This is a genomic window from Sphingopyxis lindanitolerans (assembly GCF_002993885.1).
In the GTDB taxonomy this organism is placed as follows: domain Bacteria; phylum Pseudomonadota; class Alphaproteobacteria; order Sphingomonadales; family Sphingomonadaceae; genus Sphingopyxis; species Sphingopyxis lindanitolerans.
On sequence record NZ_PHFW01000004.1, the window covers coordinates 113,420 to 168,969 of the forward strand.

Sequence of the window (55,550 nt, forward strand, 5' to 3'; positions counted from 1 at the left end):
CGGTGGCATAGACGTTCCCGTCTATGATGTTGGCCGGTGAAGCCCCTTGCTGGCTTAGGAGGTTGCAGCATCGAGCCGGAGCCGTAATCATCCGGTGCCATGAAGGACTGGCCCGATCCGAACGACGATTCCGGCAGCGACTTGCTTATCCACATCGAGTTTTGGGGATTGCTGGCGCTTACCGGGCTTGCCTTCCTCGCGGGCGTTGGGCCGCCGATCGTCCGCTTTGTCCGTTCAGTCATCGGATAGGCGCGCACGCCTATGATGCTGTCCCGTGGCGGGGAACAATGTAGGCCCATATGCCGCCTTGGCTCGCCCACGCTGGATGCGAATAATTATAGGCCATCATGGCGAGCGTGAACAGCAGCAGCAGAAGCGCCGACAAATCGCCGCGCGAAAAGGGCCTGTTGTTATCGCCGTTCATCGCCTCTTTTGACACAGGAGCGGTAATCGGACCCTTGCCCGCCTTGGTTAAATGTTGGTGGACGAGCTGGCGGCGCAAAAAGATGGACCCGACAGCTAATGCAGCCGGGTCCAGTGAAAGAACCTAAATGATCGAGAAAGGTTCTTCGGGTCGCAGGGCTGATCTAGGATGCTTTGGTTAATCATTTCACAACGGCAACGAGTGCGGCGCTGGCCTGCTATGAGTCCACTTCCAGCAGCGCGGCGAGGATCGCAATTCGCTCGCCCGCAGGCAGCTCGCTAAACATGCGTTTCCAACGTGCCGCCTTGCGCTTGATCCTCTGGCGATCGGTGAAATCCACCCCGGCATGTGTGGCCCAATGCGCCGCGTCGGGCGCATAGTTCATCCATAGACATTCGGTGCGCGGCCCGCCTCGCGTCATGGCCTGATAGGACAGGACGCGCCAGCGCGGCGCGGGCAGCAGCTCGCTATACAGGGACGAGGGATAGCCTGAAATCATCACCGAGGCGGGCAGCGCATCGAGGACGGCCAGCAGTTCCCTATGGTCCGCTTCCGTATAGTCATAGCGGTAGCGCGTGCCCGGATGGGAGCGCGTGGCGAGGACATAGGGCGGATCAGCATAGATCAGCACGCGCCCAGCGGCCGAAAAGTCGAAATCGCGCAGGAAGGCGAGGCAATCGACGTTGTAGGTTTCGACGGCCGCGCCATCGAACGCGCTCGATTCCTCTGCCGCGATCGAGCCGAAGCACTCAAAGGTAGCCGGATCAATTTCGAGGCCGATCGAGCGGGCAGCGGGAGGCTTGCGCCGGAGGACGATGCCGGAGCCTAGATGCGTCTCAATGTAGGTATCGTGCGGCGGCATATTGGCAATCACAGCCTGATATGCGCCCGAAACCTGTTTCGAGCCGAGATAGCCGGTCATGGCACCTACTGGAAAAGAAGGAGCAGGCGGGGGAAGCGTCCCCCTGCGATCGGGCCGCCCAGCGTCCCGCTCGACCCCCACAGCAAGGGGCCAGCCCCTCGCAACGCTCCCCGGCTAACACCAAACGGAAGGTTCGGGCTGGGGGCGTTCATCTGGAACGCCGGGGCGACGGCGGCTTAGGCAGGCCGTGGCCGATTTCGTTGGATTTGGTTTTGCCGTCGCCTTCGCTCTGGCCTGTCTTGAGGGCGTCGGAGAGTCCGGCGAGCGAGCTTCCCCGCGCCGCGTTCAGGAGAGACGTTCGGCCACTTTCCGGCGTAGCTTTTCGTCCGTCGCCATGTGCGAGGCTCCCACCAACATCAGGGCCTCCAATCGCGTAAAGTTGCCCGTGGGGAGACTGTCCTTTGAATTGGAGGGCGCAATCGGCGCTGACGCGGCCGAGCTGGTTGAGCCGGTCGAACTCTCTTTCAAGCCTTTCTTGGACAGGTCCATTTTCCAATTCCTTCTGCCAGATATTTACACCGTCCATGCCTTCTAGGCGATGAACATTCGCACGATCGCGCACGTCATGGACCGCAACCGAAATCTGATCGCCAAAGCGACCTAGAAGGGCCTCTAGGCCGTCAGGCGTGCCTTCCTGAATACGCACCATCACGGCCGCGCTCGCGCCCCTGCCTAGCTCCTCAAAGCGTTGGAACGTGTGCGCAAGCGCCTCCTCTGGCCGAGGCAGCACCGCTATTACCCCGACTCTGCATCCGGCGCTCAATGCCTGTTCGACCTTGGCGATGCTCGCTTGCGGATCGACAAGCTGGCCCTCAAAGATCGCGCGCACGTCACGGCCGAGCCGGTTTCCTTCATGCAGCGCCGCATACTGGATTTCAGAGGTTTTCCCGGCCCCCGGCATCCCGGTTACGAACAGCACCAGGTTGCGGGCCGGATCGGAGCTATCGGCTACTACGCGCCGGTATTGTTCGGCCGCCAGAACGGCCGCGGCATTGTGGACGGGCGCGTTGTATCGGCCGCGGGCCTCTCTTGAGGCGGTATATTCGGGAAGCAGCTCCTTCATGGCGTCCGCACAGACGTAGCGCCCTCCGAAAGTGCCGGGTCGGGCCGCATAGTCTGTCAGGAACCGTTCGGGCGCAGCTTGCACGGCATCGACCACGCGCCGTTGCACGTCCGCGCGATCGGCGTCCGCGAACTCCAATACCCTGATAGGTTCCAATGCCATCCCGCTTCCTCTGTCAGATCCGGCATAGACGCAGGCGTCTATGAGAACCAGAACTATTTGTTGGAGCGTGGTCTAGCACGAATATAAGAAAGCCCGACACAGGGCCGGGCTTTCGCACTTTCGGATACAACGGCGGGTTGTGCGCGACCCGAAAGCAGAGTTGTTGCAGAACCGTATCGGGCAGGCACGGCGCTGGCAAGGCGAAGGAGCTGCGCCCGCGCGATATGCCCAGCCTTTATCGTCGGCAGGCTGTTAATCATGGTGTGCAACGGAAACTTACCATTCATCGTGCAGCGCAAGATTCATGGATAGCGATCCCGGAGAAGCGCGAAGGCTGCACGCGGTTGAGAACCGCGCAATGGCGCGCCGCATTGAGGCGGAGCGTTGGAAAGCTCTATGGGATGAGGCCCACCCCGCAGCGACGGAGGCCCCGGCCCCGGCCCATGCAGCTCCCGACAAACCGAGCCGCTTGCGCTCGATATTAACGCTATTCCGAAGGGATGGCCGGCTCTGTTGCAAAAATCGTGAAGCTTGAGCATGCTTGGCGGAGATTGGACGGACGGAACGATGACGGATTTCAAGTGGCGCCATTTCCAGGGTGATGTGATCCTGTGGGCGGTGCGCTGGTATTGTCGCTATCCGATCAGCTATCGCGACCTTGAGGAAATGCTGGCGGAACGCGGCATTTCGGTCGACCATACGACGATCTATCGCTGGGTCCAGTGCTACGCCCCGGAGATGGAGAAGCGGCTGCGCTGGTTCTGGCGGCGTGGCTTTGATCCGAGCTGGCGCCTGGATGAAACCTACGTCAAGGTGCGGGGCAAGTGGACCTACCTGTACCGGGCAGTCGACAAGCGGGGCGACACGATCGATTTCTACCTGTCGCCGACCCGCAGCGCCAAGGCAGCGAAGCGGTTCCTGGGCAAGGCCCTGCGAGGCCTGAAGCACTGGGAAAAGCCTGCCACGCTCAATACCGACAAAGCGCCGAGCTATGGTGCAGCGATCACCGAATTGAAGCGCGAAGGAAAGCTGGACCGGGAGACGGCCCACCGGCAGGTGAAGTATCTCAATAACGTGATCGAGGCCGATCACGGAAAGCTCAAGATACTGATCAAGCCGGTGCGCGGTTTCAAATCGATCCCCACGGCCTATGCCACGATCAAGGGATTCGAAGTCATGCGAGCCCTGCGCAAAGGACAGGCTCGCCCCTGGTGCCTGCAGCCCGGCATCAGGGGCGAGGTGCGCCTTGTGGAGAGAGCTTTTGGCATTGGGCCCTCGGCGCTGACGGAGGCAATGGGCATGCTCAACCACCATTTCGCAGCAGCCGCCTGATCGGCGCAGAGCGACAGCCTACCTCTGACTGCCGCCAATCTTTGCAACAGAGCCAAAAATGTCGTCGCTCATGTCGGTCTCTCCTATTGTCCTGCGCGGGTGATCGGCGTCGCCGCGTCTGTGGTTTGTTCGGATCTTAGAAAATGAGCCGGTTCCGGATTATGCTGGGCGCAATCGCCGGACAAACGCCGCAATCGCCGCGCCAATCTCGTCCGGACTGTCCTCCTGGATGAAATGGGCGCCTGCGACCGTGATTTCGGTCTGGTTTGGCCATGTGCGGCAGAAGTCGCGCATTCGGCCCGTGGTCAGGGCTCCCGGCTCGGCGTTGATGAAGAGTTTCGGAATCGGGCTTTCGCTGAGCCAGCCGGCATAGTCCCGGGCGATCGCGACCACGTCGGCCGGGGTGCCTGCGATCGGGATTTGGCGAGGCCAAGACAGGGTCGGTCGACGGGCTTCGCCGGCGGCGAGGAAGGGCTCGCGATAGGCGGCCATCTCCGCTTCGCTTAAGGGGCGCAGGATCAATCCGGGGAGAACTTGTTCGACAAAAACATTGTCCTGCAACACCAATTCTTCGCCCGCCTGCGAGCGAAAGGCCTGAAACAGATCGCGATCCTGTTCGGGAAAATCCGCCCATTCGATCGGCATGGCGATCGCTTCCATATAGGCAATCCCCTGTACACGCTCGCGGTGGCGGCGGGCCCAGTCGAAGCCGAGGGCGGACCCCCAGTCATGCACGACCAGAACAACCCTGTCCCCGAGATCGAGCGCCTCCCACAGCGCGTCGAGATAGTCACGATGCTCGGCATAGGCATAACGCTCGGGCCCCGACGGATCGAGCTTGTCCGAATCGCCCATGCCGATCAGGTCACAGGCGATCAGCCGTCCCAGCCCGGCGCAATGCGGCATGATATTGCGCCACAGATAGGACGACGTCGGATTGCCGTGCTGGAAGAGGATCGGATCGCCGGTCCCTTCATCGATATAGGCCATGCGCCGGCCCTTGATCTCAATGAATTTCTTCTCGCCAAATGGCTTTGCGCCGAGGCTCATCGATATTCTCCTTGAGCGATTTTCTGGTCTGCCCGGTCGGCGATGCATATCGCATGATGAATATCATGTCAATCGAGGAATCGTTCTAGCCATTGCCGTCGAGCGGAGAGTTGCTGCCGGAGCATCGATGGATGACGGCGTAGGCCACGCAGGCGCCTCTCAGGCGGTAGCTTTCCTTAGCCCCGGGCGCATCCGAAAGATCGAGGAAGGTTTTGTGAGTCGGATACCAGACCGCGAGAATCTCATCGATATGTTGAGTGCCCACGGCCTGGCCAAACACGGGCGTGCACCACAGGATCCGCGCGCCGGCTCTGTTGCAAAAATCGTGAAGCTTGAGCATGCTTGGCGGAGATTGGACGGACGGAACGATGACGGATTTCAAGTGGCGCCATTTCCAGGGTGATGTGATCCTGTGGGCGGTGCGCTGGTATTGTCGCTATCCGATCAGCTATCGCGACCTTGAGGAAATGCTGGCGGAACGCGGCATTTCGGTCGACCATACGACGATCTATCGCTGGGTCCAGTGCTACGCCCCGGAGATGGAGAAGCGGCTGCGCTGGTTCTGGCGGCGTGGCTTTGATCCGAGCTGGCGCCTGGATGAAACCTACGTCAAGGTGCGGGGCAAGTGGACCTACCTGTACCGGGCAGTCGACAAGCGGGGCGACACGATCGATTTCTACCTGTCGCCGACCCGCAGCGCCAAGGCAGCGAAGCGGTTCCTGGGCAAGGCCCTGCGAGGCCTGAAGCACTGGGAAAAGCCTGCCACGCTCAATACCGACAAAGCGCCGAGCTATGGTGCAGCGATCACCGAATTGAAGCGCGAAGGAAAGCTGGACCGGGAGACGGCCCACCGGCAGGTGAAGTATCTCAATAACGTGATCGAGGCCGATCACGGAAAGCTCAAGATACTGATCAAGCCGGTGCGCGGTTTCAAATCGATCCCCACGGCCTATGCCACGATCAAGGGATTCGAAGTCATGCGAGCCCTGCGCAAAGGACAGGCTCGCCCCTGGTGCCTGCAGCCCGGCATCAGGGGCGAGGTGCGCCTTGTGGAGAGAGCTTTTGGCATTGGGCCCTCGGCGCTGACGGAGGCCATGGGCATGCTCAACCACCATTTCGCAGCAGCCGCCTGATCGGCGCAGAGCGACAGCCTACCTCTGACTGCCGCCAATCTTTGCAACAGAGCCGATCGACCGATTGCCGATCATCGGTTGACGATACGCGCATGTAGCCAACGAGCATGACGGAAAACCCCCAAAACCATGTTGTCGGACACATTTACAATCCGACAGTGTTTTTCGGACATTATGCGGGATCAGAGAGGCCGCGCAATAGCGTGCGCGGCGGAGATCGTCAGGAGTTGCGCCACGGCATGACGGGATTCAGGTGAAATCCGTGATTCGCCCCTAGCCCCTATAGGCCGATAGGGCACGCCGATACGCCCCTCGGCAGTGCCGCGCCGGCGTAGGGTGGCGGCGATATGGCGCTCGGCCGCTACGCGATCGGCGAAGGCATGACGCTGAGCTTGGCCGCGCGCGCCGATCAGCGGTCATTGTTCGCCGGCTTGACCTCGATCGTGCAGCGCACCGTCTTTTTCGCCTTGGCGGCAGCCGCGCCGCACGCTTCGATCGTCTCGCGATTGTCCCGCGCCAGATTGGCGGCCGCGACGATCCCCTCCCAGCTCGCCGGCGATGCGCGCTGCATCAGATGCGTGCCGGCATCCCATAGCGTCGGTTCGGCAAGCGCCCGCGTCGCCATGCGCTCCGGCAACTGCCAGCTATCGGGCATGGCGCGCGCGATCAGGCCGGCGAGAAGCGCATAGAGCAATATCCCCAGCACCACGCCGCCCAACCCGATCCAAAACAGCCACCGATCCTGTTGCCAGCGCGCGCGCGTCGTTCCGATCAGCCCCCGCAATTCCCGCGCCGCCTCGCTCATGTCCGATCGCGTGCTGTTCACCAGGTTGTGCAGCTCGCCCGTCGCACTCGCCACCGAAGCGTTTACACGCTCTCCCATCGTCTCCGGGGTGAGTTTCATCGCGGGGCTTTTCGCGATCACATCGACCCGCTGGGTGAGCGCCAGCAATATCTTCTCGGTGTTGGCGAGCGTCGGCTGATAATCGGGAATCTCGATGGACTCGCGCGCGCGGGCTAACCCCTCGACCGCAAGGCGCACCAGCGCCACCTCGCCGCGCAACTGCTCGAACGCCGCCTGCGGATCGTCGCCGGCCCTGCCGTTGTTGCGATAATTATCCTCGTCCATCATCCTCTCCTTACCGGCTCATTCCGCGCCCCATGCCTATCCCTAAATCCCGCGCCAGCTCGCGGCCAAGGTCGCCGCTGTTCATGCCGCGCCCCCGGCCCATGCCGATCTCAAGCCCCAGCTCGCGGGTGCGATTACGCAGGACCAATTCCACCTGGGGATCGCGCTCAAGGCTTTTCGCCATGCCCGCCATTTCCTTGCCCGTGCGCTCCCGGCCCGCCATGTCGCCGGCGCGATAGAGGCGGTCGCGCTCCTGTTTGAGGCCCTGCCAGCGTTCCACGAACCGATCGGCGCGCAAGTTCGGATCGGCCCGCACGCGCGCCTCCTGGGCCATCGCCTCGATCATCGGGCCGCTGCGCCCCGCCGCCGCCTCGCGCAGCAAGGCGGGATCGCGCTGCATCGCCGATGCGAGGTCACGCGAGGCTCCCGGCCTGATCTGGTCCAGCGCCTGTGTCGTGCGCTCGAGCGCGACCTTTTGATGCTCAAGGACCGGAGCGCCCGACGCCCGCGCCTGCAACACCGCCTCGGCCGAACGCGAGGCCCGCTCGACCGCGCGGGCATAGTCGCGGCCCTGGCCGCGATCGGCAGGGACCGGCGCGCGCTCCGCGCCCTTCAGCGGCGCGGCCGACAGCTTCAGCCCGTCGAACATGCCGCGCTTGGGGGCCGCCTTCTCGCGCTCGCCTGCCGGCGTCGATTCCGGCGCTGGGCGCTGCGGGGCAGGCCGGAAGCCGTCGAACATGCCTCGCCGCGGTTGCCGCTCGGCCGCGGCTTGTCCCGCGCCAGCGCCGCGGTCGCCGGCATCGCGAACCGTGCGTGGATCTTCGCCCATCTGGCGCATGGTTCCCGCGCGCGGGCCAAGGATCTCCACCGGCGAGCGTTCCGCCCGTTCCGGCAATCGGATCTCGCCCGACAATCCGCGCCGGTCGGCGAAAGCACGAATCTCCGCATCCCGGTCGCGGCCATAGTCGGACGCCATATCCTTCGCCCGCTCGCGCGACAGCGTGCGGACAAGCCGGCGATCGTCGCCGAAGTCGTCGCGGCCGTAATGGAGCTGCACCCCGTCGCGGTGCCGCGACAACGCCACATAGGCCGAATGGCGGTCCATGCCGGGGGTCGCCAGCACATGCGCGCGATCGACCGTCACGCCCTGCGATTTATGGATGGTGGCGGCATAGCCGTGATCGACATGGGCATAATCTTTCAGGTCAAACGCGACCGATCGGCCATCGTCCAGCTTCACCGCCATGCGCTCCGGCGATACCTGCTCGACCTTCCCCAGCGTGCCGTTCCTCACCCCTAGCCCGCGCTCGTTTTTCAGGAACATGATGCGGTCGCCGGTCGCGAAGTCCCGCGCGCCGCGCTCGGCCGACACGCGCACGTCCGGCCCCAGCTCGCCGGCGTCGCGCAGCCGATCGCGCGCGGCCAGGTTCAAATCGCGCACCTCGGCATTGGTATGGGTGAGGATGATCCGCGACTGATCCGGCGCGGCGATGCGCTCGGCATCCCAGCGGTCCACAAGATCGGCGCGGGCCAGCTCACGCGTCTCGGCCGCCTGCACCATGCCATGCGCCTCATAGGCATGGATCGCCTCGCCTGCCCGGCCCGTCGCCAGCGCCTTGGTCGCGTCGCGCTGCCAGTCCTCGCACTGCCGGCGTATCTCGGTGATCTCGGCCCAACCGTGGCGCTCGGTCACGGCCCGGAACGCCGCCCCGGCCTCGATCGCCTGCAACTGCTCGGGGTCGCCGACAAGAACGACCTTCGCGCCCGCCTGTTCGGCATGGGACAGCACGCACTCCATCTGGCGCGTGCCGATCATGCCGGCCTCGTCTATCACCAGCACGTCGCGCGGGCCTAGCAGTTCGCGGCCCTGCTCCCATTGATATTCCATGCTCGCGATCGTCCGCGACGCGATGGCGGACCCGCCTTCCAGATTCTCGGCCGCGATGCCCGACAAGGCCGCGCCGCGCACCTGATAGCCCTGCGCCTCCCACGCCTCGCGCGCGACCCCCAGCATCGCCGACTTGCCGCTGCCGGCATAGCCGACGACCGACGCAAGGCCCTTGTCGCCGGTGATATGCGCCAACGCCCCGCGCTGCTCGGCCGACAGGTCAAGCCCCCTGCCCTCGGCCGACGCCAGCGCGCGGGTCACATGGGCGTCGGCGACACCATGCCCCCGGTCGATCGCCAGCCCCTCGGCCGCGCGTTCCAACCGCTGCTCGGCCGCGATCATGTCGCGCGACGTGAACCGATCCTCGCCCTTCCCGTCCCGCCCCAGCGCCACCAGCTCGGGCGAGGATCGCACCGCGCTCATCACCTGGTCGAACTGATCCTTGCCGTCGCTGTGCCGGAACGCGAACTGCGCCAGGTCGCGCCGGGTGAACGTCGCCTGTTGGCGGGCGATCGCGTCCAATGCGATTTCCGGCCTGGCGATGATCTTCTCGCCGTTCTCGCGCGCGATCCGGGCATGGTCCTCGACCCGCTCGGCCTCAAGCCCCTGTTCGGGCATCCGCGACGCCGCCGGCCCGATCTTGTGTTGGGGTTCAAGGTCGATGCCCTGCGCCTCCAACGTCCGGTGATCTATGCGGGCGTCTATATCCAGCTCGGCCAACCGCTCGTTGACATGATCGGCCCAGGCCACGCGCCATTCCTGCAACAGCGCCGTGCTGTTCCACTCGCGCACCTTCTGGCCGAAGCCCTCCGGGCCAACCTCGCGCATCGACAGCATGACATGCGCGTGCGGCTTGGGTTGCCCGTCCTTGCCCATGTCCCAATGTACATTCATGTCCGCGACCATGCCGCGTTCGACGAACTGCTTTTCGACAAAATCGCGGGCGAGCTGGATGCCCTGTTGCTGGTTCAGCTCGCGCGGAATCGAGAACTCCACCTCGCGCGCCAACTGCGCGTCCTTGCGCTTCTCGCCGGCCTCAACCTCGTTCCACAAGGTCGCGCGATCGTTTAAACGCTCCGGCGCACCCTCGGGAGCCAAGATTTCCGAATGGACGACGCCGGCCTTGTTTGAGAAATCATGGTCGCGCCCTAGCCGGTCATCGTGCAGCCGTTCCGCCGCACGATAGGCCGCGCTGGCAACGGCGCTCGATCCGTTGGCGCGGCTGATGACCTTGGCCGAGAAATGGTAGATCGCCATAACGGCCGCTATACTGCCCTTCTTAGCGCAGGTCGGCAACGATGTATAAGCGCGCACTCACACTCTCTGCCGTTCGCGTGATTGACTTCGCCGCATTTCTTGATCGGAACGGTTCCTCGCGCGCGCTATCGTGCTACGCTGCGGCTCCATTCATGGGCGCGAGGGAGAGAAGATGCGAAAGGTGCGCGACTATGACGCGGAACTGCGGGCGCTGAACGACAAGGCCAAGGCTTTGAAGGCCCGCAAGGTCCAGCAACTCGGCGAGCTGGTCACGTCCACCGGGGCCGATGCGCTCGATCTGGACACGCTCGCCGGTGCGCTGCTCGCCGCTGTGGAAGCGGCCGACGCGAACGAAAAGGAGGCGTGGCGCTCGCGGGGCGCGGCCTTCTTTCAAGGACGCGGTCGCAAGGCTGGCCGACGCACTGGCGGCAACGGTGAAGGCGCAAGGCAAACTGGCGCAGGCAAGGAACAGGCTTGAAGCCGCCGCGCGCCGCACCGATACGAGAGGATGGGTCGTGGCCCGACGCGAGCGCACGCGCCATCTCATAGAGCTGGGCGGCCTCGTCCAGAAAGCCGGTCTGGTCGAGCTGGCCGACGATGATCGCGCCACCCTTTACGGCGCGCTGCTCGATTGTACAGCGCGCGTTCAAGGCGACGACGCTGGCAATGTGCTGGCGCTCTGGAAGCGGCGGGGCAAGCGCGCGTTCGACGCGGAAGCGGAAGGTGCGGGCAATGGCTGATCGGCCCGATTTCCATGTCATCACCGGCGGGCCTGGCTCCGGCAAAAGCACCCTAATCGAAGCGTTGGCGGTGGAGGGTTTCGACCACATGCCGGAAGCCGGTCGGGCCATCATCCGCGATCAGGTCGCGATCGGCGGCGCGGCCCTCCCCTGGGCCGATCGCGCCGCCTTCGCGGAATTGATGCTGGGTTGGGAATTGCGCTCATGGCATGAGGCCCACGATCGCGCAGGGCCGGTGATCTGCGATCGCAGCGTGCCTGATGTGGCGGGCTATCTGCGCCTGTGCGGCCTCCCCGTCCCGGCTCATGTCAGCCAAGCGGCGGACCTGTTTCGCTATCAACCCCGCGTGTTCATCGCCCCCTTGGCGCGAGATATTCGCGGCCGATGCGGAAAGAAAACAGGATTTCGCGGAAGCGCAGGCGACCTATCAGGCGATGGTCGCGGTCTATTCCGGCCTTGGCTACGAGCTGGTGACGCTTCCCCTCGCCTCTGTCGCCGAACGTGTGCGGTTCGTCCGCGCCGCAATCGAAAGGGAGGAATCCTAACATGGGGCCTCGCGCGATCTGGCGGGCGTTCGACGCGGAAACGGAAGGGAGAAGCGCACCATGAACATGCTCGACGTGGACGCAATCCGCGCCCAAGTCCGCGCGCTCGATTTCACGCGCGGCACACCGGCCGACGCCGCCATGCGGCGCGAGGATGATGCCGACGCGCGCGCCAATCTCGCGATCGAAGGCATGGCGCTCGACGCCGGCGAACACGCCCTGTTCGACATGCTGCGCGAGGAAGCCGCGCGATCGACAGCGACGAAACCGGCATATCGTTCGGCCAGCAGCATCTTGCGCGGCCCTTGCTCACGCCGGATGAAGTCCGCTCGCTGCGCGAGGATTACCAGTTCCTGTTCTTCGCGGGACAACGGTCGATCGTCGCCGCCAAGCTCAAATACTATGCCGATCGCGAGTTCGCGGGCCGCTTCGACAAGGCGTGAAGTCTTTAAACGGCCCCGTAGTCGAAGCGGCATCATTCCGATATACAAACGATATTGAATGATGGCGCTCTGCCATCCCTCCCTGGTCATAGAAATCGCTCGAAAGCGCGGAAAATCGCCTACTGGCGTTCTAAAGGTGAGGTTTGGGGTATGACCTCACCATTAGCGATCGACGCAGCGGTGGATGATCCCCTGAAGGTCGAAGATCTAGCTTCCAAAAAATCGGCCGCCCAGGAAGCCCGTAAAGCGCATTTGCTGCTCCAACCTCATTTCCTGTCCCCCACCCCGAAATGCGCCCCAGCGGCTCGGAAATCGCACCAGGGGCGACGTTTCCGCCTGCTCCGCCCTCTCAATTGGATCACCACCCTATCCGTTTGGCTTTCCAAGAAAGCCAATTTGCTACTTGGCCGTTGGCGCTGTCGTTGCGGTAGGGACGTGGTGTTTAAACATTTCTAATCAAACAAAAAGCGTACCGGCGGAGCCGGTCCATCATGGGGATGCCGGGTGGGAGGATCGCTAAAGCGATCCGGGGCGGCTGAAGGTCGCGAGCCGGCGGGGCGAAGCTCCAGGAGACGGTGTTCTTCTTCTTCTTCTTCGGGTCTGACGATGCGGCGAGTTCGGAGTTATCCACAGGCAGGGCTACCCTAAAACTCACCTAAAACTCACCGTTCGCGTTCTGATTCAAAGATTCTTCTTAGATTCAAGATTCAGGGTGCCTCAAACCCGCAGAAAACCAAGAAAAATTGCCCCGAAAAGTGAGTTTTGGGGTCGAGTCGCGTGAGTGTTGGGGTAGCCTTCGGTGAGTTTTGGGGTCGGTAAAAGTGAGTTTTGGGGTCGAGTCCGGTGAGTGTTGGGGTAGCCGCCAAATCAACGGTGAGGTTTGGGGTATCCCCTCCCCACCCTCCATCGGGGAGCTTTAGGAATTGCCTAGCTCACCGTTGCTGCTAAAGTGAGGACATGACTCGCGCAAGCTCACCTGTAAATAACGGAAAGGCAAAGATTGCCCTAGGCGATGATACCGCCCTCACCCTCTCGCAAAAGGGGCGCGGAAACCCGTTCGATCCCGCCAATTACGGGGAAATCGTCAAACCCGGCGAGCTGGTCGATATTGTCGAGCTGTCCCCCCTCACCCTCGCCGATCGCCGAATCTACAATCTGCTGATTGCCAACGCCTGGGAGCGGATCAGCGAGCCGGTCATTCACCGCATCGCCAAAACCGCGCTCAAGGGCACGCACCAAGGCAACGAGCGCATAGAAAGCTCGCTGCTGCGCCTGATGGGCACAATCGCCATCGTCACGATCCGCAAGGGCGGCAAGAGCTACAAGCGCCGCGTTCAGCTTCTCGGCTCCAGCGACGAAAGCCTCGAAAAAGACGGCTTCCTGCATTACCGCATCCCCGAAGAACTGATTGAGATTTTGCGTAACAGCGAGGTCTATGCGCGACTTAAGACGCAAGTGATGTATTGTTTCGAGTCGAAATACGCGCTGTGCCTCTATGAAATGATCGAACGCCGTATCGGCCTCGAATATAAGCAAAGCGAAGAGTTCACGATTGCGGAGCTACGCGGCCTGCTCAACGTGCCGGAAGGCAAGTTGGAACGGTTCGCTGATTTCAACAAATACTGCCTCAAGGTCGCCCAGGAGGAAATCAACAAGCTCTGCCCCTTCTGGGTCGAGTTCACCCCGATCAAGAAGGGGCGCAAGGTCGAGCGGGTTTCTATGATGTGGCTCCCGAAAACCATGAGCGGCCGTCGTGACGCGCAAAACCTGATCGACCAACATAGCATCGTCCGCCGCGCCAAACTGCGCGGCGATATACCCGAAATGCCGGTGCTGGTGGATTTCAGCGCGCCCGCCGCCCAAAGGTGAACCCCTACCCCAAAACTCACTTTTCGCGCGCCGGGGCCGCCTCGCCCTAGCCGGCCCTACCCCTCGCCGGCATCGAGCGCACGGCTCACCGTGAACTGTATCCATGCGCTGCGGCTGATCCCGCGCCGCTTGGCCGCTGCATCGACCTTCGCCAGCAACGCGCGATCGAAACGGAGCATCACCGGCGACTTGCGCGGCTCGGCCCCCTGCCCCGCCTCGTCGGCCTCGGTCGCGATCGGCTCGGCCTTCGGCTTGGCCGCCCCGGCAATGAAGGCATCGGCCGCCGCCTCATCCATCGGCGACTTGGGCTTGCTGTTCGGTTTACGAGCGATAGCCATCGAAATTCACTCCGCTATCATTATGCTATACAAATACCGCGCTGACCAATGCGGCCAGCTCGTCGATCGCCTTGGCGTCACGCGGCGATTGCTCCCCTACCGCCCTGCCCTCGGCCGCCGCGTTCGGGAACGCCTTGCGCCGCACTATCGACGTGGGCAGCACCTCGATCCCCTCAATGTCGCCGATCATTTCCAAGGCGGCCTCATTGTCGGCCCCTTGCGCGTCCGCGCCGTTCAGCACGGCGACGGCGCGCAAGCCCTCGTTGATCTCGCGCGCCTCGGCCACCAGCGCCGCAACCTGGTCAAGCGCCCACACGTCGAAGCTGCGCGGCTGCACCGGCACCAGCAACGTGTCAGCCACGGTGAGCGCGGCGCGCAGCGAGCCGGTATCACGGCCGCCCACGTCAATGATAATATCGTCATATTTGGCCGCGAGCTGGCGGACCTGGCTGCGAAGCGCCGCGCCGGTGAGCGCAACGGCGGTATAGCCAGCTTGCCCAAGTCGATCGGCGCGCAGCTCGGTAAAGGTGAGGGCGGTCCCCTGCTCGTCGCCGTCCACCAGCAAGAGGTCGCGGCCCGCAAGCGCGCGCGCCACCGCGAGGTTGACGGCAAGGGTCGTCTTGCCGACACCGCCCTTAGTGTTTCCGACTGCCAATATCATTCTGCTCTCGCTCCGCTGGCAATATGGTTGCGCTGTAGCATGGTTTGTAATGCTAAGGGATATACATTTGATTGGGGCGCTTATTCCCCCTCGTCGCCCTCATCCTCGCTGTCGTCGTCCAGCGGCTCTGGCTCATCTGGCCGTGATCCTCGATCGGGCAAAGCGGCGCTCCGGCCTGCTCAAGCCATTTGCGCGCGGTCCTGACGGTATGTCCCAGCACTCGCCGATCACCTTACGCTTCTGCCAAAGTAGTGCTAAGTTAGAGACAAAGGCCTGATTACTGCTCGTGCCGCAGCGACCTCAGCTACATGTAGGCGCTTGCAACCGTAGCAGCTTCTGCTCGCAAACAGCGCCTTTTCCTGCCCAGATTACCTGACAACGAGCCGACTATGCTGCTCACGCTATCCGACAATGTGCTCGCCATCATCCGCGTCTGCTCGCAAACGGCAAAGGGCCGCTCATGGTATCTGCCAACTACAAAGTCGAGATTAGCAGTCATTTGCTGATGCGCGATGCTCACGCAGCTTTGTGGAACCCAAGATCAGAAAGTACACGATGGGGCAAACCACCATCAGCATCACTGCTGGATCGGTAGCCCATCTCGTTGGGCCATCGCTGTCCGGCTCACTTGCTACCGCGAGCATGAGCGCGATTGATCCTCGCACAGCGGCGTAGGTGGCAGGAACAAGCAGGATGTGGAGAAGCCACCCGTAGCGGAACCGCATGGCGCCAAACCAGCAGAGTACAGCTATGGCGGGTGGAGCGAGTGTGGCGGCTACGAAGCCGCAGAACCAAATGGCAAACCCTGCCGGAGTCAGCGTATCGCGATAGTAGCTGGCGATCCCATCCGGTCGCAATCCGAGAGCGACGAAAGAGCCTGCGACGACAACGGCACCCAAAGCCGTCAGTCCGACGCCACGCAATGTCCCGTGTCTCGGCATCAATCTATGCAATCCAGTAAGCCATTGATCAGGCTGCTCGCACTTTGGCTCGGAAGAAGGTCGTTTCCGACCCAATCAGATCGGGGTCGATCCCGCTCTCCTCGGCGGCCAGTTGCTGGATGATCCGCCAAATCTCGGGGGCGGTGAGGCGCGCGCCGTCGCGGGCAAGCCTGCCACGGTTCTGCTCCGTGACCAGTCGGGCGAGATCGCCGATAGTGTCGCACCTCCGAGGTAATCGCCGGCGGTCGAGGTGCCGTAACCATAGCCCCGCGTAGGCGCTCGCTCCAGCAGCGAAGATGCGAAGGGGAGGTGCCAGCGTCGTGAAGGCGAGGATCGCGACCGCGACAGCGAAGCAGAGACCACTGACAATCCCAAGCCATCCGGCTCGCGTCGCCGGCATCTTGAGGTCGGTATCGGCTTCCAGGTCGCTGAACGCTTGGCGCAGCTTCCCACCGATCAGCGGCGCCAACGGCGCATCCGGCCCGACGTGCCGGCCAAGCCCGAGCGCGCGTCGAAGCCTGTAGAACGTCATCTGCGTGGCGCATGTCGTGCCGCCCCCGCTGTAGGCTGCGACATGCGCGACGACATGGTCACGCACCTCGCCGAACGTTGTCCAAGGCAGGTTCGAGCGCAGGCGCAGATCGAAGGTGCGCTCGATTGCGAGGAAGAAGTCGGTGTCGTCGCCATCACCGACCCAGCCAACCGTATCGAGCACCTGCATGAACCCGGCTCCTCAGCGGTTCTGCAAAACGACCGTTTCTGACGAGCCGATCGCCTTGCTGGGCCGGCAACGTAAATCTGCGGGCCGCACTTTGTCAAAACTGTTCTGGAAACCCGCGTCGCAAAACGGTATGCCCCGCACGAGTTTGGAGAAGATCAGACGCTCATGCGGGTCGGCTATGCCAGGGTCAGCACCAGCGACCAGAACCCCGAGCTCCAGCTCGATGCGCTGCGGCGGGCCGGCTGCGAGCGGGTGTTCACCGAAAAGGCGTCGGGCGCGCGCGATGACCGGCCCGAACTGGCGCGCATTCTGGAAGACGTGCTGCGCGCAGGCGACACGCTGGTTGTTTGGAAGCTCGACCGCCTCGCCCGCTCGCTCAAGAAGTTGATCGCCACGGCCGAGGATCTGGAGCGCGAGAAGATCGGGCTGGTGTCGCTGACCGAGAGCATCGACACGACAACGCCGGGTGGCATGCTCACCTTTCACGTGTTCGGCGCCATCGCGCAGTTCGAGCGTGCCCTGATCCGCGAGCGAACTACCGCGGGGCTAGTGGAGGCGCGCCGGCAGGGTCGCAAGGGTGGCCGCCCATCGGCAATGCGCCCGAGCGACGTCGCCGCGGCACGGGCGATGATGAAGGAGGGCACGTTGCCGGTGCGCGACATCGCCAAGCGCATGGGCGTGTCGGTCGCGACCCTCTATCGCTATGCAGGCAAGCGCGGCAGCGGTGCATCGATCAAGGAGGCTGCAACAGCCCATGGCTGACCGGGCGAAGCGACCGCCTGGAGAGGCGCTGATCGATCTTCGCCGACGGTTGTCGCTGTTGCCCCCACGCGACCCCGGTCGCACCGAGATCATCGCCCGTGCGGCCGAGGCCTATGGCATCTCCATCTGGACCCTTTACCGGGCGTTGCGCGAGCTGAACCGCCCCAAGTCGGTGCGCCGGTCCGACCATGGTGCGACGCGGGTTGCCCCGCAGGCCGAGATGGAGCGCTACGCCGAGATCGTCGCCGCACTGAAGATCAGGACCACCAACAAGAAGGGCCGGCACGTTTCGACCGCCCGCGCCATCGAGTTCCTGGAAACCGATGGCGTCGAGACGCCGGAGGGCCTGGTCAAGGTAGCACCCGGCCTGCTGAAGCGGGCGACCATCGACCGGCTGCTCCGCTCATCAGGGCTGGACTATGCCCGCGTGACCCGCCCCCACGCAGCCGTTCGTTTTCAGGCGCGGCGATCCAACGAGCTGTGGCACTTCGACATGAGCCCGTCCGACCTCAAGCAGGTCGAGGCGCCGCTCTGGATCGAGCAGGGTCGCGGCAAACCCACGCTGATGCTGTTCTCGGCCGTCGATGACTGCTCGGGCGTGGTCTACCAGGAATATCGCAGCGTCTATGGCGAGGATGCCGAGTCCGCGCTGCGCTTTCTATTCAACGCCTTCGCCGCCAAGCCTGAGCCCGAACTGCCGTTCCAGGGCCTGCCGGTCACGATCTACATGGACAACGGCCCGGTCAGCCGGTCGCGCGTGTTCCAGTCGGTGATGGGCAGCCTCGGCGTGCGCGTCCTCACCCATCTGCCGCCGAAGGCCGACGACCGGCACACCGCGGCCCGCGCCAAGGGCAAGGTCGAGCGGCCGTTCCGCACGGTGAAGGAGGTGCACGAGACGTTGTACCACTTCCACAAACCCAAGGACGAGGCGGAAGCCAATCTGTGGATGCGGCGTGCGCTGGTCACCTACAACAACGGCGACCATCGTTCCGAGCCACACGCGCGGATCGAGCACTGGCTGCGGCACCTGCCCGGCGATGGCGTGCGGGCCATGTGTTCATGGGAGCGGTTCTGCGCCTTCGCTCGTGAGCCCGAGCGGCGCACCGTTGCGGGCGACGCGACCGTCTCGGTTGAGGGCGCTTCCTACGAGGTCGAGCCCGAGCTCGCCGGCGAGACGGTGACGCTGCTCTGGGGGCTGTTCGACCAGCAGCTCTTCGTGGAGCATGACGGCAAGCGGCATGGCCCTTACGAGCCGTCGCGCGGCGCCGTGCCGCTCTACCGCTATCGCAAGTATCAGAAGAGCCGCGCCGAGGAGCGGCTCGACAAGGTGGTCCGGCTCGCTGACCAGCTGGGGCTGCCCCGCGCGACCGTGACGGGCGGCGACCGGCCGCTGCCGTCGCTGCCGCCCTCCACCGCAGGGCTCGCGGTGCGGCAAACACCTTTTCCGGAGCCGGCGGTCGAGACGGCATACCCGACCGGGCTCGCGGCGCGCCACGCCATCGTCGACCAGCTCCGGCGACCGCTCGGCTCGCTGCCTGAGGCAGACCGCGCCTTCATCGACGCGCTGCTGGGCGAAACGCTCGACAAGACCATCATCGCTGACCGCATCCGAGAGCGGTTCCAGTCAAGACGGGGGACAAGCTGATGCTCGCCGACGTTCAATCCAGCTACGGGCTCGCCCGCCCGTTCCAAGGCGTCGGCAACTTCGAGACAGAGCATCAGCGCAACCTCGTGCGCGAGGTCTGTGCGGCCGTGCAGACCGGCAGGTTGATCGTCGTCTCCGGCCTGGTCGGATCGGGCAAGACGCACCTGCTGCGCCGCATCGAGGACGAGCTGGCCCGGGCGGGCAAGGTCGCCGTCGCCAAGTCGCTTGCGGTCGACAAGCGCCGCACCTCGTTGCCCTCGCTGATCGAGGCGCTGTTCTACGATCTCTCGCCCGGTGACCGTGCCCAGGTGAAGATTCCCAAGCAGGCCGAGCGCCGCGAGCGCGACCTGCGCGACATCATGCGCAAGGGCAAGCGCCCGGTCGTACTGGTGGTCGACGAGGCGCATGACCTGCACCACAAGACGCTGACCGGCCTCAAGCGGTTGATGGAGGTGGTGGCTGATGCCGGCGTGCTGCTGTCGGTCCTTCTGGTCGGCCATCCTCGGCTACGCAACGACCTGCGCCGCCCGCAAATGGAAGAGATCGGCTACCGCACGACCACCTTCGACTATGAGGGCATCGGCGCCGAACGCCGCGACTATGTTGCCTGGCTGCTCGGCGCCTGTGCGGCCGAGGGGGTCAAGGTTGCCGACTTGATGAACGAGGACGCGATCGACCTCATCGCCGAGCGCCTGCGCACCCCGCTCCAGATCGAGATGCACCTGACACTCGCCTTCGAGCAGGGCTTCCGCTTCGCTGCCAAGCCCGTCACGGCCGAGATCGTCGAGCAGGTGCTGTCGCGGGCGATTGACGACCTCGAACCCACGCTGACGCGCAACGGTTACGATGCGGGCGCGCTCGCCAGCCAGCTCAACACCCGGCCGTCCGACATACGCGCGTTCCTCGCCGGAACGCTGGACGCCGAACACACCCGCGACCTGACCGAGCGGCTCCGCGAAGCCGGTGTGCCGATATGATACTGGCTGTCCTCGCCTTGGTATCTCCCGCACGCGGACGCAACGCATGTCGTCTGTGCCACCGATTGTGGACGTTGCGCTTCTCTCATAGCCTGCCGGCATGAACAGGCATCTTACCGCAGCTTCTTTATCGATCGTCAGCTTGCTCAGCGCGTGCTCGGCCTCGGCCGAGAGGAGGTTGGAGGGACGAGTCTTCGACATCCCGAGAGCCAACGACATATCCGACAATGATAAGCCGTTCTTTCTACCAGCGCTCGATCCCAGCGACGGGTTCTCGTTCTACCTAAATCCGAGCGCAAGCTTGCCGGAGCGAAACTTGGTGGGCGTGGCAAGCAAGAAGCGGATGTGTGCCCGCGCAGCGGGAACAGAGGCGCTTGTCAACTCGACTGTCTGCGCAAGTCGCCCGCTTTCATGGCGCGGCCGAACACTGCGCAAGGTAAGTGATGGTGTTTTCTGGACATACCAGTTGCCAGCCGAAGCAGGTCAGAAGCGTCCTCCATCGCTGGCGAGTTGCTCCGCCATGGGCGGAGGCTCGCGGCCGGGGCTCTGCACGGCCAATCTGCCGTATGACAATCTCGTGCTGACGATTCACTTCCGAGACAATCAGGTCGGCTCGCTCCAGGCATTATACGATCAATCCGTTGCTAGCCTGAGGAAGTGGGAGCGCTGATGCTTACGGCAAACCCGGCGGGAACGATCGCTGCCAGACCGCTCACCGGCACTCCTCGCTATTGGCAGAAAGCGAGAACAGGCCTTCTCCGTTTGCGAGCAGGCGCGGATGATGGCGAGCACATTGTCGCATAGCGTGAGCAGCATGGCCCACCTGCTGTCAGCAAATCTGAGCAGAAATCCGCGCTGTTTGCGAGCAGAGGCCAGTATCTTTGCAATCGCCTACAAATAGCGTTCGAGGTGCGGCATCCGCTCCGCGCTGCGCGTGCCGTTCCAGCGCGCCGGTTGCAGATAGGTGAACTCTTCGATCGGCCACACTTCGACCGGCACGCCGGGAAAGCGCGCGATCGTCGGCGCGGCCGTCTGCCGGGTGCGCGTATAGGGCGACGTGACGATGAGCGCGGGCGCTTGCGTCCAGCTCGCCGCGACTTCGCGCGCCTGTTCCTGGCCCAGCTCCGTCAGCTCGATCGCGCCGAGATCATCGCAGGGCACGCCGGCGTTGCCGGTGCTTTGGCCGTGGCGGATGAAAATCGCCCTCATAGCCGGTTGTCCCGGAGCCGATCGGGCGTCCAGCCTTCGGGCAATTCGTCGCCGGGTTCGGGAGGCCGATCGGGCACCTTGGCCAAGATGCGGTCAAGACCATCCAATGTGGAGCCTTTGGAACGCCGCCTGAAAAACTCCGCAGCCGTTTCCCCTTTGCGCGGCCGATCAATCGCCATCATGCAAATCCGTCATAAGCGCATCGACGCTGGGGAAGCGTGCCCCCTTCCCCGCTTCCAGTTCCTCGATCGCCGCGCGCGTCGCGGCTTGGCCGGTCAGCTCGGCCGTCGCCGCCATTTCGGCCTCGAACTGCGCCTTGCGCGCCTCATACTGGGCGCGGCGCTCTGGACTCCAATCCTTCATGCGATCAGCCACAAGATCGCGAAACGGGCGATGGCCTGCCATTTTGCCCGTCGCTCAGGCCGCTTCTTTCAGCGTCAACTCGACGTGCAGATGGGCCGACGCTGCAATGTTGACGAGCGCATCCAGGGAGAACTTGGCCAGCTTGCCGCGCAGCAGATCATTGGTCCGGGGCCGTGTCAGCCCAAGCCGCTTGCCCGCTTCGTCCTGTGAGACATTCCAGCCCTGCACCACCTTGCGGATTTCATACAGCAAGGACGAGCGCAGTTTCAGGTTCGCGGCCTCCTGCTCGGTATCAGCGAGCGCGTCCCACACGTTCTCATAGATTTCCGATGTCATTGCTCCGCCTTCCATCGTTTCAACCTTTGCGCCGCGAGTTCGAGGTCTTTCTTTGCCGTTGCCTGCGTCTTTTTCTGGAACGCATGAAGCACCAGAACCCGGTCTTCCAACGTCGCCAGATAGATCACCCGGAACGCGCCCGACGCTTCCCGGATGCGAATTTCCCGAACGCCTTGCCCCACGGTTTTCATGGGCTTCCAGTCGTCGGGATCGTCGCCGCGTTGGACAAGCTCAAGCTGCCAACCGGCATCTGTTCGCGCATCTTCGGGGAAGGCGCGAACATCGGCCTTGCTACTTCCCAACCACTCTACCGGCTTCATGAGGCTGGGTGTATCAAAACGGAGACATTAATTCAAGCTCCTTCGCCTTGGGCGTTCGGAGGCTGGGATTTGCGCCTGCCGCTGCGCGGCACCGTGGCCCTACTCGCTGCGCTCCCCAAGCCCGCAAGCGGTCTTGGCCCAAGGTGACGACCCACATGGCGGGGGCGAGATCGCAAGCGGATCTCGCTAGCCAAGGTGCCGGCGTTCGCCGGCGCGTCGTCTGCCTTGTGGGGGAAAGCCGGTCCCGGCCTTCTCTCCCCCGCAACGGGATTAGACGGGGCCGTGCCTCGCTGCGCTGCGGCCGCTCCACCCCCATCGAATCCCGCTGCCCCCCTCTCCCGCCGGCGTTCTTGGGCGTCCGTGTTCCGGCCGATGGCATGGCCATCGCCGGACAGGCGATTTGAAGGGAGTAAGGACGATGACCCACCAAACCCGTGAAAGCTGGCTCAATGCGGTGGCGCAGGGCATGGCTCCGCTGTTCGAGGCGCTGGACGCCCCCCTGCCCGACCGCGTGCGCGTGGCGATCGGCTTCACCAGCAGAGGCGCGAAGGCCAAGGCGATCGGCGAGTGCTGGGATAATCGCTTGAGCGCGGACGGCCATTTTGAAATCTTCATCCGGCCCGACCTGGCGCACGCGCCCGACGCCATGCCGGCGCAGATCGCGGCCATCCTCGCGCATGAGCTGGTCCATGCCGCAGTCGGCATCCCGGCAGGGCATGGGAAGGCGTTTAAACGGGCCGCCCTTGGGCTGGGCCTAGTCGGGCCGATGCGCGCCACCACCCCCGGCGAGGCGTTCCTTGCGGCCATCGCGCCGATCTTGGAGAGCGTCGGCCCCCTCCCCCATGCCCGCCTTGATACGGATGGAGAGTCGACCGCGCCCAAGAAGCAGAAAACCCGGATGCTCAAATGCGAGTGCGCGACGTGCGGCTATACCGTCAGGACCGCGCGCAAATGGTTGGAGCTGGCCGGAGCGCCGCTTTGCCCGATCGAGGATCACGGCCAGATGCAGCATGAGCCGCTGGACGATGACGAGGCCGAGCCGGAGGAATGATGCGCCGCGCTTTCGTCAGTTCAGATTCAGCGCCGCCCTATCGTCATTTCAGCGACGATAGGGCTTTCCCTCTCGGTTCACCGCGTATACAAGTATAGGACTATACGTGTAGGAGTGTAGCATGAAGGTTCTCGCCATTCTCTCACAGAAAGGGGGCGTCGGGAAAACGACGCTCGCCACCTGTCTGGCGGTCGCGGCCGAGCAGGCCGGCAAGGTCGCTGCGATCATCGACCTGGACCCGCAGGCGACGGCCTCGTTCTGGAAAGACGTGCGCCAGCTCGACACGCCCGCCGTGGCGTCGATTCAGCCGGTGCGCCTGCCCGCCATGCTCAAAGCCTGCGAGGATGCCGGCACCGATCTTGTCGTGATCGACGGGGCGGCGGTCGCGCGCGACGTGGCCTATGAGGCAGCGCGCCAAGCCGATTTCATCCTGATCCCGACCAAGACGGCCGTATTCGACACCATGAGCATGACGCACACGCTCGACGTTGTGCGCCAGCTCGACCGCGCCTTTGCCGTGGTCCTTACCTTCGTGCCCCCACAAGGTCAGGAAACCGGCGATGCGATTCAGGCCGTGGCGGAGCTGGGCGCGACGGTTTGCCCGGTGACGATCGGCAACCGCAAAGCCTTTTTCCGCGCCCAAGCCGCAGGCCAGGCCGTGCAGGAGTTCGAGCCGCACGGACCAGCGGCCGACGAAATCCACCGGCTATACGAGTATACAACTATACGCCTATACAATGAAGCGGAGGCGGCGTGATGGCGAAGGGCGGAAACAGTCTGCAAGCGGTGCTGAACCGCGCCAAGGCGGACGGAGACGCGGCCCCGGCACCAGCGCCGGCGATCGAGCCGGTAGACGTGTCCCGCAAGGCCCCGCCGAGCGGCCGACAGGGGACCAAGTTGATTGGCGGGCATTTCCCCCCGGAGGTCAGCACACAGCTTCGTATTATCGCGGCCGAGGAAGGGACGACCGTTCAAAGCCTGCTAGGCGAGGCGCTGGACGACCTGTTCGTGAAGAAGGGGAGGGGGCGCATCACCAGCTAGTATAGGTGTATAGCTGTATACGCCTATACTAGCGCAAGGGGGCGGTCTTGTGCTTGTTGCGGCAGAAGCCGATGAAGGCGGCGCGGGGGCTTTTCAGTTCCGGCCGTCCGCTGTCGATCCACCATGACACCCATTGGTCATAGAGCGCATACACGTCATAGCCAGGCGCAACGCTCTTGGCGTCGTGGAAGCCTTCGGGGTCGATATAGGGCCGTTCGGGTTCCGCCTCGATCGCCTCGACCGTATCCAGCGCCTCGCGATTGCGGAACGTGACCGTATCGCCGTTCATTTCCACGGCATAGTCGGGCAGATGATCGTGCGCGACGAGATCGCGCAGCATCGAGCGGAACACGCGCAGATGGCTACTCGCGCCAGTCTTTTTCTGTAGCGTTTCGACCGAGATCGACCATTTTTCCTGCGCGCCGCAATGCTTGCGCGCCAGCTCGTAGATGCGCCGTTCGAGCGGCTTGCGGAGACGGAAATAGTCGCGGTGCAGCGTCAGGACACTGCGCCCCTCGACCATCTTGAACAGCCAATCGGAGAGCGTGACCTTGATTTCCGACATTTGGCCGGAGCGGGTTTGCCGCACGATCCGCCATTCGTTGATGAGGCCGAACCCTTCGGTGATTTCCTCGCCATCGGCCTTGATGTTCGTGGTGATCCGCGTCCCCGACAGGCGCTCGAACGCGCTCCGCAGTCGGTCATAGCCGTCGCCATCGGTTTGCCGGTTGGTCCACACTAGCAGATCGCGCGCCGTGAGGTGCAAGGTGCGGCTCGGCCGCTCGCCCTGGTTCATCTTCCCGATGAGCTGGGAGATGCAGTAGATCAGAATATCCTTGTCGTGGATCGTCGCCAGCCCTTTGACGCTGGGGACGATTTCGAGCTTGTTGCCGTTATGCTCGTAGCGGAACACGCGCCGATCGGGCTTGGTCGCGAGCGAGAAAATCGGATGCTCCATCGAGGCCATGTCATCCTTGGGGATGGCGTCGAGAACATCGCAAATGAACAGATCGGGATCGGGATAGCGAACCGGCAACAGGGGAGGGCGACCCTCCGCGCCGTTCGGGGTTTCGTTGACGGCAAGCGGAAGTTCGGGGTTTCGTTGACGGTCAGGCTCGATTCGGGGTTTCATTGACGGCCACCGTAGATTCGGGGTTTCATTGACGCAACGAAAAAGTTCGGGGTTTCATTGACGCTCGCCGACGATTCGGGGTTTCGTTGACGCAGATTCGGGGTTCTGGAGTCACCGGATTCGGGGTTCCGTTGACGCCCAAGGCCAAAAAATGGCCGATTTCACTATTATATTCAGTATCTTACGGAGACGCCAAAATCCCGTAACACGACTCTTTAACCCATATATTAACACTAGGCCGCCCTGTGGATAACTTTTGCCGCGACGTGGTTTCACCCACCAGCATCCCGCCAGATCGGACAACCTGTCCCGGAAATCGGGACAGAGGCAGCGCGACTCACTGGCGCAGTGCTTGAAGCACGGTCAGAGGGAAGAAAAGCGCCGCCTCTTGGGGGCTTCGCCCCCGCCGGCTCGCGGCCTGCGGCCGCCCCGGATCGCTTTGCGATCCTCCCACCCGGCATCCCCCATGATGAGCCGGCTTCGCCGGCACGCTTTTTGTTGGATTAGGGATCGTTTAAACGCTGCGCCCCTGCCGCGACCACAGCGCCAGCGGCACCGTCGCAATTGGCTTTCCAGAAAAGCCAGGCGGATAGGGCAGCGATCAAGCCGAGAGGGCAGGGGAGGCGGAAACGTCGCGGCAGGGGCGATTTCCGGGCCGCTGGGCGTCATTCTGAGCGTTCGGCAGGGTTGGAGAGGTCGAGCGCCCGATGCCGCTCTACGGGCTTCCTAGGCGGCCGATTTTTTGGAAGCTAGATCCTCGCACGATCGCGCGCGACGACACGGAAGTGCGTTTTATGGACGCTAGGGCTGAAAAACGGCAACATCGGGTCCGAGCGGCCGCGATCGGCGCGGCGAGCTTCAAGATTTGTGCGCCAGACAACGATTTCGCGAACCTGGCCCGATCATCGTTGCGGGAGAGGGCGGAATCCTACGCTAAGAACCGGCAGGGGAGGGCGCGGAAAGTCCGCTAAACAACGCCCAGGCCGAACAGACGGCGAACTTGTATATTTGTATACGCCTATACATTCGCGCCCTGTGGCGCGTGGTGCTATCGCTTCAATTCAGGACGGGTTTGTCGTCGGCCGATGGATCAGCGTGGAAAAGGCCCTCCATCGGATTGTCGCGAATATACTCGCCGCCTTCGGCAAATGCCCGGAGAGGATCGTTGCCCTTCATGCGGCCAGCGGTGATTTCGCGTTCGGTCACGCGCAAAAGCACGGCCTTGTCGATCTGCCCGTCAACCAAACTCTCCTGGCGGAGCATGAGATGGTAAGTCGAAAGGTTATCGGCCAGAAAGCCGATGATCTGAGAGCCTGGGGCTTGTGCCTTGGCCAAGCCTTCGGCAGCGATGTTGGTCAACGCAATGTGCATACTTATCAGGCGGACACGGTTAAATTCGTCGCGCTCGACAGCGTGCAGTTCTATCAGCTCATCGACCAATGCTTGTAGGTCACAGCCCGGCTCGCCGATGCTTTTCATGAATCGATCGGCAAATTCCTCAAATCGTTCATTAGGCATGGTCGAAATACCTTGTGTTTGAGACGGTTTAAACGCTCTACACCTTGTCGAACTTCCCCGCGAACTCGCGATCGGCGAAATAGCGTAGCTTGGCGGCGACGATCGGCCGTTGCCCCGCGAGGAACAGGAGCTGCAAATCCTCGCGCAGCGTGCGGACCTCATCGGGCGTGAGCAAGGGGCGGCCGACATGCTGCGATCCGAACGATATGCCGGTCTCTTCCGCGTCGATCGCGCGGCTCATGCTCTCGAACACGACCGTTTCCTGGCCGAGCAGATCGGAGACGAGCTTGGCGCTGTCGTGATCGTTGACGCCGAATATCTGCAAGACGCCGGCGTTCGACAGGAAGGTGCCGGCGCGGCGCTCGTAGAGCGCGCGGAGCTGGTGAACGTCTTGCAGGATCGGCCAGAGCTGGATGCCGTAGCCGGCCATGAGGCCCATAGCGCGCTCGACGGGTTCGAGGCGGCCGAGGGCGGCGAACTCATCGAGCAGGAACAGGACGGAGCGGGCAGGGGAGGCCGGCGCGCGCGCGAGATCGGTCAGCCCTTGCGCGAGCATCAGGCGCAGCCAGCGCGCATAGGTGGCGAGCCGATCGGGCGGCAGCACCAGATAGACGCTGGTAGGCTGCGCCTTCACATCGGCGAACGTGAAATCCGAGTGCCCCAGCACCGCCGTCATGCGCGGGCTGTCGAGAAAATGGGTATGGCGCTGCGCGGCCGACAGCACGCCAGCGGCTTCGCGATCGGACTTGCCGAGGTGGCGATTGGCGGCGCGGGCGGTGAGGCCGCCTTGCGCCTGCATGGCTTCGAGCTGGGCGGCGAAGGCTTGCGGAGCGAGGGTGAGCCGGTCGCGCAGCGTGGCAAGGGTTCGTGTGCCCGCCGGCTCCTGGCAAACGATATGCAGGATCAGGCCGGCGATCAACGCCTTGGCTTCCTCGTTCCAATGCGCCTCGCCCGCTTCGCCGGGGGCGTCATAGACCAGTGCGTCGGCCAGCGTCATGCAGTCGTCGGCGAGATCGAGGCCGGCAGGGTCGATACGATCCAATGGATTGAACGCGGCCCCGACCATGCCCGTTACGCCGAAGGGATCGAGGACATGGACCGGGCCGAAGCGTGCGCGATAGTGGGCGGTGATACGCGCGTTCTCGCCCTTGGGGTCGATGCAGACGACCGGGCCGGGATAGTCGAGCAGGTTGGGGATGATGGTGCCCACGCCCTTGCCGGTGCGCGTCGGCGCGATCGTCAGCAGATGGGCGGGGCCGGCATAGCGCAGCGGCTTGCCCGATTTGCGGTCGCGGCCGATCAGCAGGCCGTCGCCATTTTGGGCGAGGGGGCGCGTCTCGCGATCGGTGGCGAAGCGGGCCGAGCCGTGGGTATCGTCGCCGGCAGGGCCACCATAGCGCAGGATCAGCGGTTGGAAGAGGGCGCGCAGCGTGACCAGGATGATGACGAGGAACGTCAGCATCATGCCGAGCTGGTAGAGATTGGAATCGCGAGCCAGGCCGAGCAGGGAGGCGAGGACGAATTGCATCCCGCCGGCCAGGACGATGCCGACGATCAGGAACAGGATCGCGGTGCGAAACAGATGGCGGATGAGCGCGAGCGGGCTAAGGGTCAGCGCCGTGATCGCCCAAATCGGTTGCTCGCGCGCGAGGCGGGCGAGGTTGCGGATCGCGCGGCCGAGCTGGCGGAACCATTCCATGCCGGATCACTTCGCCGCCAGGGCGAAATCCACCCGCACGGTCACGATGTTCATGTTGGTCCCCGCCATCACCGGGGGCGCTGCCTGTGGCACGACTGTCGGGGGAGCGGCGATGCGGGCCTCCATGTCGGCCATTTGCGGCATATAGCCGCCCTGGCCGCCATCGCTGATCGCCAGCACGCGCGTAACGCGCAGGTTGGCGGCGGCGGCATAGGCATCGGCCTTGGCGCGCGCGGCCTTGTAGGCGGTGCCATAAGCGCCGAGGTTGGCCTTTTCGGGATCGGCGACCGAGAGATTGGGGCCGGAGACGATGTTGGCCCCGGCAGCGGTGACGGCGGCGAGAGCTTCGCTCACCCGTTTGTTGTCGCGGACCCGCACGGCGACGCTGTTGCTGGCCTCATAGCGGCCCTTGTTCGCGCCATAGTCGATCCGGTTGACCGAGAGGTTGCGGGTCTGAATATCCCGCGCCGGAATGTCGAGCCTGGCGAGCGCGGCGGTGATCTTGTTCATGGTTTCCGCGTTGCGGGCGCTGGCGGCCTGCGCGTCGGCGGCGATGCTCGACAGGCCGGCAGTGAACAACGCCTGATCGGGGGTGGCTTCGGCGCGCCCCGTGCCGGTGACGGTCAGCACGGTTTCGTCGCGATCGACACCGCGAGGGTCGGGCGCAGCGGGGGTGCAGGCGGCGAGGCCGAGCAGGGGCGTGAGGAACAGGGCTGGTTTCATGGCAATCCTCCTGGGTCGTTTTTGGTGTCGATCGTGGCGAGATGTTCGGCGCAGATCGCGGCGGCGATCGTGTGGAAATGCCTCACGCGCTCGACGAGCCAGGCCAGTTCGTCGGGGGTGATTTCATAGGCGTGGGAATAGCGGGCCTCGACATAGGCGCGCTGCAACTGTGCGAAATGGCGGCGGGCCGCGCGAGTATCGCGCGGCCATGCTTCGATCAGCCGGGGGTCTAGATTTTCGGCGAGCGAGCGCAGGATGCCGAGACGGTGCGATTTGGGCGCGTAGAGCGTCAGGACGAGCAGCACGGCATTGTAAGCCCGCTCGACGGCCTGGTGCAGCATGAACGCCGCATCGCGCGGCACGCCGTCGGCGATGCTGTCCTGGGCGAGCTTGAGCGCGTGCGCGGCGAGCGGGAACCAATGGTCGCGATGGCGCAGGGCTTCGGCGTGGCGTTCCTGCGCGTCGAGCTGGCGCGGCATGGCGAGGCCCTGTCCCGGCGCTTCGTAGAGGGCAATGCCATCGCGGGCTATGTCGGCAAAGAAGGGACGGCCGCGCGCGAGCTGGTCATTTACGTCCATCAGGGAATGGACGATGAAATTGACCGGCGTTGAGAGATGGCGGGTGACGGTCAGCTCGCGCACCAGATGATCGTCGGCGACCGCCCACCATGTTTGCAGATCGGTGAAGGTCTCGGAGTTGACGACGACGAGAAGGTCATAGTCGGAGATGTAGCCGCTGGCGCGATCCTCGACCCAATCGCCGCGCGCGTAGGAGCCGAACAGGATCAGCTTGAGGATGCGGCCGCCCTTGCGTTTGTCGGAGAGCTTGGTTTTGACGGCATCCTCAAATTCATCGAACAGGACGCGGGCGACCCGTTCCAGTTCGCGGCGCTTGGCGGCGGGAAGATGATCGAGATCGGCCCGCATCGTCATCCGATCGTTGCCGGCGTGATCGCCAGCGCCGGGTCCGCGTCGGGATGATCGAGCAGCTTGAGGACGATCGCGGTGGCGAGGGGAGGGGGGACAGCTTCCGCGCGCAGCATGTCGAACAGGGCGTGTTCGTCGGCGTCGAGGTCCATGCCTTCGATCGCGAGATTGGCGCGGGCTTCGGCATCGCCTTCGCGCCACATCGCGACTTCGGCGGGGGTGCCGCGCACATAATCGAGCGCGCGGACCTGGGCGCGGATCGCCCCGATGTCGAGGGCGCGCGTCACGGTTCCTGTCCTTCGCTTGCCGGCAGCGCGATATGGGTGATGCCCGGAGCGGCGGCGATTTCGTCCACCAGGCTATCGACGGTTTCCATGCGGTGACTGGGCCAGTCGCGCGAGACGGTGACATAGCCGGCATCGGTCTGGACATTGATGGTCGCGGTGGCGGGAAGCAGATCGAGCAGCGAGGCGAGCTTGTCCTGAATGTCGGGGGTGATCCGGTCGATTCCCGGTCCGACCATCAGGAGCTGCCAGGAGAGGCGCGACGTGTCAGTCATGGGCGTTTCCTTCCGCGTTGTCCTGTCCTTCCGCTTCCGCGTCGAAGGCCCGTTTGCCGCGCCGCTTCCAGAGCGCGAGGGCGTTGCCATCGCCTTGCGCGCGGGCGGCCAGATCGAGCATCGCGCCATAGAGCGTTGCTCGATCGTCGTCGGTCAGTTCGACGAGCCCGGCTTTCTGGACGAGGCCGCCCAGCTCTATGAGATGGCGGGTGCGTTCGCGACGCTGCACGACCCATCCTCTCGTATCGGTGCGGCGCTTGGCGGCTTCAACCCTGTGCCTCGCCTGCGCCAGCTTGGTTTCCGCCTTCGCCGTTGCCGCCAGCGCGTCGCCCAGCCTTGCGCCCGCGTCCTTGAAAGAAGGCCGCGCCCCGCGAGCGCCACGCCTCCCTTTCCTCCGCGTCGGCCGATTCCACGGCGGCGAGCAGCGCACCGGCGAGCGTGTCCAGATCGAGCGCATCGGCCCCGGTCCCCGTCACCAGCTCGCCGAGTTGCTGTATCTTCTTCGCCTTGATAGACTTGGCCTTGTCGCTCAGTGCCCGCAATTCGGCGTCATAGTCGCGCGTCTTTCGCATCATTCTCTCCCTCGCGCCCGTCGAACAGAAGCCGCACAGTAGCATGATCGCGCTGGCAGGACAGCGGTTCCGAACAGAAATACGGTGAAGTCAATCACGCGAACGGCAGTGAGTGGTGAGTGCGCGCTTATAGGTCGTTGCCGACCTGCGCTAAGAAAGGTAAGTTTCGTATCGTCATGGCAATCTACCATTTCTCCGCGAAAGTCATTGGCCGATCCAGTGGATCGAGCGCCGTTGCGAGCGCGGCCTATCGTGCGGCGGAGCGGCTGCACGATGACCGACTCGGGCGCGATCATGATTTCTCGAACAAGGCCGGCGTCGTCCATTCGGAAATCATGCTGCCCGAAGGTGCGCCGGAGCGTTTAAACGATCGCGCGACCTTGTGGAACGAGGTGGAGGCCGGCGAGAAGCGCAAGGACGCGCAACTTGCCCGCGAAGTCGAGTTCTCGATTCCGCGCGAGCTGAACCAGCAGCAGGGCGTCCAGCTCGCCCGCGAGTTCGTCGAAAAGCAGTTCGTCGAACGCGGCATGGTGGCCGACCTCAATGTGCATTGGGACATGGGCAAGGACGGCCAGCCCAAGCCGCACGCGCATGTCATGTTGTCGATGCGTGAAATCAGCCCGGACGGCTTCGGCAAGAAGGTAGTCGAGTGGAACAGCACGGCGCTCCTGAAGGAGTGGCGCGAGGCGTGGGCCGACCATGTGAACCAGCGCCTTGCCGAGCTGGATATTGACGCGCGGATCGACCATCGCACGTTGGCGGCGCAGGGGATCGACCTTGAGCCGCAACACAAGATCGGGCCGGCTGCATCGCGGATGCCCGAACAAGGGCTTGAGGCCGAGCGGGTCGAGGACCATGCCCGGATCGCGCGCGAAAATGGCGAGAAGATCATTGCGCGGCCCGAGATCGCGCTGGACGCGATCACGCGCCAGCAGGCGACGTTCACGCGGCGCGACCTGGCGCAGTTCGCGTTCCGGCACAGCGACGGCAAGGATCAGTTCGACCAGGTGATGAGCGCGGTGCGGACCTCGCCCGAGCTGGTGGCGCTGGGGAAGGACGGGCGCGGCGAGGATCGGTTCACGTCGCGCGACATGATCGACACCGAGCAGCGGTTGAGCCAGGCCGGCGATCGGCTTGCGGATCGGGCGGGGCATGGTCTCTCGGCGGCGTCTCAAATGGGGGGGCGAGACACCGCCGAGAGTGGAAGCCTTGCGCTGGGAAGCCAGCAAAAGGACGCCCTGGCGCATATCACCGGCAAGAACGACCTGGCAATCGTCGTCGGCTATGCCGGCACCGGCAAATCGACCATGTTGGGCGTGGCGCGCGACGAATGGGAGCGCGCCGGCTATCAGGTGCGCGGCGCGGCCTTGTCCGGCATCGCGGCCGAGGGGCTTGAGGGCGGTTCCGGCATCCAGTCCCGCACGATCGCGAGCATGGAATATCAGTGGGACCAGGGCCGCGAGCTGCTAGGCCCGCGCGACGTGCTGGTGATCGACGAGGCGGGCATGATCGGCACGCGCCAGATGGAGCGCGTATTGTCCGAGGCCGAAAGGGCCGGCGCGAAGGTGGTCCTTGTCGGCGATCCCGAGCAGTTGCAGGCGATCGAGGCCGGGGCGGCGTTCCGGTCCCTTGCCGAGCGCCACGGCGCGGCCGAGATCAGCGAGGTTCGCCGGCAGCATGAGGACTGGCAGAAGGACGCCACGCGGGCGCTGGCGACGGGCAGGACCGGCGAGGCGATCCATGCCTATGCCGAGCATGGCATGGTCCACGCGGCCGAGACGCGCGAGGCTGCGCGGGCCGAGCTGATCGACACATGGGACGCGCAGCGGCTTGCCGATCCCGAAAAGACGCGGATCATCCTCACCCACACCAATGCCGAGGTTCGTGATTTGAACCAGGCCGCGCGCGATCGGCTGCGCGAAGCCGGCGAGCTGGGGCAGGACGTGCGGATTTCGGCCGAGCGGGGCGCGCGCGAGTTCGCGACCGGCGACCGCATCATGTTCCTGAAAAACGAGCGCGGGCTAGGCGTGAAGAACGGCACGCTGGGGAAGGTCGAGCGCGTGTCGCCCGACAGCATGGCGGTGCGGCTCGATGATGGCCGACAGGTGGCGTTCGACCTCAAGGACTATGCCCATGTCGATCATGGCTATGCCGCGACCATCCACAAATCGCAGGGCGTGACGGTCGATCAGGGGCATGTGCTGGCGACGCCGGGGATGGACCGCCATGCGGCCTATGTGGCGCTGTCGCGGCACCGTGAGGGCGTGCAGCTCCACTATGGCCGCGACGACTTCGCCGACGATCGGCGGCTTGTCCGCACGCTGTCGCGCGAGCGGGCGAAGGATATGGCGTCGGATTATCCCATGTATCGGGACCGCGACGCCGAGGCGCAATCGTTCGCCGATCGGCGCGGTCTGTCGGGCGAGATCCGATTGCCGGATGCGCCCGAGCGCAAGGGTGTGGAGCTTCTTGGCCCGCGTGCTGGCACCATGCGCCAGATGGGCGGAGATCCACGCCCACGCGAGATCGGCGAGGGCCGCGGCGCAGGGGATGCGAAGGCCGCGGCCGAGCGACAGCCGCGGCGCGGCATGTTCGACGGCTTGAAGCTGTCGGCCGAGCCGGCGAAGGCGGCCGAGCCAGCGCAGGGCGCGAAGGAAAAAGCGGCTCCCAAGCGGGGCATGTTCGATGGGCTGAAACTGTCGTCGCGCACGCCGACGCCGGCGAAGGAAGCCCCGGCGCGTGCCGAGCAGGGCCTTACCCATGATTTCCGGCGCGCGGTCGAGCGGGCCTCGCGTTCGGCCGAGGCGGTGTTGCAGGCCCGCGCATCGGGCGGGCCGGTATTGGAGCATCAGAAGGTCGCGCTCGAGCGCGCGACCGAGGCGCTGGACCAGATCAGGGCGGGGGCTTCGCGCGATATGGCATCGGCGTTCCAGCGCGAACCCGGCTTGCTCCATGAGGCGGCGGCGGGGCGCAGCGGCCCGATGATGGATGCGATGGCGCAGGAGGCCAAGGTGCGGGCCGATCCGAACTTGCGCGCCGATCGGTTCGTGGAACGCTGGCAACAGCTCTCCCAGGACCGTGACCGGCTTTATCGCGCCGGCGACATGACGGGCCGCGAGAAGGCGGGCAAGGAAATGGCGGGCATGGCGAAAAGCCTTGAGCGCGATCCCCAGGTGGAATCGATCCTGCGCGGCCGTGAGCGCGAGCTGGGGCTTGAGATGGGCATGGGGCGCGGGCGCGACCTTAGCCACCAGTTGACGCACGAACTTGGGATTGGCCGCGATCGTGGCCTTAGCCGGTAATTGGCCGACCGGAAAAATGGCCTGCCAGTCCCACGACTGGCAGGCCAGTAAGTCTCAAGAGAGTCGCTATTGAGACTTTCGGGTCGCGCGCCGCCTTATCATTTGATTTCGTTGGATGTTGTGAAAAATTGTCAAATATAGACGGACGGAGGCGGCGATGCGGGAAGAGGATGATAGTTTTGGCGACGCTGACGATCCGGCGCTGGCGTTCGCGCGGGTCGAGGATCGGTTGGCGTCGGTGCATGGCGAGGTGGCGTTGCTGCGCGCCGCGATCGAGGGGCTGACCGCCGCGCGCGAGAATATCGAGATTCCCGATTACGAGCCGACGCTGGGGCGCACCGAGCAAGTGCTGGGGCTCTGTTGCAAAAATCGTGAAGCTTGAGCATGCTTGGCGGAGATTGGACGGACGGAACGATGACGGATTTCAAGTGGCGCCATTTCCAGGGTGATGTGATCCTGTGGGCGGTGCGCTGGTATTGTCGCTATCCGATCAGCTATCGCGACCTTGAGGAAATGCTGGCGGAACGCGGCATTTCGGTCGACCATACGACGATCTATCGCTGGGTCCAGTGCTACGCCCCGGAGATGGAGAAGCGGCTGCGCTGGTTCTGGCGGCGTGGCTTTGATCCGAGCTGGCGCCTGGATGAAACCTACGTCAAGGTGCGGGGCAAGTGGACCTACCTGTACCGGGCAGTCGACAAGCGGGGCGACACGATCGATTTCTACCTGTCGCCGACCCGCAGCGCCAAGGCAGCGAAGCGGTTCCTGGGCAAGGCCCTGCGAGGCCTGAAGCACTGGGAAAAGCCTGCCACGCTCAATACCGACAAAGCGCCGAGCTATGGTGCAGCGATCACCGAATTGAAGCGCGAAGGAAAGCTGGACCGGGAGACGGCCCACCGGCAGGTGAAGTATCTCAATAACGTGATCGAGGCCGATCACGGAAAGCTCAAGATACTGATCAAGCCGGTGCGCGGTTTCAAATCGATCCCCACGGCCTATGCCACGATCAAGGGATTCGAAGTCATGCGAGCCCTGCGCAAAGGACAGGCTCGCCCCTGGTGCCTGCAGCCCGGCATCAGGGGCGAGGTGCGCCTTGTGGAGAGAGCTTTTGGCATTGGGCCCTCGGCGCTGACGGAGGCCATGGGCATGCTCAACCACCATTTCGCAGCAGCCGCCTGATCGGCGCAGAGCGACAGCCTACCTCTGACTGCCGCCAATCTTTGCAACAGAGCCATTGAGCTTATGTTGATAATGCTGCCTCGCCCAAGAGGGGCCATGCGGCGGGCAACGGCCTGGCCGACGCGCCAGACGCCGGTCAGGTTGGTATCGAGAACCTGTGCCCAATCTTGTTCCGTCATATCGAGAAAAGGCGCGGTCGCCGCGACGCCGGCATTGTTGACAAGGATCTGGATCGGGCCGAGCTCGTCCTCGATCCGTGCGACGGCCGCATCAACGCTGGCCCGATCGGTAACATCGAGCGCTACGGCAAGTGCTTTGCCGCCTTGGTCGGTAATCGCCTTTGCCGTGTCCGCGACCCGGTCGATGCTGCGCGCCGCGAGGGCGACATGTGCGCCGTTCGCCGCGAGCAGCAGTCCGAAATGGCGCCCAAGACCGCTCGATGCGCCGGTCACCAATGCGATACGGTCCTGGAGAGGATATACTTCGGACATGATCACCGGTCCTGTTTTCCGCAGAGGATATCTCTTTGGCTACCCCGCAGGCGGCCGTGAAAAGCGTTCGCCTTAGCGGAGCGTCTCGTTGAGCCACCTCAGTCCCGCCTCGGCGGCCATCATGCCTCTCGCCTTGTCGGAATAGAGCGTTATGTGGGTCGTGTGCGGCAACACCACAAGTTCCTTGCGGGGGCAAGGAATGGCATTGAACGTATCGATTTCAAGATCCCATAGGGTAATATCGTCCCCTTCGGCAACCACCATCATGACAGGTGTGTTGATGACGCGACCAACAAAGCTGTTCACATTGTAATTTAGGAGCAATTCGACCGATTCGACAGTGCTCTTGTTCTGATAGAGCGGCGCGTCATTTTTCTTGATCTCGTTAAAGACAATTTCCGCTTCCGGCACCGGCCAGCAAGGAATGTCATTGACGTAATCAATGGTGGCGTGCGGCAAATAGAGTTGCTCACCGGGCTTTTCATAACGTAGCGCGCGATCATCGGCGATCAGCTTCAGAAGTTGGCGCCAGCCGTTTACGCCATGGATACGACGCATATTCTCATATCCGTCGATAACGGGAACATGGCTGATGACCGTTTTCACCCGCTCGTCGATCGCTGCAAGGATGATGACATGGCCGCCGGAATAGGAAATGCCCCAGGCCCCGATCTTGTCGGGGTCGACCGCAGGGTGGCGCTCGAGGAAGCTGATGGCGTTCTGATAATCCCGGATCTGCGCCCAGGGATCCAGATGCTGGCGATTGTCGCCGCCACTGACCCCGAGGTTGCGATAGTCGATGATGAGCGCGTTAAAGCCATTTTCAGCGAACTTCTGCGCATAGGTCGGCATCGTGACCTCACGCACATAGCACCAGCCGCCAGCGAGCACGACAGTGGGCCGACGCCCGCCTTCGTCGGGTGTGTAGAGCCAACCCCGAACAGTATCACCTTCGGACTGGAACTCTACGTCGAGCCTCTGCACCATTACCCTTGCCCTCCCTCGCTTAATTAGAGCCGCGGCCGGACGGTCGCGCCGTGGCGCCCATCCTCATCGCTATCATTGCCCTAACTAAGTGACCAACTGGTAACGTGTCAAGATAGCTTCTCTGCGCCTCCAGAGCTTGGCACCCGATATGCATGGGCCTCGGCCCAATGGGGCCGAGGCCGTGCCGTTAACTTATTTGAAAGCAGGAAGTTTTGCCGGGTTCAGCCTATCGACGCTACATCAAGGGGAGAAGGCCTTTTTTTGGTGGCCCTGGCCAGTCGTGGCTTGCGGACGCGGCGCTGGGGAGGAGCCACCAGCCCGGGATAAATGTTGACGACCCCATCCAGAAACAGAATAATTTCCATCTCTACCCAGGCATCGACGTTTTCAGGCGTGTCGACCCCATATATGAATTTCCGGACGCCGAGATAAAAGATGCGCGAATTGACGCCAAGCACGAGTTCGGATTCGTTCTGTGTGAGAGGCATCTCTTCAATCGTAGGCAGGCCAAGATCGTGACGAAATTCGGCGCAAACCGGCCTGACGAGATGTTCTTGCATGAAAGAATACCAGCGACCGTTTATGTCGGATCCCTTAAGACCTGCGAACATGAATAGGCGGACCCAGTCATAATTAAGCACTGTCTGGGCGAGCGCCTGGTATACATTTACCAGCCGCTCTCGCAACGGAACATTGCGGTTGCTGATTACAATTTCCCAGTATGGATTCCACCGGCCGATGAATACTTCCTGATACACGCGTTCAATCAGTGCGTTCTTGCTGGCAAAATAGCGAAATAACAAAGGGTGCGTGATGTTCAGCCGCTTCGCTAGCTCGCGTGTGTCACCACCAAACCCTACTTCCGCGAAGAATTGCACGGCGCCTTCCACGATAAGCCGCTCGCGTTCGGCGCGCGGCAACCGCGGAGTGTCGGTCTGCGTTTTCTTACGCGGGGTCGTCACCTCATTCCCTTCTTTCATAACCAAGCGCCTTGGCGCCGATGCCAATGGTCGTGAATGCTAAAAAATGACCGGCTGGTCAAGTGCATAGGCGGATGCTTCGCTCCAGCTGACGGCGGTGCGCGCTGAATACGCGCCGCCGCTGGAAGAGGTCCTTACTCTGTGAGTTGTTGCATGTGCGCTTGCAGCATTGTGGCCGGCGGGCAGGAGTTGGGAATTGGTCGTTACGTAGCTTCTTTTTGGCGATGTTTGTGGCGCATAGGGCTATTGACAAATGCCCAAACGGTGACCTAAAGTTTCAAACAGACGCAGAGACGATAAGCGCCGTGCAAGTTGGGGCCATCCGGCCGGAAATGCTGAACGGATGGATCGGATGCTGCCAGGGGCCTGCGTGAGCGGGTTGGCAGGCTAGTTTCCCATGTACGGAAGACGAATCGGGAAAGCTCGTGGTCGGTGTGTTTCGCGAGTGAGGGGATAGACGTGCGAAAGGACGTGAGCGGTTGGATCACCCGTCTGAACGACGCGATGATCGACAACTACACAGCTTCAGGCGCATGGCGGAATGAGTCGATCGCCGATATCGCTGCGCGTCTGGTGATCGAAAAGCCTGACATGCTCGCATTTATTGAGGGCGATCGCTCGCTTTATCTGGGTAATCTTGTTACCAAGGCAAGAAAGATTGCTGCGGTACTTGCCACGCGTGGCCTAGTTCCGGGCGATGTGGTAAGCTTCCAGCTTCCCAACTGGCTCGAAACCGCGGTAATCAACCTGGCTTGTTGTATCGGCGGCTTTGTCTGCAATCCCATCATCCCAATCTATCGCGAGGCGGAGGTCGGCTACATCCTGCGCGACGGCCGTGCTAAGATTCTGTTCGTGCCGACGAGCTTCCGTGGCTTCGATTATGTCAATATGGCGCGCGCGCTTCAGGCGGGCCTTCCCGATCTTGCCACCATCGTTACCGTCCGGGGTGAGGCGGAGGGCTGTCTTGGTTATGAGGAGCTTCTCGCTTCAAACGCGCCTGACGTGGCAAGCGGCCATCCCGATCCCAATGCCGTCAAGCTGCTGCTCTATACATCGGGCACGACAAGCCATCCCAAGGGCGTTCTGCACAGCCACAATAGCTTAATGGCCGAGCTCCTTGCCGCTCGGGACTATTGGGGCCTTGGTGCGAGCGATGTGGTGCTGATGCCCTCGCCGGTTACGCATATAACCGGCTATCTTTACGCGCTCGAAATGGGTTTCGTCACCGGCTGTGCCGCGGTGTTGATGGAGCGATGGGACGCCTCTGAGGCGGTCGAGCTGATCAAGCGGCACGGCGTAACGATGAGCGTTGGCGCAACTCCCTTCCTCAGGGAACTTACGGATACGGTCGTGTCGGCCGGGGCTCTGCTCCCCACGATGCGTTTGTTTATCTGCGGCGGGGCGCCGGTTGCGCCGGAACTTGTGCGCCGGGCGGCGCAGGCGATCCCGGGGTGCGCCATATCGCGCGCCTTCGGAAGCAGCGAGGCGCCAACGGTCACGCTGGGTGTCCGGGGCGTCGAAGAGCTTGAGCTTGGCGCGACCACGGACGGGCGCATCGTCAACAATGAAGTGCGGATCATCGACGAAGCGACGGGAGCGTTGCTGGGCGAGGGGGCGGAAGGAGAGATCCTTGTTCGCGGCCCGGAGGTGATGCTGGGCTATACCGATCAAGCGCTGACGGACGATGCGTTCGATCAGGACGGCTTCTTCCGCACGGGTGATCTCGGACGGATCGAATTTGGCGATTTCCTGGCGGTGAGCGGCCGTAAAAAGGATGTTATCGTGCGCGGGGGCGAGAATATCAGCCCTCAGGAAATCGAAGATGCGCTGCATCGCTATCCTGCAATCACCGACGTCGCAGTGGTGGCGATGCCGCATGAAAGGCTGGGTGAAGGGGTCTGCGCCTATGTGATTGCGGATGCGCCCGTTTCCGTCGCCGACATTGGCAGCTTCCTCGGGGAGCAAGGGCTAGCGCGACAGAAATGGCCGGAGCGCGTGGAGATGGTCGACGCGTTTCCGCGCACGGCTTCGGGCAAAGTCCAGAAGAATATCCTGCGTGATCGCCTGGTTGCGCAGGCTCAGCCCACGGAGGCGTCCTTATGAATGGTCCGGACCTTCAACGGTCATTACGGCTTTTTGAGCGCATGCTGCTTATCCGCAGGATGGAGGAGCGGCTTGGTGACCTCGGGAAAGCCGGCGAACTTCCTGGCAATGTGCATCTTTATATTGGCCAGGAAGCGGTGGCCACCGGCGTCTGCGCACATCTTGACGACAGCGACTGGGTTGCCAGCACTCATCGCGGGCACGGTCACTTCCTGGCGAAGGGCGGAGATCCGCGCGCTATGGCGGCGGAGCTCATGGGCAAAGAGACCGGCATTTGCCACGGCAAGGGCGGCTCGATGCATGTTGCCGACGTCTCGAAGGGCATATTGGGCGCCAACGGCATTGTCGGCGGTGGCGTAGGGCTCGCGGTCGGTGCGGCACTCGGCGCGCAGCTTGACGGCGAGGGCCGGGTTGCCGTGGTGTTTTTCGGTGACGGTGCGTCCAGCCAGGGCGTCATTTCCGAGGCGCTGAACATCGCCGCCCTGTGGAAGCTTCCACTGTTGCTGGTCTGCGAGAATAACGGATTTTCTCAATTCTCCCCTTATGAGACGGTGAACGCTGGCGATATCTGGCGCCGCGCCGAACCGTTTGGCATGCCCGGCGCGCTGGTCGACGGCAATGACGTCCACGCCGTATGGCGGGTCGTTGGCGAGGCGGTTGCGCGGGCGCGCTCAGGCGAAGGGGCCACGCTCATCGAGGCTCGTACCTATCGCTGGCGGACTCATGTCGAATCCGAAGAAAGCTTCCTTGCAGCGCCTTATCGCACCCAGGAAGAAGTCGAGAGCTGGAAGCAGCGCGATCCGATTAGCCGGCTGGAAGAATTTCTCGTCTCCGAGGATCTGGAAAAGGACGTGGCCGCTATCCGGGCCAGGGTCGAGGGCGTTACCGAAAGCGCCATCACCGATGCTTTGAATGATCCTCTTCCCCCTGTCTCCCGTGCTTTTGAGGATATGTTCGCCAATGGCTAAGCGGCGCCTCATCCATGCTGTCAACGAAGCGCTTCATGAAGAAATGGAGCGCGACGATCGTGTGATCCTCTATGGCGAGGATGTCAGGATCGGCTTGTTCGGCGATACACGCGGCCTCTTCGACAAGTTCGGGGGCAAGCGGGTGATCAACACGCCAATCTCCGAGGTTGTCATGACCGGTATGGCGGTTGGGATGGCAGCGGCCGGCTATCGCCCGATCTGCCACATGATGTATGGCAACTTCCTTTATACCGGCTTTGACTCCATCGCGAACCAGGCCGCCAAGCTTCGCTATATGACGGCGGGCCAGCTCAAGCTGCCGCTCGTTTACCTGGCATCTACAGGTGCCGGCCGCTCATCTGGCGCCCAGCATTCCGATGCACCCTATCCAGGCGTTATGAACCTTGGCGGCATCAAGGTCGTGATCCCCAGCACGCCAGCCGACGCCAAGGGTTTGATGAAGGCCAGCATCCGTGAGGATAATCCGGTCCTCTTCCTGCTGCCCACCCGCCGCGGCGGCGAGCAAGGAGAAGTGCCCGATGGCGATCATGTCGTGCCGCTCGGCAAGGGATCGGTGAAGCGCGAGGGTCGCGATGTCACGGTGGTCGCGATCGGTGTGATGGTGCGTCATGCAATGCGCGCAGCGGCGACATTGTCCGAAGAGGGGATCGAGGTCGAAGTTGTCGATCCGATGACGCTCTTCCCGCTCGATAAGGAGCTGATCCTGGCCTCGGTTCGCAAGACCGGGCGCCTAGTAATCCTCGATGAGGCGCGTGCTACATGCAGCGCCGCAAGTGAAATTGCCGCTATCGTCGCCGAACAGGGTTTTGCTTCGTTGCGTGGTCCCGTGCGCCGGGTCACCGTGCAGGATGTGGCGATCCCGTTCGCGCCCCATCTCGAAAATGCGGTGATCCCTGATGAGGCTATGGTTGAGGCTGCGATCCGCGCGGCTGTACGCGATGGAGACGTTGCATGAAGATGTCGCTTAAGTTGCCGATGTTTGGCATGAACATGGAAGAAGGCACGATCGCTCGCTGGCACGTACAGCTGGGCGCAGACTTTGCTCTCGGTGACATCCTTTATGAGGTGGAAACCGAAAAGGTGACGTCCGAGGTGGAAGCCCCGTGCGATGGAACTCTCATTGAAATATTGGTTTCTGAAGGTGATGATGCTGCTGTTGGAGCGGCAGTCTGCCGAATAGAAACGAAATAATTGTCCTGACACCGGAGTGAAGTGGGCAGGAGACACGGATAGTTTTTCAACGCGACCGAAGAAAAAATGTTTAAGAGCGCGAAACGATACTTCGGTCATATCTAGGGAGGGATGGTTATGATTGTCAGACCAGAAAGCACAACGAAACGGCACGGCATTAACTTATACGCATCGGGCGTCGCGCTTCTTTGCTTCTGTTCGCCCGCATTCGCCCAGAGCGAGGCTCCGGCGGAGCAGCCTGCTGCCCAATCCGCAGCCGCCGAAGCGCCGCAGAGTGAAAGTCTGGGTGCCGGCGAGATCATCGTCACCGCCAGCAAGCGCGCTGAATCGATCAACAAGGTCGGCCTCACGATTGCGGCGGTCAGTGGCGATCAGCTCGTCAAGCAGGGTATCAGCAGCGTCCAGGATTTGACCAAGGCCGTCCCGGGTCTGACCTATGCGCGGTCGGCATTCGGCACCCCGGTGTTCACGCTGCGTGGCGTCGGCTATTTCGATACCGCTCTGGCGGCATCGCCTGCGGTTAGCGTTTATGTCGACCAGGCGCCTCTCAGCTTCTCCGCGCTGCCCGGCATCGGGGTCGGTTTGGACATGGAGCGTGTTGAGGTACTGAAAGGTCCGCAGGGCATTCTGTTCGGCCAGAATTCCACCGGCGGCGCGATCAACTACATCGCCAACAAGCCGACCGACACTCTGACGAGCGGGTTCAGCCTTGGCTATGGACGATTTAGCACGGTTGAAGGCGAAGCTTTCATCAGTGGACCTGTGACCGACACGCTCAATATACGGCTCGCTGGCCGCAGCACTTATGCGGGATCGTGGCAGAAAAATTACTTCTCTCGTCCAGGTGACGAGTTCGGGAAGCGGCGGGAATTCGCTGGCCGTATCACTCTAGACTGGAAGCCCACCGATAGACTCAGTTTCATGGCCAGCCTGAGTGGTTGGCATGACGGCAGCGAGCCGCAGATCGGGCAGTACATCTTCCTGCGTCCTGCCACGGCGGGGCAGGAGCAATTTTTGAGCCCTCAGCTTTATAATTTCGAAACGGGTACATTGGTGACGCCATATGCGCCGCGCAAGGCGCGCGCCGCCGATTGGTCCGCGGATGCTGAACCTTTCCGTGACGACAGAATGTATAATGCCGCGCTGCGTACCGACTATGACGTGACCGATAATCTGACCCTGACCTCGATCACTTCTTATTCGGACTATAAGCGTAATAGCCGGGCGGCGGATGACGGCACTGCGGTGCAAGACTATGATTATGTCGCCAACGACGGATATATTCGTGACTTCAACCAGGAATTGCGCCTGTCGAACGACGCCGCATCGCGCATGCGGGTCACCGTCGGTGCTAATTATCAGCACAGCAAAGTCTATGAGCTAAGCAAGCTTTCCTATGGAGATAGCATCGTCTCGAATTTCTCTCAGATAGACGGGACGAGCACTTTGCTGCCGGTGCCATTTTCCAGATCATCGGATTTCAGCCGGCAGACGATCGAAAATTATGCGTTCTTTGGAAACGTCGATTTCGATGTGACAGACACCATCACGGTGAAGGGTGGCCTTCGCTATACGAACAGCAAGCGCCATTTCGTCGGCTGTACCTTTGATAATAATTTCGACCCGATACATGGCGACGACGCCCAGCGCAGGCTGTTCGACATTATCCACACGTTCGCCAGATCCCTGGTGGGCCTGGGAGCATCGACCCCCCTGCAGCCGGGTGACTGCACCAGTGCGATCGACCCGCTGACGGATGCCAACGGCAATCCACTTATCGGTGTAGAGAATGGGCAACGGCCGGATGCCTTTGAGAGCATCCTCGGCGATACCAACCTCAATGAGGATAATCTGTCCTGGAAGGTTGGCGTCGACTTCAAGCCGGTGGCTGGTTCGCTATTTTACGCGAACGTGACCAAGGGCTATAAGGCAGGCAGCTTCCCAACGATTGGGGCGGCGACTGTCAGTCAATATCGTCCGGTCGTTCAGGAATCGGTCATTGCCTACGAAGCGGGTTTCAAGCAGGAGCTGTTCGACCGCTCGGTGCTGCTCACCGGTGCTGGCTTCTACTATGACTACCGCAACAAGCAGCGGATGGGCTTCTTCGATCAGCCGCCTTTCGGCACCGTGTTCGCACTCGACAACGTGCCTAAGTCCACCGTCAAGGGCGGTGAGCTGGCCATCGTATGGCGGCCGGTCGATGGCCTCAACCTCAGTGGCGCGGTGACCTATGTCGACGCGAAGATCAAAAAATACTCCGGTCTGAATTCCGACGGGGTATTTACTGACTTTGCCGGCGACCGGGTGCCATTCGCTCCGAAATGGAATGCGAGTGCAAACGCCGACTATACCGTTCCGCTTGGCGCCAGCCTGGCAGTGAATTTGGGTGCCAGCCTGACCTATAACAGCAGCACGCAGGCTGCGGTCGGTCATGATGCGGTGACGAAGGCGGTAACCTACATCAAGCCGTTTACCACCGTTGATGCTCGCATTGCACTTCAGGATGCGGACAATGCATGGCAGGTCCAGTTCTGGGTGAAGAATCTGACCAACGAATATTACTGGAACAACGTAGCGTTCCTGTACGATACGGCGGTTCGGTATGCGGCCATGCCACGCACCTACGGAGTAAAGACCAGCTTCCGTTTCTAAAGCTGATCGGAGGATCTTGGGTTGGTCTGTCGAGATTGGCCTGGGATCTCCCCTCCTCTGCCGGCATGAAGCCGGTGGTGCATTGAATGGATACGGCCGGAGCATCCGATTTTTCGGACGCTCCGGCCGTAATCCTTTAAGTTCAGCATTTTTTGGATCAGAATGGGATCATGGCTGAGGCAGCGGATGACCTGGATGTCGTGATAGATGCCGCGGCGCTATGGCTTGCGGCGGGCCGTCATGTCGCGCTTGCCACAGTGATCGAGACCTGGGGGTCGGCGCCTCGGCGGGCGGGATCCCATCTGGTGATCCGCGACGACGGAATTTTCGAAGGCTCCGTCAGCGGCGGTTGTGTCGAAGGCGACGTCATCGTTCAGGCTCTCGAATTGATTGCGGCAGGGGGCGGCTTTCGTCGCCTGGATTATGGCGTGGCTGACGCGCAGGCCTGGGAGGTGGGACTTGCTTGCGGCGGCCGAATCTCCATCCTGTTACAGACCGTCGATGGGGCACATTTTCCGCCTGCGCTGATCGAGCGTATCGTTGATGCACGGGCGCAGGGTTTGCCGCTGGGTCTGGCGACGGATCTGACAAGCGGTGCGACCCGCGAGAATGCGGCCCCTCTGAAGGAATGGTTCTTCAATCTCTATCCTCCGCGCCGTCGTCTCGCGATCGTGGGGGCGGTTCATATCGCCCAGCTGCTCGTCCCGATGGCGCGCCTTGCGGGCTATGAGACAACCGTTATCGATCCGCGCGGCATGTTCGCGGCGGCTGCCCGATTTGATCAACCTGTAGACGAGAATTGGCCCGACGAAGCGCTTGATCGTTGGCGCCCGGACGGCGGCTCCGCGGTAGTCAGTTTGACGCATGATCCAAAGCTTGATGATCCGGCGCTGGCGCGCGCTCTGAACTCGCCGGCCTTCTATATCGGCGCATTGGGATCACGAAAAACACATGCTGCCCGGCTCGAGCGGCTCGGCGCCGCCGGCTTCACGGATAAGGAGCTCGCCCGCATCCATGGGCCGGCAGGGCTCCCAATCGGTGCGGCGGGACCAGCCGAGATCGCCGTTTCCATCCTGGCCGAGATGACGACAGTCTTGCGGAGCTCGAAGTGAGGTTTGGACGGGTATCGCTGGAAGAGGCCGAGGGTGCGATCCTGGCCCATAGCCTCTCGATTCCGGGACGCCGCTTGCCAAAAGGGCGCGTGCTCGATTGCGATGATCTGGCGGCGGTCCGGCATGCGGGATTGGAAGCGCTCACCGTTGCTCGGCTCGATACGGACGATATTGGTGAAAATGATGTCGCGATGGCGATTGCGCAGAGGCTGGCCGGAGATCATGTCCGCGCCGAACCTCCCGTCCATGGGCGGGCTGATCTGATCGCCGAGACGAACGGCCTTCTCGTTTATGCACCCGACGGCATAGGCAAGCTCAATCGGGCAACGGAGGCGATCACATTCGCCGCCGTCGCGCCGATGACGCCGGTGCGCGCGGGCGACGTGGTAGGCACCGTCAAGATAATTCCCTATGCGGTGCCCCGAGCCGAACTTGTCTCAGCGGGGCAAGTCGCGGATGGTTGCAAGGTCCGTATAGCTGCATTCGGGCCCCTCTCGGTCAATCTCGTGCAAACCAGTCTAGGCAGCGTAAGCCTCAAGCTTCTCGCCAAGACCGAAACCGTTATAAGGCAGCGAGTCGAGAGGCTTGGCGGACATTTGAATCATGTGTGGATCTGCGATCATGATGAAGCGGCTCTAACCAATTTGCTCGCGGACTCTTCGGAGGCGGATCTTGTGCTGATCATGGCGGCATCGGCGACGGCCGACCGCGAAGATGTGGTCCCCGCGGCCATTCGACAAGCGGGCGGGCGCGTGGAGCGGGTGGGAATGCCGGTCGATCCCGGCAATCTCCTGTGCCTCGGTTGGTTGCGCAGGCGGGCTGTCATTGGGTTGCCGGGTTGTGCACGTAGCCCCCTGCGTAATGGAGTTGATCTGATATTGGAGCGGCTCTTCGCTGGGTTCGGCGTGGATAGCGATGTGATCGCCGGCATGGGAGTCGGCGGTCTGCTCGGGGATGGAGGCGGACGACTCGATGCGCGCGCCCTCTAGCTGTAGAAAAACAACACTTACTTGGTTGGGATTATTGGATGTTGACCTACGACTATGATCTGTTCGTCATTGGGGCGGGCTCGGGCGGAGTGCGCGCGGCGCGGGTTTCGGCAGCCTATGGCGCGCGGGTGGCGGTCGCCGAGGAGCATCGGGTGGGCGGCACCTGCGTGATCCGGGGCTGCGTGCCCAAGAAGCTGCTCGTCTATGGCTCGCATTTCGCCGAGGATCTGCAGGATGCACGGCGCTTTGGCTGGAAGGTGCCCGATTGCGAATTTGACTGGTCGGCGCTGCGCGACAATGTGCTCGCCGAGGTCTCGCGGCTCGAAGGTCTCTACACCGAGACGCTCGGCAACAATAAGGTCGAGATCATCCGCGAGCGGGCGACCGTCGCCGGGCCGCATGAGGTGCTGCTCGGCTCGGGCCAGACGATCACCGCCGGCAAAATCCTGATCGCAACCGGCGCTTGGCCGATCGTACCCCATTTTCCGGGGGCCGAGCATGGCATCACCTCGAATGAAGTGTTCCATCTCGATACCTTCCCCAAGCGCGTGGTGATCGCAGGGGCGGGCTATATCGCCAATGAATTTGCCGGCATCTTCCACCAGTTTGGTGCGCATGTGACGCTGGTCAACCGCACCGACGTGATCCTGCGCGGCTATGACGAGCAGATCCGCGACCGGCTGCTCCAGATCTCGATGACCAAGGGGATCGAGTTCAAATTCCACGTCGCCTTCGAGAAGGTCGACAAGCAACCGGACGGCTCGCTGCTGGTGCACATGACCGGCCATGAGCCGATCCCGGCCGACATGCTGCTATTCGCCACCGGCCGACGCCCGCATACCGAAAATCTCGGGCTGGAGACGGCCGACGTCGCACTCGACGCCAAGGGCGCGATCAAGGTGGACGACGACAACCGCTCGAGCTGCGCCAGCATCTATGCGGTGGGCGACGTCACCAACCGGGTGCAGCTGACGCCGGTCGCGATCCGCGAGGGCCAGGCCTTTGCCGACACTGTGTTCGGCAATAATCCCCGCCGGGTCGATTATGGCTGCATCCCGTCCGCCGTATTCAGCCATCCGCCGATGGCGGGCGTGGGCATGACCGAGGCCGAGGCGCGCAACAAGCTCGGTGAGGTCAAGGTCTACACCTCCGACTTCCGGGCGATGAAGAATGTGCTCGCCGACCGCCACGAGCGCGCGCTCTACAAGCTGGTCGTCCATCCTGAGACCGACGTGGTGGTCGGCATCCACATGATCGGCCCCGACGCGCCTGAAATCCTGCAGGCCGCCGCGATCGCGGTGAAGGCGAGGCTCACCAAGGCCCAGTTCGACGATACCGTAGCACTGCATCCCTCTATGGCCGAGGAACTGGTGCTGATGCGGTAGGGCTTGGGTTGCCAGCTACCGACGTATGCGCCTGGGCGCTGCGTCGGTCATGCGCTTGGCCTGCCGTTCGCCTGAACGCGACCGGCAGGCCGTTAGCTGGTCATTGCGACCGAATAACAGGGTCGGCAATTCAACTATTGACGATAGCGGCGCATTTCGAGGCGAGCGATCGCGCGGTTGTGAACCTCATCCGGCCCATCCACCAGGCGCATTGTGCGGAGATGTGCATAGGCGCGCGCAAGGCCGAAGTCGTCGGCGACGCCCGCGCCGCCATGCGCCTGGATCGCATCGTCGGCGATCTTCAACGCCATATGCGGCCCCGCCACCTTGATCATCGCGATTTCCGCTTGTGCTGCCTTGGCCCCAAGCTTGTCCATCACGTCGGCGGCCTTGAGGCATAGGAGGCGGGTCATTTCAAGTGACGTCCGTGCTTCGGCGATCCGCTGCTCCCAGATGGAATGCTCTGCTAGGCGTTTCCCAAAGGCAGTGCGCGAAAGGAGCCGCTCCACCATTTTCTTCAAGATTTCCTCGGCCAAGCCAATCGTGCGCATACAGTGATGGATTCGGCCTGGCCCCAATCGCCCCTGAGCAATTTCAAAGCCGCGCCCCTCGCCGAGCAGCATATTCTCGACCGGAACGCGAACATCCTTCAGCTCGACTTCGCCATGACCATGAGGCGCATCGTCATAGCCAAACACAGGAAGCATTCGCAGAACCTTAACCCCCGGCGTGTCGAGCGGCAGGAGGATCATGCTCTGCTGAGCATGGCGCGGGGCATCAGGATCGGTCTTTCCCATGAGAATGCCGACCGAGCATCGAGGATCGCCTATGCCCGAAGACCACCATTTGCGGCCGTTGATCACATAATGGTCGCCGTCACAAACGATGGAGGTTTCGATATTGGTGGCGTCAGAGGATGCGACTCGCGGCTCGGTCATCAGAAAGACCGAGCGAATCTTCCCCTCCATCAGCGGCCGGAGCCAGCGCTCCTTATGCTCGCGAGTTCCATAGCGGTGCAGGACCTCCATGTTGCCGGTATCGGGCGCGGAGCAGTTGAACACCTCGGACGCCCATTCGATGCGGCCCATCTCTTCCGCGCAGGAGGCATATTCCAGATTGGTAAGGCCCGGAGCGACGAACTCGAAGCTGCTGTCGACGGGATTGTGGCCGGCCAGCGGCGGCATGAAAAGATTCCATATGCCGTCCGCTTTCGCGCGCTCCTTCAATTCCTCGATTATCGGCAGAGTCTTCCACCGCTCTCCACTAGCCTGCTGCGCGGCATAGGTCTCATCATGGGGCCGAACCACATCGTTCATGAAATTACGGACCCGATCACGCCACATGGTTTCCGCGGGCGACATCGTGAAATTCATATTGCAGTCCTTATCTGGCCCATGGGCATGATGACCACATGGTAATTATCATTAACCCCTGCATGATCCAAGCGATTCGATAAAAGGAGGGCATGCGCCATCTGCGTAGGCTTTTTCACTTCGAGTCGGAGATTGCAGGCCGCGAACGCTGTAAAGGAAGCCATTGTAGAACATAGAGTATGAACCAGCGCCTTTCGCCCCGGCTGGACAAGAGGGCATTTCGTCCTCTCGCAAAGCAGGCTTGTAACCATGTGGTAAGTATGCTCTGATCTTTCAGGCTGGTGCCAGGCACATGGGGCCACTGGCGATGTGGTCAAGGCTGAAGCGAAGTCAATTCGCGCAGTTGAGCATTTTCGGAGGATGAAGAATGGCTAACAGACTCGCAGGCAAGGTTGCGCTCATCACGGGTGGAGCGAGCGGGCTCGGCGCCGCTCAGGCGAAGCGTTTCGCGGAAGAAGGCGCCAAGGTCGTAATCGGCGACCTCAATGAAGAGATGGCCAAGGGCGTCGTAGCCGAAATCAGGGCTGCTGGTGGCGATGCGCTCTTCATTCGGTTGGATGTTACCGATGCGGCGAGCTGGAATAATGCGATTGCCGCTGCCGTCGAGGCTTTTGGCGGGCTTACGACTCTATCCAACACTGCCGGTATCATTCATCCTGGCGGCTTCGAGGAGGAGAGCATTGAAGGCTGGAACAAGATGGTGGCGGTCAATCAGACTGCTATCTTCCTCGGAATCAAGGCGGCAATCCCCGAGCTGGTGAAGTCGGGCAATGGCTCGATCATCAACATCAGTTCGTTGATCGGCATGTTTCCCACCGCCGGCAATGCCAGCTACTGTGCCACCAAAGCGGCCGTGCGCATCATGAGCAAGGCGGCGGCGCTGGAGTTTGTGGACCGCGGCGTTCGGGTGAATACGATCGTGCCCGGCGGAATGAACACGCCGATCACGGCGAATGTCCCCCCTGACGTGCTGAAGCAGCAGACAAGCCAGATCCCCATGGGAAAGCTCGGTGACCCGATCGACATTGCCAACGGCGCGCTTTTTCTGGCCTCTGACGAGGCGAAATATATTACTGGCGTGGATCTGCCGATTGACGGAGGCTGGTCCGTGGGTGTTTGAACTCATTGATATTATTTGTGAAAACACAGCATTAGAAAGTGAAAGCGCGCGGCTGCGTGCCGCGCGCAAAGGGGCAGCATTAGCGGGCCAGGGGACTTGGACATTTAGTCTCACTTTTCGGTCCGGTTCCTCAGAATCCAGCTTGACTACCAACTGGTAATTGTGCTTGGATCAAGGTCCGGTGATCGGCCCAGTTGTTGTGCATCGGAAAAAAGAACCCTCAGCGACGCGGGTCTGAATTGCGCGCTCAAGCTATTTAGGAGGCACAGGATGAGCAACAGAATGGCAGGAAAAGTCGCGCTCGTAACGGGCGCGGCGAGCGGCCTGGGTGCAGCGCAGGCTCGGCTTTTTGCCAAGGAGGGCGCCAAGGTCGTCGTCGCCGATCTGAATGTCGAAATGGGCAACAAGGTCGTGGCCGAGATTCAGGAAAGCGGGGGCGAGGCCCTATCGTGCGGCTGGATATCACCGATGCTGCGAGCTGGGCGGGGGCTGTCGAGGCGGCGGTTGGGGCCTTTGGGAAGCTCACGACGCTTTACAACACCGCGGGCATCATCCACGGCGCGATGATCCAGGACGAGACGCTCGAAGGCTGGAGCAAGATGATCGCGGTCAACCAGACTGCGCTTTTCCTGGGCCTGAAGATGGTTGCGCCGGAAATTGCGAAGTCGGGAAATGGTGCGATCCTAAACATCAGTTCGCTCGTCAGCGTCATCTGTGAGCCTGGCTTGATCAGCTATGCGGCGACCAAGTCTGCGGTACGCGCGATGACCAAGGTGGCTGCGCTGGAATATGTCGGGCAAGGGGTGCGGGTGAACACCATCGTTCCTGGTGGCATGAAGACGCCGATGCAGGCGAACGTCACGCCCGAGCAGGTTGAATGGTACAAAGCGCAGATCCCGATGGGCGATCTTGGCGAGCCGAACGATATCGCTTATGGGGCGCTATATCTTCTGTCAGACGAAGCTAAATATGTTACTGGAACGGAACTGTTCATCGATGGCGGCTGGTCTTCTGCGGCCTAAATCCTTGATGCCCTCGATCCTGCTAAGATTACGGGATTATATTCAACTAGGAGATACAAAATGAGTGATCTAGACAGACTTGCAAGCCGGGCCGCGATTCAGGACCTCTACTCTGACAAGCTCATTGGCGTAGACAAGCGCCAAGAGGGCCGTCTCGCTTCTGTTTGGTGGGATGATGCAGAGTGGACCATTGAGGGAATCGGCACCTACAAGGGCCCGGAAGGCGCCCTCGATTTGGCCAATAACGTACTCTGGCCAATGTTTCACGAATGTATTCATTATGGAACCAATCTGCGCTTGGAATTTGTGAGCGCGGACAAGGTAAATGGTATTGGCGACGTCCTTCTCCTTGGAAATCTCGTCGAAGGTAATCAGTCGATTCTTATCGCTGCGGTCTTCACGGATGAGTATGAGCGCCGTGACGGGGTGTGGAAGTTCTCTAAGCGCAACGCATGCACGAACTATTTCACCCCGCTGGCCGGCATTCATTTCGCACCGCCCGGCATTCATTTCGCACCGTCCGGCGCATAATCTTATATATACAAGTGATTAGTTGGGCATTCACATGACGCTTGTCGTGTGGATGCCCAATTTTATATGGATGGAGAACTCAAACACAACGCGACTCGCGATTGGAGATGAGTCACGCCGGGGCACCTGGCGCCGAATGGTGGCCCCCCATTCAGCATTGCCGATCGGGCTTGCAATTTCGCCCGCCTGGTCCGTTAGAAGCATGAGCGCCGCCCATCGAAAGATGTTTCGGGATGGCCCCATTTGCCTTCTCGTGCTTGCCGATGCGGAGATCAGGCGCGGTTGACATGTGACCATTTGGTAATCTATCCTTTCCTTGTATCGAGGTGCGACGTGATCTCGCTTCGGTAAAAGAAGGGCGGAGCATTGACTTCGACGCAGGAGAGACGGTCGGCGGCTTTGGGTCGTTCGACCGGTGGAGGGCATTCTTGAAGCAATCGGCAGAGCGATCGCGGTTATCTCGCCGCGCTTTCATCCAGGCCGGCGGCGCGGGGCTGGCGGTTTCCACCCTGGGTGCTGCGGCATCTGCTCCGGCTGTTGCCGCGGTGGGCCGGCAGTGGACCCAAATCGCGGATATAGTCGTGGTCGGCAGCGGCGCGGCCGCCTCGGTTGCCGCACTTGCGGCTGCCAAGGACGGCGCGAAGGTCCTCATGCTGGAAAAAGCGCCGGTATATGGCGGTACGTCCGCGAAATCCGGTGGGGCTTTCTGGGTGCCCAATAATTTCAGGCTGAAGGAGCGGGGGATCGAGGATCCAAAGGCTTCGCTCCTGGCTTATTGCGCTGCCTATTCATATCCGCATCTTTTCGACAGCAATTCACCGACGCTCGGCCTGGGTGAGGATGTCTACAAACTGCTTGAGGCGTTTTACGACAACGCGTCGCCGATGACGGACATGTTGCGGGAAATCAAGGCAGCCGAGATAGGCCGCTTTCATGTCCTTCCCGACGGCCAGGGAACCGATCTGCCTGACTATGGCGTGCTCGACGGCAACAATAAGGTGCCTCGCGGACGGTGCCTCGGACCCATCAAGCCTGATGGGTCGCCAGGATTCGGCGCGGAGTTGATGCGCCAGATCAAGGCGCGCATCGACGCTTATGGCATTCCCCTGCTCACCAGCCACCAGGTTGTCCGCCTGGTTACCGACGGGGATGGCGCGGTGCTCGGCGTCGAGGCGCTGAACGACGGGAAGGAGGTTTCCTTTGGCGCGCGCAAAGGCGTGATCTTCGCAACGGGCGGGTTCACCTATAATCGCGAAATGCTCAATCTCCATCAGACAGGGCCGGTCTATGGCGGTTGCGGGGTGCCGACCAATACTGGCGACTTTGTATCGATTGCCGGGGCTGTTGGAGCGAAGCTTGGCAATATGGGAAGCGCCTGGCGCGCCGAGATCGTGCTGGAAGAGGCGCTGGAATATGTAAGCGTGCCAAGCGACGTATGGATTCCGCCGGGCGACAGCATGTTCATTGTCAATCGCTATGGGAATCGTGTCTTCAACGAGAAGCGCAATTACCATGACCGTGCGCGCGTACATCAACATTATGATCCCAACGGCTCTGTTGCAAAGATTGGCGGCAGTCAGAGGTAGGCTGTCGCTCTGCGCCGATCAGGCGGCTGCTGCGAAATGGTGGTTGAGCATGCCCATGGCCTCCGTCAGCGCCGAGGGCCCAATGCCAAAAGCTCTCTCCACAAGGCGCACCTCGCCCCTGATGCCGGGCTGCAGGCACCAGGGGCGAGCCTGTCCTTTGCGCAGGGCTCGCATGACTTCGAATCCCTTGATCGTGGCATAGGCCGTGGGGATCGATTTGAAACCGCGCACCGGCTTGATCAGTATCTTGAGCTTTCCGTGATCGGCCTCGATCACGTTATTGAGATACTTCACCTGCCGGTGGGCCGTCTCCCGGTCCAGCTTTCCTTCGCGCTTCAATTCGGTGATCGCTGCACCATAGCTCGGCGCTTTGTCGGTATTGAGCGTGGCAGGCTTTTCCCAGTGCTTCAGGCCTCGCAGGGCCTTGCCCAGGAACCGCTTCGCTGCCTTGGCGCTGCGGGTCGGCGACAGGTAGAAATCGATCGTGTCGCCCCGCTTGTCGACTGCCCGGTACAGGTAGGTCCACTTGCCCCGCACCTTGACGTAGGTTTCATCCAGGCGCCAGCTCGGATCAAAGCCACGCCGCCAGAACCAGCGCAGCCGCTTCTCCATCTCCGGGGCGTAGCACTGGACCCAGCGATAGATCGTCGTATGGTCGACCGAAATGCCGCGTTCCGCCAGCATTTCCTCAAGGTCGCGATAGCTGATCGGATAGCGACAATACCAGCGCACCGCCCACAGGATCACATCACCCTGGAAATGGCGCCACTTGAAATCCGTCATCGTTCCGTCCGTCCAATCTCCGCCAAGCATGCTCAAGCTTCACGATTTTTGCAACAGAGCCTTCGTGCCGATGGCCTTCTTCCCCGGGTCGACGGGCGGTATCTACCGACAGTTTTCCGTCACGCTGATCGTCTCGATCGGGTTCTCGGCGCTATTGGCGCTGACGCTCACTCCCGCGCTGTGTGCGACTTTTCTCAAGCCGCACGTACCCGAAAACCATCGCAAGGAGAATTGGCTCACGCGGCGAACCGGTCGCTTTTTTACTGGATTCAACAACTGGTTTGGACGTACGACTGATCGTTATCAAGGCGGCGTCGCTCGGAT

Annotated in this window: 54 protein-coding genes and 8 pseudogenes (1 of these 62 cut by a window edge); 32 read left to right on the forward strand and 30 right to left on the reverse strand. The window is 62.3% G+C overall.

The features are described 5' to 3' along the window. Nucleotides 1–99 precede the first annotated feature (99 nt). The gene (locus CVO77_RS21455) at nt 100–249 is read left to right on the forward strand and encodes a hypothetical protein (protein ID WP_172668332.1); all 150 of its coding nucleotides are present in this window, start codon (nt 100–102) and stop codon (nt 247–249) included. Nucleotides 250–259: 10 nt separating this feature from the next. Here the strand turns inward: CVO77_RS21455 and CVO77_RS21380 are convergent, their stop codons facing one another. The 3 genes from CVO77_RS21380 to CVO77_RS20250 all read right to left on the reverse strand — a co-directional run bounded on the left by CVO77_RS21380 (nt 260) and on the right by CVO77_RS20250 (nt 2,571). Next, complete coding sequence (locus CVO77_RS21380) at nt 260–502, reverse strand: hypothetical protein (RefSeq protein WP_158258151.1); 243 nt, start codon at nt 500–502, stop codon at nt 260–262. 139 nt (nt 503–641) lie between these two features. Further along, on the reverse strand, nt 642–1,346 hold the full coding sequence (locus tag CVO77_RS20245; RefSeq protein WP_006954176.1) for a DNA adenine methylase: 705 nt from the start codon (nt 1,344–1,346) through the stop codon (nt 642–644). 148 nt (nt 1,347–1,494) lie between these two features. Continuing rightward, nucleotides 1,495–2,571, reverse strand: a complete 1,077-nt coding sequence (locus CVO77_RS20250; protein ID WP_106000989.1) for a hypothetical protein — start codon at nt 2,569–2,571, stop codon at nt 1,495–1,497. 567 nt (nt 2,572–3,138) lie between these two features. Between CVO77_RS20250 and CVO77_RS20260 the strand changes: the two genes are divergently transcribed. Continuing rightward, complete coding sequence (locus tag CVO77_RS20260) at nt 3,139–3,903, forward strand: IS6-like element IS6100 family transposase (RefSeq protein WP_001389365.1); 765 nt, start codon at nt 3,139–3,141, stop codon at nt 3,901–3,903. Nucleotides 3,904–4,062: 159 nt separating this feature from the next. On the opposite strand, the gene linB is transcribed toward CVO77_RS20260, so the two are convergent. After that, complete coding sequence (gene linB, locus CVO77_RS20265) at nt 4,063–4,953, reverse strand: haloalkane dehalogenase (protein WP_013040256.1); 891 nt, start codon at nt 4,951–4,953, stop codon at nt 4,063–4,065. 85 nt (nt 4,954–5,038) lie between these two features. Next, entirely contained in the window at nt 5,039–5,293 is a 255-nt protein-coding gene (locus CVO77_RS20270) for a hypothetical protein (RefSeq protein ID WP_007682112.1), read from the reverse strand. Between the two features lie 28 nt (nt 5,294–5,321). On the opposite strand from CVO77_RS20270, the gene CVO77_RS20275 reads away from it, so the two are divergent. Continuing rightward, nucleotides 5,322–6,086 carry an IS6-like element IS6100 family transposase gene (locus tag CVO77_RS20275; RefSeq protein WP_001389365.1) on the forward strand — a complete coding sequence of 255 codons (765 nt, stop codon included), beginning with the start codon at nt 5,322–5,324 and terminating at the stop codon, nt 6,084–6,086. Nucleotides 6,087–6,495: 409 nt separating this feature from the next. On the opposite strand, the gene CVO77_RS20280 is transcribed toward CVO77_RS20275, so the two are convergent. Both CVO77_RS20280 and traA (CVO77_RS20285) read right to left on the reverse strand, forming a co-directional pair. Then, nucleotides 6,496–7,218 (reverse strand): DUF6118 family protein, encoded by a 723-nt coding sequence (locus CVO77_RS20280; RefSeq protein ID WP_015460630.1) that lies wholly within the window; start codon nt 7,216–7,218, stop codon nt 6,496–6,498. A 7-nt stretch (nt 7,219–7,225) separates the two neighbouring features. Beyond that, nucleotides 7,226–10,360, reverse strand: a complete 3,135-nt coding sequence (gene traA / locus CVO77_RS20285; protein WP_015460623.1) for a Ti-type conjugative transfer relaxase TraA — start codon at nt 10,358–10,360, stop codon at nt 7,226–7,228. A 172-nt stretch (nt 10,361–10,532) separates the two neighbouring features. Here traA (CVO77_RS20285) and CVO77_RS20290 point away from each other — a divergent pair, with 172 nt between their 5' ends. The 6 genes and pseudogenes from CVO77_RS20290 (at nt 10,533) to CVO77_RS20310 (ending at nt 13,957) form a co-directional block, all read left to right on the forward strand. Further along, complete coding sequence (locus CVO77_RS20290; RefSeq protein WP_015460622.1) at nt 10,533–10,838, forward strand: conjugal transfer protein TraD; 306 nt, start codon at nt 10,533–10,535, stop codon at nt 10,836–10,838. A 37-nt stretch (nt 10,839–10,875) separates the two neighbouring features. Continuing rightward, nucleotides 10,876–11,100, forward strand: a complete 225-nt coding sequence (locus CVO77_RS20295; RefSeq protein ID WP_015460621.1) for a conjugal transfer protein TraD — start codon at nt 10,876–10,878, stop codon at nt 11,098–11,100. Next, nucleotides 11,093–11,645: pseudogene (locus tag CVO77_RS20300) on the forward strand (AAA family ATPase). Before CVO77_RS20295 ends, CVO77_RS20300 begins: the two are co-directional and overlap by 8 nt. A 60-nt stretch (nt 11,646–11,705) precedes the next feature. Further along, a pseudogene (locus CVO77_RS21980) lies at nt 11,706–11,891 on the forward strand (hypothetical protein); the annotation flags it as partial. Then, a pseudogene (locus tag CVO77_RS21745) lies at nt 11,888–12,088 on the forward strand (type IV secretory system conjugative DNA transfer family protein); the annotation flags it as partial. The pseudogenes CVO77_RS21980 and CVO77_RS21745, both read left to right, overlap by 4 nt. 957 nt (nt 12,089–13,045) lie before the next feature. After that, nucleotides 13,046–13,957: a replication initiation protein gene (locus CVO77_RS20310; protein WP_015460618.1), complete on the forward strand. Its 912-nt coding sequence runs from the start codon at nt 13,046–13,048 to the stop codon at nt 13,955–13,957. Between the two features lie 56 nt (nt 13,958–14,013). On the opposite strand, the gene CVO77_RS20315 is transcribed toward CVO77_RS20310, so the two are convergent. From CVO77_RS20315 to CVO77_RS20330, 4 genes and pseudogenes are all read right to left on the reverse strand, one after another. Beyond that, nucleotides 14,014–14,295, reverse strand: coding sequence for a hypothetical protein (locus CVO77_RS20315; protein WP_015460617.1), 282 nt, complete (start codon nt 14,293–14,295; stop codon nt 14,014–14,016). 25 nt (nt 14,296–14,320) lie between these two features. Next, a complete protein-coding gene (locus tag CVO77_RS20320; RefSeq protein WP_015460616.1) occupies nt 14,321–14,956 on the reverse strand; it encodes an AAA family ATPase in 636 nt (211 codons plus the stop codon). Nucleotides 14,957–15,036: 80 nt separating this feature from the next. Next, nucleotides 15,037–15,170, reverse strand: a pseudogene (locus tag CVO77_RS21750) (transcription elongation protein SprT); the annotation flags it as partial. A 755-nt stretch (nt 15,171–15,925) separates the two neighbouring features. After that, on the reverse strand, nt 15,926–16,618 hold the full coding sequence (locus tag CVO77_RS20330) for a hypothetical protein (protein ID WP_007685994.1): 693 nt from the start codon (nt 16,616–16,618) through the stop codon (nt 15,926–15,928). A gap of 165 nt (nt 16,619–16,783) precedes the next feature. Here CVO77_RS20330 and CVO77_RS20335 point away from each other — a divergent pair, with 165 nt between their 5' ends. From CVO77_RS20335 to CVO77_RS21130, 4 genes are all read left to right on the forward strand, one after another. Then, the gene (locus tag CVO77_RS20335) at nt 16,784–17,380 is read left to right on the forward strand and encodes a recombinase family protein (RefSeq protein WP_007685993.1); all 597 of its coding nucleotides are present in this window, start codon (nt 16,784–16,786) and stop codon (nt 17,378–17,380) included. Continuing rightward, a complete protein-coding gene (locus tag CVO77_RS20340) occupies nt 17,373–19,025 on the forward strand; it encodes an IS481 family transposase (protein WP_007685992.1) in 1,653 nt (550 codons plus the stop codon). Before CVO77_RS20335 ends, CVO77_RS20340 begins: the two co-directional genes overlap by 8 nt. Next, nucleotides 19,025–20,002: an ExeA family protein gene (locus CVO77_RS20345; RefSeq protein WP_007685991.1), complete on the forward strand. Its 978-nt coding sequence runs from the start codon at nt 19,025–19,027 to the stop codon at nt 20,000–20,002. Before CVO77_RS20340 ends, CVO77_RS20345 begins: the two co-directional genes overlap by 1 nt. 100 nt (nt 20,003–20,102) lie before the next feature. After that, nucleotides 20,103–20,672 (forward strand): hypothetical protein, encoded by a 570-nt coding sequence (locus tag CVO77_RS21130; protein ID WP_062121710.1) that lies wholly within the window; start codon nt 20,103–20,105, stop codon nt 20,670–20,672. A gap of 227 nt (nt 20,673–20,899) precedes the next feature. Here the strand turns inward: CVO77_RS21130 and CVO77_RS20350 are convergent. The 5 genes and pseudogenes from CVO77_RS20350 to CVO77_RS20370 all read right to left on the reverse strand — a co-directional run. Further along, a pseudogene (locus CVO77_RS20350) lies at nt 20,900–21,211 on the reverse strand (phosphoglycerate mutase family protein); the annotation flags it as partial. After that, nucleotides 21,208–21,390 carry a hypothetical protein gene (locus tag CVO77_RS20355; protein WP_013038660.1) on the reverse strand — a complete coding sequence of 61 codons (183 nt, stop codon included), beginning with the start codon at nt 21,388–21,390 and terminating at the stop codon, nt 21,208–21,210. The gene CVO77_RS20355 and the pseudogene CVO77_RS20350, both read right to left, overlap by 4 nt. Then, nucleotides 21,380–21,574, reverse strand: coding sequence for a hypothetical protein (locus CVO77_RS20360; RefSeq protein WP_021223634.1), 195 nt, complete (start codon nt 21,572–21,574; stop codon nt 21,380–21,382). The genes CVO77_RS20355 and CVO77_RS20360 overlap by 11 nt, the downstream gene beginning before the upstream one ends. Before the next feature lie 54 nt (nt 21,575–21,628). Continuing rightward, nucleotides 21,629–21,910 (reverse strand): helix-turn-helix domain-containing protein, encoded by a 282-nt coding sequence (locus tag CVO77_RS20365; protein WP_013038658.1) that lies wholly within the window; start codon nt 21,908–21,910, stop codon nt 21,629–21,631. Then, complete coding sequence (locus CVO77_RS20370) at nt 21,907–22,230, reverse strand: type II toxin-antitoxin system RelE/ParE family toxin (protein ID WP_013038657.1); 324 nt, start codon at nt 22,228–22,230, stop codon at nt 21,907–21,909. The genes CVO77_RS20365 and CVO77_RS20370 overlap by 4 nt, the downstream gene beginning before the upstream one ends. A 418-nt stretch (nt 22,231–22,648) precedes the next feature. Between CVO77_RS20370 and CVO77_RS20380 the strand changes: the two genes are divergently transcribed. The 3 genes from CVO77_RS20380 (at nt 22,649) to CVO77_RS20390 (ending at nt 24,322) form a co-directional block, all read left to right on the forward strand. Beyond that, nucleotides 22,649–23,281 carry a transcription elongation protein SprT gene (locus tag CVO77_RS20380; protein WP_013038655.1) on the forward strand — a complete coding sequence of 211 codons (633 nt, stop codon included), beginning with the start codon at nt 22,649–22,651 and terminating at the stop codon, nt 23,279–23,281. 121 nt (nt 23,282–23,402) lie between these two features. Then, nucleotides 23,403–24,038 (forward strand): nucleotide-binding protein, encoded by a 636-nt coding sequence (locus CVO77_RS20385; protein WP_004213364.1) that lies wholly within the window; start codon nt 23,403–23,405, stop codon nt 24,036–24,038. Further along, on the forward strand, nt 24,038–24,322 hold the full coding sequence (locus CVO77_RS20390) for a ribbon-helix-helix domain-containing protein (protein ID WP_013038654.1): 285 nt from the start codon (nt 24,038–24,040) through the stop codon (nt 24,320–24,322). Before CVO77_RS20385 ends, CVO77_RS20390 begins: the two co-directional genes overlap by 1 nt. 28 nt (nt 24,323–24,350) lie before the next feature. Here the strand turns inward: CVO77_RS20390 and CVO77_RS20395 are convergent, their stop codons facing one another. From CVO77_RS20395 to CVO77_RS20440, 9 genes are all read right to left on the reverse strand, one after another. Next, complete coding sequence (locus CVO77_RS20395) at nt 24,351–25,454, reverse strand: replication initiator protein A (protein ID WP_004213366.1); 1,104 nt, start codon at nt 25,452–25,454, stop codon at nt 24,351–24,353. 1,056 nt (nt 25,455–26,510) lie between these two features. Continuing rightward, nucleotides 26,511–26,972 (reverse strand): hypothetical protein, encoded by a 462-nt coding sequence (locus tag CVO77_RS20405; protein WP_013038681.1) that lies wholly within the window; start codon nt 26,970–26,972, stop codon nt 26,511–26,513. A gap of 37 nt (nt 26,973–27,009) precedes the next feature. Next, the gene (locus CVO77_RS20410) at nt 27,010–28,671 is read right to left on the reverse strand and encodes a type IV secretory system conjugative DNA transfer family protein (protein ID WP_013038680.1); all 1,662 of its coding nucleotides are present in this window, start codon (nt 28,669–28,671) and stop codon (nt 27,010–27,012) included. 6 nt (nt 28,672–28,677) lie between these two features. Beyond that, nucleotides 28,678–29,394: an SIMPL domain-containing protein gene (locus CVO77_RS20415; protein ID WP_013038679.1), complete on the reverse strand. Its 717-nt coding sequence runs from the start codon at nt 29,392–29,394 to the stop codon at nt 28,678–28,680. After that, a complete protein-coding gene (locus tag CVO77_RS20420; RefSeq protein ID WP_013038678.1) occupies nt 29,391–30,326 on the reverse strand; it encodes a HEPN domain-containing protein in 936 nt (311 codons plus the stop codon). The genes CVO77_RS20415 and CVO77_RS20420 overlap by 4 nt, the downstream gene beginning before the upstream one ends. Further along, nucleotides 30,323–30,607 carry a hypothetical protein gene (locus tag CVO77_RS20425; RefSeq protein WP_013038677.1) on the reverse strand — a complete coding sequence of 95 codons (285 nt, stop codon included), beginning with the start codon at nt 30,605–30,607 and terminating at the stop codon, nt 30,323–30,325. Before CVO77_RS20425 ends, CVO77_RS20420 begins: the two co-directional genes overlap by 4 nt. Beyond that, the gene (locus CVO77_RS20430; protein WP_013038676.1) at nt 30,604–30,879 is read right to left on the reverse strand and encodes a hypothetical protein; all 276 of its coding nucleotides are present in this window, start codon (nt 30,877–30,879) and stop codon (nt 30,604–30,606) included. The genes CVO77_RS20425 and CVO77_RS20430 overlap by 4 nt, the downstream gene beginning before the upstream one ends. Further along, nucleotides 30,872–31,108, reverse strand: a complete 237-nt coding sequence (locus CVO77_RS20435; protein WP_013038675.1) for a conjugal transfer protein TraD — start codon at nt 31,106–31,108, stop codon at nt 30,872–30,874. The genes CVO77_RS20430 and CVO77_RS20435 overlap by 8 nt, the downstream gene beginning before the upstream one ends. A gap of 37 nt (nt 31,109–31,145) precedes the next feature. Continuing rightward, nucleotides 31,146–31,451, reverse strand: coding sequence for a conjugal transfer protein TraD (locus tag CVO77_RS20440; protein WP_013038674.1), 306 nt, complete (start codon nt 31,449–31,451; stop codon nt 31,146–31,148). Nucleotides 31,452–31,627: 176 nt separating this feature from the next. Here CVO77_RS20440 and traA (CVO77_RS20445) point away from each other — a divergent pair, with 176 nt between their 5' ends. The 3 genes and pseudogenes from traA (CVO77_RS20445) to CVO77_RS20460 all read left to right on the forward strand — a co-directional run bounded on the left by traA (CVO77_RS20445) (nt 31,628) and on the right by CVO77_RS20460 (nt 35,932). Beyond that, nucleotides 31,628–34,753 (forward strand): Ti-type conjugative transfer relaxase TraA, encoded by a 3,126-nt coding sequence (traA, locus tag CVO77_RS20445; RefSeq protein WP_013038673.1) that lies wholly within the window; start codon nt 31,628–31,630, stop codon nt 34,751–34,753. 157 nt (nt 34,754–34,910) lie between these two features. After that, nucleotides 34,911–35,111, forward strand: a pseudogene (locus CVO77_RS20450) (DUF6118 family protein); the annotation flags it as partial. Between the two features lie 56 nt (nt 35,112–35,167). After that, a complete protein-coding gene (locus CVO77_RS20460) occupies nt 35,168–35,932 on the forward strand; it encodes an IS6-like element IS6100 family transposase (protein WP_001389365.1) in 765 nt (254 codons plus the stop codon). Nucleotides 35,933–36,027: 95 nt separating this feature from the next. On the opposite strand, the pseudogene CVO77_RS20465 reads toward CVO77_RS20460, so the two are convergent. From CVO77_RS20465 to CVO77_RS20475, 3 genes and pseudogenes are all read right to left on the reverse strand, one after another. Continuing rightward, a pseudogene (locus CVO77_RS20465) lies at nt 36,028–36,423 on the reverse strand (SDR family NAD(P)-dependent oxidoreductase); the annotation flags it as partial. A 72-nt stretch (nt 36,424–36,495) separates the two neighbouring features. After that, nucleotides 36,496–37,410 carry an alpha/beta hydrolase gene (locus CVO77_RS20470; protein WP_013040178.1) on the reverse strand — a complete coding sequence of 305 codons (915 nt, stop codon included), beginning with the start codon at nt 37,408–37,410 and terminating at the stop codon, nt 36,496–36,498. Nucleotides 37,411–37,631: 221 nt separating this feature from the next. Then, the gene (locus CVO77_RS20475) at nt 37,632–38,390 is read right to left on the reverse strand and encodes a TetR/AcrR family transcriptional regulator (protein WP_007686274.1); all 759 of its coding nucleotides are present in this window, start codon (nt 38,388–38,390) and stop codon (nt 37,632–37,634) included. Nucleotides 38,391–38,861: 471 nt separating this feature from the next. Here CVO77_RS20475 and CVO77_RS20480 point away from each other — a divergent pair, with 471 nt between their 5' ends. The 8 genes from CVO77_RS20480 to gorA all read left to right on the forward strand — a co-directional run bounded on the left by CVO77_RS20480 (nt 38,862) and on the right by gorA (nt 48,811). After that, nucleotides 38,862–40,493, forward strand: a complete 1,632-nt coding sequence (locus CVO77_RS20480; protein ID WP_020818092.1) for an AMP-binding protein — start codon at nt 38,862–38,864, stop codon at nt 40,491–40,493. Further along, nucleotides 40,490–41,461: a thiamine pyrophosphate-dependent dehydrogenase E1 component subunit alpha gene (locus tag CVO77_RS20485; RefSeq protein WP_013040176.1), complete on the forward strand. Its 972-nt coding sequence runs from the start codon at nt 40,490–40,492 to the stop codon at nt 41,459–41,461. Before CVO77_RS20480 ends, CVO77_RS20485 begins: the two co-directional genes overlap by 4 nt. Then, nucleotides 41,454–42,437: an alpha-ketoacid dehydrogenase subunit beta gene (locus CVO77_RS20490; protein WP_013040175.1), complete on the forward strand. Its 984-nt coding sequence runs from the start codon at nt 41,454–41,456 to the stop codon at nt 42,435–42,437. The genes CVO77_RS20485 and CVO77_RS20490 overlap by 8 nt, the downstream gene beginning before the upstream one ends. Then, a complete protein-coding gene (locus CVO77_RS20495) occupies nt 42,434–42,673 on the forward strand; it encodes a lipoyl domain-containing protein (RefSeq protein ID WP_007682525.1) in 240 nt (79 codons plus the stop codon). Before CVO77_RS20490 ends, CVO77_RS20495 begins: the two co-directional genes overlap by 4 nt. A 111-nt stretch (nt 42,674–42,784) precedes the next feature. Then, entirely contained in the window at nt 42,785–45,325 is a 2,541-nt protein-coding gene (locus CVO77_RS20500; RefSeq protein WP_242446216.1) for a TonB-dependent receptor, read from the forward strand. A gap of 170 nt (nt 45,326–45,495) precedes the next feature. After that, nucleotides 45,496–46,437, forward strand: coding sequence for an XdhC family protein (locus CVO77_RS20505; protein ID WP_007682022.1), 942 nt, complete (start codon nt 45,496–45,498; stop codon nt 46,435–46,437). Continuing rightward, entirely contained in the window at nt 46,434–47,426 is a 993-nt protein-coding gene (locus CVO77_RS20510; RefSeq protein WP_007682023.1) for a molybdopterin-binding protein, read from the forward strand. The genes CVO77_RS20505 and CVO77_RS20510 overlap by 4 nt, the downstream gene beginning before the upstream one ends. Nucleotides 47,427–47,464: 38 nt before the next feature. Further along, on the forward strand, nt 47,465–48,811 hold the full coding sequence (gene gorA, locus CVO77_RS20515) for a glutathione-disulfide reductase (RefSeq protein ID WP_007682024.1): 1,347 nt from the start codon (nt 47,465–47,467) through the stop codon (nt 48,809–48,811). Between the two features lie 134 nt (nt 48,812–48,945). Here the strand turns inward: gorA and CVO77_RS20520 are convergent, their stop codons facing one another. After that, a complete protein-coding gene (locus tag CVO77_RS20520) occupies nt 48,946–50,184 on the reverse strand; it encodes an acyl-CoA dehydrogenase family protein (protein WP_007682027.1) in 1,239 nt (412 codons plus the stop codon). 367 nt (nt 50,185–50,551) lie between these two features. Between CVO77_RS20520 and linX the strand changes: the two genes are divergently transcribed. The 4 genes and pseudogenes from linX to CVO77_RS20550 all read left to right on the forward strand — a co-directional run bounded on the left by linX (nt 50,552) and on the right by CVO77_RS20550 (nt 54,443). Continuing rightward, entirely contained in the window at nt 50,552–51,304 is a 753-nt protein-coding gene (linX, locus tag CVO77_RS20525; protein ID WP_007682029.1) for a 2,5-dichloro-2,5-cyclohexadiene-1,4-diol dehydrogenase LinX, read from the forward strand. A 282-nt stretch (nt 51,305–51,586) separates the two neighbouring features. Continuing rightward, a pseudogene (locus CVO77_RS20535) lies at nt 51,587–52,326 on the forward strand (SDR family NAD(P)-dependent oxidoreductase). Nucleotides 52,327–52,386: 60 nt separating this feature from the next. Next, complete coding sequence (gene linA / locus CVO77_RS20540) at nt 52,387–52,857, forward strand: hexachlorocyclohexane dehydrochlorinase (protein ID WP_106000992.1); 471 nt, start codon at nt 52,387–52,389, stop codon at nt 52,855–52,857. A gap of 428 nt (nt 52,858–53,285) precedes the next feature. Further along, complete coding sequence (locus CVO77_RS20550; RefSeq protein ID WP_021246209.1) at nt 53,286–54,443, forward strand: FAD-dependent oxidoreductase; 1,158 nt, start codon at nt 53,286–53,288, stop codon at nt 54,441–54,443. An 18-nt stretch (nt 54,444–54,461) separates the two neighbouring features. Here CVO77_RS20550 and CVO77_RS20560 read toward each other — a convergent pair whose 3' ends face one another. After that, nucleotides 54,462–55,226 (reverse strand): IS6-like element IS6100 family transposase, encoded by a 765-nt coding sequence (locus tag CVO77_RS20560; protein ID WP_001389365.1) that lies wholly within the window; start codon nt 55,224–55,226, stop codon nt 54,462–54,464. A gap of 28 nt (nt 55,227–55,254) precedes the next feature. Between CVO77_RS20560 and CVO77_RS20565 the strand changes: the two genes are divergently transcribed. After that, nucleotides 55,255–55,550, forward strand: partial view of an efflux RND transporter permease subunit gene (locus CVO77_RS20565; protein WP_021246208.1) — the beginning only. The gene runs 1,543 nt beyond the window's last position; the window shows 296 of its 1,839 coding nt (coding positions 1–296); it begins with the start codon at nt 55,255–55,257; its stop codon lies off the right edge, out of view.

Coding starts and splice junctions, on each gene's coding strand:
- CVO77_RS21455 (WP_172668332.1), top strand. CDS start 100: ATGAAGGACTGGCCCGATCCGAACGACGATTCCGGCAGCGACTTGCTT.
- CVO77_RS20245 (WP_006954176.1), bottom strand. CDS start 1,346: ATGACCGGCTATCTCGGCTCGAAACAGGTTTCGGGCGCATATCAGGCT.
- CVO77_RS20250 (WP_106000989.1), bottom strand. CDS start 2,571: ATGGCATTGGAACCTATCAGGGTATTGGAGTTCGCGGACGCCGATCGC.
- CVO77_RS20260 (WP_001389365.1), top strand. CDS start 3,139: ATGACGGATTTCAAGTGGCGCCATTTCCAGGGTGATGTGATCCTGTGG.
- linB (WP_013040256.1), bottom strand. CDS start 4,953: ATGAGCCTCGGCGCAAAGCCATTTGGCGAGAAGAAATTCATTGAGATC.
- CVO77_RS20270 (WP_007682112.1), bottom strand. CDS start 5,293: ATGCTCAAGCTTCACGATTTTTGCAACAGAGCCGGCGCGCGGATCCTG.
- CVO77_RS20275 (WP_001389365.1), top strand. CDS start 5,322: ATGACGGATTTCAAGTGGCGCCATTTCCAGGGTGATGTGATCCTGTGG.
- CVO77_RS20280 (WP_015460630.1), bottom strand. CDS start 7,218: ATGATGGACGAGGATAATTATCGCAACAACGGCAGGGCCGGCGACGAT.
- traA (WP_015460623.1), bottom strand. CDS start 10,360: ATGGCGATCTACCATTTCTCGGCCAAGGTCATCAGCCGCGCCAACGGA.
- CVO77_RS20290 (WP_015460622.1), top strand. CDS start 10,533: ATGCGAAAGGTGCGCGACTATGACGCGGAACTGCGGGCGCTGAACGAC.
- CVO77_RS20310 (WP_015460618.1), top strand. CDS start 13,046: ATGACTCGCGCAAGCTCACCTGTAAATAACGGAAAGGCAAAGATTGCC.
- CVO77_RS20315 (WP_015460617.1), bottom strand. CDS start 14,295: ATGGCTATCGCTCGTAAACCGAACAGCAAGCCCAAGTCGCCGATGGAT.
- CVO77_RS20320 (WP_015460616.1), bottom strand. CDS start 14,956: ATGATATTGGCAGTCGGAAACACTAAGGGCGGTGTCGGCAAGACGACC.
- CVO77_RS20330 (WP_007685994.1), bottom strand. CDS start 16,618: ATGCAGGTGCTCGATACGGTTGGCTGGGTCGGTGATGGCGACGACACC.
- CVO77_RS20335 (WP_007685993.1), top strand. CDS start 16,784: ATGCGGGTCGGCTATGCCAGGGTCAGCACCAGCGACCAGAACCCCGAG.
- CVO77_RS20340 (WP_007685992.1), top strand. CDS start 17,373: ATGGCTGACCGGGCGAAGCGACCGCCTGGAGAGGCGCTGATCGATCTT.
- CVO77_RS20345 (WP_007685991.1), top strand. CDS start 19,025: ATGCTCGCCGACGTTCAATCCAGCTACGGGCTCGCCCGCCCGTTCCAA.
- CVO77_RS21130 (WP_062121710.1), top strand. CDS start 20,103: ATGAACAGGCATCTTACCGCAGCTTCTTTATCGATCGTCAGCTTGCTC.
- CVO77_RS20355 (WP_013038660.1), bottom strand. CDS start 21,390: ATGGCGATTGATCGGCCGCGCAAAGGGGAAACGGCTGCGGAGTTTTTC.
- CVO77_RS20360 (WP_021223634.1), bottom strand. CDS start 21,574: ATGAAGGATTGGAGTCCAGAGCGCCGCGCCCAGTATGAGGCGCGCAAG.
- CVO77_RS20365 (WP_013038658.1), bottom strand. CDS start 21,910: ATGACATCGGAAATCTATGAGAACGTGTGGGACGCGCTCGCTGATACC.
- CVO77_RS20370 (WP_013038657.1), bottom strand. CDS start 22,230: ATGAAGCCGGTAGAGTGGTTGGGAAGTAGCAAGGCCGATGTTCGCGCC.
- CVO77_RS20380 (WP_013038655.1), top strand. CDS start 22,649: ATGACCCACCAAACCCGTGAAAGCTGGCTCAATGCGGTGGCGCAGGGC.
- CVO77_RS20385 (WP_004213364.1), top strand. CDS start 23,403: ATGAAGGTTCTCGCCATTCTCTCACAGAAAGGGGGCGTCGGGAAAACG.
- CVO77_RS20390 (WP_013038654.1), top strand. CDS start 24,038: ATGGCGAAGGGCGGAAACAGTCTGCAAGCGGTGCTGAACCGCGCCAAG.
- CVO77_RS20395 (WP_004213366.1), bottom strand. CDS start 25,454: ATGAAACCCCGAATCGAGCCTGACCGTCAACGAAACCCCGAACTTCCG.
- CVO77_RS20405 (WP_013038681.1), bottom strand. CDS start 26,972: ATGCCTAATGAACGATTTGAGGAATTTGCCGATCGATTCATGAAAAGC.
- CVO77_RS20410 (WP_013038680.1), bottom strand. CDS start 28,671: ATGGAATGGTTCCGCCAGCTCGGCCGCGCGATCCGCAACCTCGCCCGC.
- CVO77_RS20415 (WP_013038679.1), bottom strand. CDS start 29,394: ATGAAACCAGCCCTGTTCCTCACGCCCCTGCTCGGCCTCGCCGCCTGC.
- CVO77_RS20420 (WP_013038678.1), bottom strand. CDS start 30,326: ATGACGATGCGGGCCGATCTCGATCATCTTCCCGCCGCCAAGCGCCGC.
- CVO77_RS20430 (WP_013038676.1), bottom strand. CDS start 30,879: ATGACTGACACGTCGCGCCTCTCCTGGCAGCTCCTGATGGTCGGACCG.
- CVO77_RS20440 (WP_013038674.1), bottom strand. CDS start 31,451: ATGCGAAAGACGCGCGACTATGACGCCGAATTGCGGGCACTGAGCGAC.
- traA (WP_013038673.1), top strand. CDS start 31,628: ATGGCAATCTACCATTTCTCCGCGAAAGTCATTGGCCGATCCAGTGGA.
- CVO77_RS20460 (WP_001389365.1), top strand. CDS start 35,168: ATGACGGATTTCAAGTGGCGCCATTTCCAGGGTGATGTGATCCTGTGG.
- CVO77_RS20470 (WP_013040178.1), bottom strand. CDS start 37,410: ATGGTGCAGAGGCTCGACGTAGAGTTCCAGTCCGAAGGTGATACTGTT.
- CVO77_RS20475 (WP_007686274.1), bottom strand. CDS start 38,390: ATGAAAGAAGGGAATGAGGTGACGACCCCGCGTAAGAAAACGCAGACC.
- CVO77_RS20485 (WP_013040176.1), top strand. CDS start 40,490: ATGAATGGTCCGGACCTTCAACGGTCATTACGGCTTTTTGAGCGCATG.
- CVO77_RS20490 (WP_013040175.1), top strand. CDS start 41,454: ATGGCTAAGCGGCGCCTCATCCATGCTGTCAACGAAGCGCTTCATGAA.
- CVO77_RS20495 (WP_007682525.1), top strand. CDS start 42,434: ATGAAGATGTCGCTTAAGTTGCCGATGTTTGGCATGAACATGGAAGAA.
- CVO77_RS20500 (WP_242446216.1), top strand. CDS start 42,785: ATGGTTATGATTGTCAGACCAGAAAGCACAACGAAACGGCACGGCATT.
- CVO77_RS20505 (WP_007682022.1), top strand. CDS start 45,496: ATGGCTGAGGCAGCGGATGACCTGGATGTCGTGATAGATGCCGCGGCG.
- gorA (WP_007682024.1), top strand. CDS start 47,465: ATGTTGACCTACGACTATGATCTGTTCGTCATTGGGGCGGGCTCGGGC.
- CVO77_RS20520 (WP_007682027.1), bottom strand. CDS start 50,184: ATGAATTTCACGATGTCGCCCGCGGAAACCATGTGGCGTGATCGGGTC.
- linX (WP_007682029.1), top strand. CDS start 50,552: ATGGCTAACAGACTCGCAGGCAAGGTTGCGCTCATCACGGGTGGAGCG.
- linA (WP_106000992.1), top strand. CDS start 52,387: ATGAGTGATCTAGACAGACTTGCAAGCCGGGCCGCGATTCAGGACCTC.
- CVO77_RS20560 (WP_001389365.1), bottom strand. CDS start 55,226: ATGACGGATTTCAAGTGGCGCCATTTCCAGGGTGATGTGATCCTGTGG.